Genomic DNA, 56200 nt, shown 5'->3' with positions numbered 1-56200 from the left:
GCGCAGGTCGCGGTAGCCGGGGTAGCCGAGCAGGCGTGCGGTGCGCACGACCGTGGCCTCGCTGGTGCCGGTGCGTTCGGCGAGGCCGGTGACCGTGAGGGCGGCGCAGCCGGCCGGGTCGCTCGCGACGGCCTCGGCGACGCGCTGCATGGAACGGGTCATCGACGGGGCGAGCGTGCGCACCTTGGCGGCCAGCGCACCACCGAAAATTTCCTTCACATCCTGGCTCACCCCTGAAAGATATTTCCGGCTCGGTGCTCGGGGCAAGAGTGCGCACAATGGGGGCATGGATCCCATCAGCCCCCTGGAGCAGGCGCTGCACGCGGCCCGCGCGCGTGTGATGGCCGACCTGATCGCGCGTGAGGTCGCCGAGGCGGACGTGGTGTCGCTGGTCGAGGACTCGATCGCCCAGCGCCGCTGGTGGGTCGAGCAGTGGCCGGACGGGGTGGCCTACCTTCCCGGGCTGGTCGCGCAGGACGTTCAGGACGCGCTGCTGGAGCGGTACGGCCGGTGGCCGCTGTGCCCGGTGTGCGGCTCCGGCGACCCGCACGCCCTCGACGTCGAGCCCGAACTGGGGCCCGATCCGCACTGGGTGTGCCACAAGGCGGGGGTGAAGGTCGCCGCGGTGGGCCGTCTCGGCGGGGCCACGGGAGGGATGCGCTCCTCGTGACGGTGTACATCGACCCACCGATGTGGCCCGGGCACGGGCGTCTGTGGTCGCACCTGGTGAGCGATGTCTCGTACGACGAACTGCACGCGTTCGCCGACGCGTTGGGCGTACCGCGGCGGGCCTTCGAACGCGATCACTACGACATCCCGTCCCACCGGTACTCGGACGCGGTCGCCGCCGGCGCGGTGCAGATCAGCAGCCGTGAGGTGGTCCGGCTGCTGACGGAATCGGGTCTGCGCCGCCGCAAGGGCGGGACGCGGGCGTAGGCCCGCAGCCGGGGGGCCGGACCGCAACCAGCCCACTGTGCGACCAGCCGTCCACGACTGGCAGACGAACTGCCTCCGGGACCCGCCCCTATGAGGACGACCCGCGGCGCAACACGTACGCGAGCTGCGCGCCGTCGTCGCTGACCTGCGTGAATCCGGCCCGGGTGATCACCGCGCGGGAGGGCTCGTTGTCCCGGTCGACGGTCGCGAAGACCACCCGCACGTCGTCCCGCTCGAGCGCCCAGCGTGCCAGCACCCGCAGGGCCTCCGTCGCATAGCCCCGGCCGCGGGCGGAGGGGACGAGGTCGTAGCCGATCTCCACGCGGCCGTCCTCGTCCGGTGTGCCGTGGAAGCCCATGCCGCCGATCGCGCGGCCGTCCTCCCGCCGTACGAGGACGAACATGCCGAACTCCGGCCGGTGCACGCCCGCCTCGTAGGCCTGGGTCACCATCCCGGCCGCGTCCCGGGTGCCCTGGTACGGCCCGTCCTCGCTCCAGGTGAAGCCGCCGTCGCCGCCCAGGTTCAGGTCCCGCGCGGATGCGGGGCGCACGCCGGTCAGTGTCAGCCGCTCGGTCCCGATGACCAGGTTGTTGCGCCAGCGCCACTCGGTGACCGGCGGGCGGTCGGGCAGCTCGCCGCGCCCGGTGGCCCACAACAGGGTCGGCCAGGGCGCGGGGCCCGGCTTGACGTGCGGGAAGAGGCGGGTGAGTACGCCCTCGCACAGCTCGGCGGGCGGCTCGTAGGCGAAGCCGAGGCCCTCGGCGATGTCATGGGTGTGCAGCAGCACCTCGGCGACGCCCATCGCGGCGAAGCCCTCGCGGTCGGCGCTGCGGAACGGGTACGGGTGGAAGGCGCGCACCTCGGGCGGGGTGACGCGGACCGTGGTGGCGAGCAGGACCCCCATCGTCTCGATGACCTGGAGCAGCCCGGAGTTGTCCGGATCGCCCTCGAGGACGAGCTCGACGGGCACGTAGTCCTCCTGGGCGCGGCCCGCCAACTGCCCGGCGTAGGCGAAGAGGTCCTCGGCGACGTGGAACGCCGTGCTGCGGCAGTCCCACTCCAGCCGGCCCGCCTTCATCGCCGCCCAGTCCTGGTCCGCCACCGGCCGCAGCGCGGCGAGACAGCTCGCCACGGCCGCGGCCACCTGATCCCCGCCCCATGTCTCCATGAGCGGCACCCTAGGCGTCCGGCTCCGGCGCGGTCGACAGCATTTCCAGCTCGGAGCGGATGTTGTACCGGGCGGTCGCCTCCCAGTGCTCCTGCCCGTACGGCGTGCTGAACAGCCGTGGCAGCGCGAGCAGATGCCGCAGGACGTCCGAACGCCCGGCCCGGAAAGCGTCGTTCGGCACGAAGTGGTACTCCTCGCGCACGGCCGCGGTGTAGGCGGCGTACGCCGACGGCGGCGCCGCCAGGATCGCCAGGTCGGCGTCGCAGAGCACCTGACCGTTGCGGTCGTCGTCCGCCGGGTCGTGCCCGACGGTGAGCCGCACCAGCCGCGCCACCTCGGCGGTCTTCTCCTGTGAGAGCCCGGCCTCGGTCAGGGCACGCTCGGCGAGCCGGGCGGAGCGCTCCTCGTTCGTGGACCGTTCGGGCAGGTAGACGGCGTCGTGGAACCAGGCGGCGAGCCGGACGAGGTCGGGGTCGTCGGCGTACTTCTCCAGCGTGTCGACGTGGTCGAGGACCGCGGTGAGGTGCGTGAGCGTGTGGTAGTGCCGCTGGGGTTCCTGCCAACGCCGCAGCAGGGCGTCGGCGTACGGGTACGGATCGCGGGCGCAGGAGTCGTCGTCGCGTGCCGCGAGAAAGGCGCGCAGCCAGCGGGAACGCAGATCGTCGAGATCGGCCATGCGCTCATTCTCCCGCCATGCGCCGTGCGCCCCCTAGCGTGGAGACCATGACTACTGACGAACGTGACCCGCAACTGCCCGGACGGCTGCTGACCGCCGAGCGCGACGTGCTGATCCCGCTGCTGCGTTCCCGCCCCGACGCCGACTTCGCGCTGCCGACGGCGGCCTGTCCGGGCTGGTCGGTGCGGGATGTGCTGGCGCACTGTTCGGCCGCGCTGACACGGGTGGTGGAGGGCCGCTTCGAGCCGGGCGTGTTCTCGCCGGAGTCCAACGACCGGGACATCGCCGAACGCGCCGAGTGGACGAACGCCCAGGTGGTGGACGAGCTGGAGCGCGGCATGACCGAGGCGGGCCCGCTGATCGCGGAGGCGGGCGGGAAGCTGGACGCGCTCGCGCTGGGGGAGTGGGTGCACGCCGGTGACGTGCGGGACGCCTTCGGGGAGCCCGGAGCGTACGGCGGGCCCGGGCTGCCGTACGCCCTCGCGCTGCTGGTGCGGCGGACGCAGGAACGGGGGCACCTGCCGCTCCATGCGGACCTGGACGACGTCGACGAGCCGCTGCGGCTGGGCGCGATCGTGCCGGAGCGGCCGCCGGCGCGCTACATCGGGGACGCCGCGACGCTGGTCCGGCTGTACGCGGGCCGACCGGTGAAGGCGGGCGGGTACGAGCTGGCGGGGGCGCGCGAGGAGGAGCTGAACGTCTTCGGCTGAGCGACCGCGTTTCCCGTGATCCCGCTCGGCGTATCCTAAATTGGACTAGACCTGTAGCAGCCCGTCCGAGCCGACGAATGGGGTCCCATGAGCAAGCGCGCAGTCCTGGAGGTGATCGCCCTCGACCCGGCGGACGCCGTCGCCGCCCAGGCCGGAGGCGCGGACCGCCTCGAGCTGGTCACCGACATGGCCGCCGACGGGCTCACCCCGTCCGTGGACACCTTCACCGCGATCCGGGCCGCGGTCGACATCGACCTGCGGGTCATGCTGCGGCTCGCGGACGGTTTCGCGGCGGGGGACCTCGGGCGGCTGGTGGACACGGCGGGGGAGCTGCGTGCGGCCGGCGCCGACCAGTTCGTGCTCGGATTCCTCGACGCGCACGGCGGGGTGGACCTGGCGGCCGTCGAGCGGGTGGTGTCCGTGCTCGACGGCTGTCCCTGGACCTTTCACCGGGCCATTGACCACTGCGCGGACCGGGACGCCCTGCGCAAGGCGCTGGACGGGCTGCCGGGGCTTGACGCGTTCCTCACGGCGGGGTCCGCCTCCGGCGTCGACGCGGGCATGCCGACGCTGCTCGAGGAGGCGGGGCGGTACGAGCAGCGGATTCTCGTGGGCGGTGGGCTGCGGCTCGACCACGTCCCCGCCCTGCTCGCGGCGGGGATCGATGCGTTTCACATCGGCGGGGCCGCGCGCTCCGCGGGGTGGGCCGGGCCGGTTTCCGAAGAGGCCGTTCGTGAGTGGCGCGGGGTGCTGGACGCGCGGTAGCGCCGTGGAGGGTCCGGCCGGGGGCCGGGTGCGGGTCGTGTGGGGCCGGTCGCGCAGTTCCCCGCGCCCCCGAGGGGGTTGCAGATCCGTCGGCCCGCCCGGCCCCGCGCCCCTTGGGGGCGCCTTCTCTCACCCCAGCTGATCCGGCAGCGGTGCCGCGTGTGTCACGATCAGGCCCGAGACCGCCCTCGTCAGGGCCACGTACAGGCGCCGCAGGCCCGTCCGCTCGTCGGGCTCGCCGTCGACCACCGCCCGCGGTTCGTCCAGCACCACGTAGTCGTACTCGAGGCCCTTGGCCAGGGAGGCCGGGACCAGGGTCAGGCGGGTGTCCGGGGTGGTCTCCTCGCCCGGGGCGAGATACGTCAGGCCCGCCCCCGTCAGCGCCTCGGCCAGCGCCGGGATGCGCGCGTCGGCGGCGATGAGGCCGATGGAACCCTCGTGAGCCAGCAGTTCCGAGCAGGCGGCGACGACGTCCGGGGCCCCGTCGACCGCGCGGACCTCGAAGAAGCCGGGATTCTCCCGGACCGACGCGACCGGGGTCAGGCCCGGCGCGATGTGGGGCAGCAGCCGGGAGGCGTAGGCGATGACGTCCGTCGGCACGCGGAAACCTGCGGTCAGCTCCTCCACGACGGCGTCGGACTTGCCCAGGTGCGCCAGCGCCTCGGTCCAGCTGCGGGTCGCCCACGGCGTGGTGCCCTGCGCCAGGTCGCCGAGGACGGTCGCCGAACCGGTGGTGCAGCGCCGGCCCACCGCCCGGTACTGCATGGGGGACAGGTCCTGCGCCTCGTCCAGGACCACGTGCCCGAGGGAGTGCGTGCGCAGGATCAGGTCGGAGGCCTCGTCGATCAGTACGGCGTCGGCGGGCGACCACTTCGCCGACTTCGCGCTGCGGGCCGGCTTCGCCCACAGGATCGCCTTCTGCTCCTCGTCGCTCAGCACTCCCCGCGCGTGCTCGGCGAGGAACTCCGCGTCGGACAGCAGCCGCAGCACGAGCTTCGCCGGGTCGACGGCCGGCCAGATCGTCTTCACGGCCGCCTTCACCGCCGTGTTGCGGGCCACCGCGTCCTGCACCCGGTCGTCGGGGGCCTCCCCGGCGCGTTCCATCTGCACCAGCACCGCGTGCGCGATCCGCTGCGGCAGCGCCTCGCGGGCGGCACCGTAGCGGATGCCGCGCTCCAGCAACTCCCGTACCAGTTCCTCGATCTCGTACGCCGCCACGCGCCAGCGGCGTGAGCCGCGCACCACGACCACCGGCTCGGTGGGCATCGTGACGTGGGAGTACAGGGCACGCCGGAGCACCTCGGCCATCCGGGCGTCGCCCTTGACCACGGCGGCGTCCGCGTCGTCCACGCCCCGGACGTCCACGACGGCGACGAGGTCGTCCACCGTGGCCTGCTGCACGGTCAGCTCGCCCAGCGCGGGCAGCACCTGCTCGATGTAGTGCAGGAAGCTCTTGTTCGGCCCGATGACGAGGGTGCCGGTGCGGGCGAGGCGCTCCCGGTGGGCGTACAGCAGATAGGCGACGCGGTGCAGGCCGACGGCGGTCTTGCCGGTGCCGGGGCCGCCCTGCACGCACACCGTGCCGCCCAGTCCGCTGCGGACGATCTCGTCCTGCTCGGGCTGGATGGTGGCGACGATGTCCCGCATCGGACCGACACGCGGCCGCTCGATCTCCTGCTGGAGCAGCCGGCTGGTCCGCGCCGCCTCCGCCGGATCCGACAGGTGCTCGTCCTCGTACGCGGTCAGCTCGCCGCCGGTGTAACCGAAGCGGCGGCGCAGCGCGATGTCCATCGGGTCCTTCTTGGAGGCCCGGTAGAACGGCTGCGAGACGGGTGCACGCCAGTCGATGACCATGGGGTCGCCGGCCGCGTCGTGCACATGGCGCCGCCCGATGTAGAAGCGCTCCCCCTCCGCGCCCTCGGCCTGGTCGGCACCGGGCGCGTGCTGGTAATCGAGGCGGCCGAAGAACAGCGGGGTGTCGCTGAGGTCGGCGAGCGCCTTGATGCGGTCGTCGATCTGGCGGGCGAGTACCTGGGCGTTGACCCAGTTCGCGGCGACGTCGGTGATGTCGAGTGCCTCGACGTCCTCGCGCATCGCACGCAGCGCGGCACGGGAGGCGGCGAGGTGGGCTCGTTCCCGGGCCAGGGGGTCGTCGGCGGACAGGGGCACGGGCGTGGACAAGGGGATGCCTCCGGAAGGACCTGCGCGGGGGTGACTCCTGGACTTCTCCGGCCGGTTGCCGACCGGCCGGCGGCGCTCCCGGAAGAGGGGAGGCGGGCAAGAGCGGAGATTCTAGGCGAAGGAGCGGGGACCGGGCCAACGAATATCCGGTGCCGTGCCGACCCCTCTACGGTGCCGGGCCGCCCCATATACGGATCCGGGCCGACGCACATCCGGTGCGGTGATCCCTTAGGGGACGCGCCCCGCCCGGCCTAGGGGAAACGGACGCCCGCAGACCGACGACAGCCTTATGTCCGTAATCGCACCATGGAGACATGACCACAGCGACGTTCAGCCCAGCCCCCGGACGCCCTTCCGGCGCCACCCCGATAGCCGCCGGCCACCGCCACCTGCTCGGCGACGCCCTGCGCGCGGTCAAGGTCTACGCCCGCGCCGCCTTCGACGTGATCATCCTCGGTGAGTACGGCGAGGAGGCGGGCGTACGCCGCCGGTACGGACCCCGGTTGAGTACGCCGACACCGCCGGGGTGAGTACCCGAGCCGGTGTGCGGGCCCCGGCTCGGCGGCTTGACTCGGCCCATGACCACACAGCACGTAGCGGCCCGCCCGGCCCACTCGCCCGACCGGGACCCGCGGGCCTGGATCGCGCCGACCGTCGCCACGGTGCTCCTGGCACTTCTCGGGCCGCCCGCGGTCCTCTTCGGCATGCTGTCGGCCATGGCCACCGACAGCTGCGGCCCCGACGACTGCTCGCAGGCGCTGGAGACCTCGCTGACGCTGATCTACGGGACCCTCTCCTTCGGTGGCTTTCTCACCTTCGGTGCCTGGCTCACCGCCTGGCTGCTGCCCTGGAGGCGCCGCTGGTCGGGGCTGCGGGCCTGGCTGGCGGTCGCGTCCGTGCTGCCGCCGCTGTTCGTCCTGCTGCTGGTGTTCACGCTCCCCACGGGCTGACCGGGCCGTCCGCCCGGTCCCCGGCCGGGAACCTCAGGCGTCCTCCGCCAGCAGCTCGTCCGCGTCCATGATCCGGTACGCGTAGCCCTGTTCCGCCAGGAAGCGCTGGCGGTGGGCGGCGAAGTCCTGGTCGAGGGTGTCGCGGGCGACGACCGAGTAGAAGTGGGCCTGGTGGCCGTCCGCCTTCGGCCGCAGTACGCGTCCCAGCCGCTGTGCCTCCTCCTGCCGCGATCCGAACGTGCCGGACACCTGCACGGCGACCGTCGCCTCCGGCAGGTCGATGGAGAAGTTCGCGACCTTGGAGACCACCAGCACGTTGATCTCCCCGGCCCGGAAGGCGTCGAAGAGCTTCTCGCGCTGCGCGTTGGACGTCTCACCCTTGATGACCGGCGCGCCCAGGTGCTCGCCCAGCTCGTCGAGTTGGTCGATGTACTGCCCGATGACGAGGATCTGCTGCCCGGCGAACCGCCGCACGATCGCCTCGGTCACCTTCCGCTTGGTGTCCGTCGTCGCGCAGAAGCGGTACTTCTCCTCCGCCTCGGCGGTCGCGTACGCGAGGCGCTCGGAGTCGGTCAGGTTCACCCGGACCTCGACGCAGTCGGCGGGCGCGATGTAGCCCTGCGCCTCGATCTCCTTCCACGGCGCGTCGAACCGCTTCGGCCCGATGAGGGAGAACACGTCCGACTCCCGGCCGTCCTCGCGGACCAGCGTCGCGGTCAGACCGAGGCGCCGCCGTGCCTGGAGGTCGGCGGTGAACTTGAACACCGGCGCCGGCAGCAGGTGCACCTCGTCGTAGACGATCAGCCCCCAGTCCCGGGAGTCGAACAGCTCCAGGTGCGGGTAGACACCCTTCCGCTTGGTCGTCAGCACCTGGTACGTGGCGATGGTGACGGGCCGGATCTCCTTGCGCGTCCCGCTGTACTCGCCGACCTCTTCCTCGGTCAGACTCGTGCGCTTGACCAGCTCGTGCTTCCACTGCCGGGCCGAGACGGTGTTGGTGACGAGGATCAGCGTCGTGGACTTGGCCTGGGACATCGCCCCGGCCCCCACCAGCGTCTTACCCGCGCCGCACGGCAGCACGACGACACCGCTGCCGCCGTGCCAGAAGTTCTCCACGGCCTGCTTCTGGTAGGGGCGCAGCGCCCACCCGTCCTCGTGCAGCTCGATCGGGTGCGCCTCGCCGTCGACGTACCCGGCGAGGTCCTCGGCCGGCCAGCCGAGCTTCAGCAGGGTCTGCTTGATCTGCCCGCGCTCGGAGGGGTGCACCACCACGGTGTCCGGGTCGATCCGCGCGCCCACCAGCGGCGCGATCCGCTTGGAGCGCAGCACCTCCTCCAGCACCGGACGGTCGGTGCTGGAGAGCACCAGCCCGTGCGCCGGGTGCTTGTGCAGGGTCAGGCGCCCGTAGCGGTCCATGGTCTCGGCGATGTCGACGAGCAGCGCGTGCGGCACCGGATACCGGCTGTACTGCACGAGCGCGTCCACGACCTGCTCGGCGTCGTGCCCGGCGGCACGCGCGTTCCACAGCCCGAGCGGCGTCAGCCGGTAGGTGTGGATGTGTTCCGGCGCCCGCTCCAGCTCGGCGAACGGCGCGATGGCCCGACGGCACTCGTCGGCCTGCTCGTGGTCGACCTCCAGGAGCAGCGTCTTGTCGGACTGGACGATCAGCGGTCCGTTCACGCGCGGCACACACCCTTTCCACAACGGCCCAAACGTCCAGTGTGCCGCACCTCGGGCTCACTCGTCCGCGAGCTCCGCCACGCCCGTGATCCGGTGGAGGGGAAACGTGCGTACTTCGTCCGCGGTGTGGTCGTACGCCGTCACGAAGCCGCCCTCGACCCTGACCGGGGCGATGACCCGCTGGCTGGCGGCGCCCTCGGCGTTGACGAAGCCGATCCACACGGCCTCGCCGGTCAGGCAGGCGGCCTGCATGGTGGCGAGGGTCTCGGCGGAGGAGGTGCGCGGCAGCTCACCCGGCACCACCGCGCCCTCGCTCGGCTTGCGGGGCGCCGTGGAGGCGAGGTCACCGGCGCGGATGGCGCGGATCGCCGCCGCCAGCAGCGTGGCGTCCGGCACCGGCGGCCCGTCCGGCACCGGCTCGGGAGCGGTACGTGGCGGCGTGCGGTGGACGTCGGCCCGCGCGATCAGCACATCGCCCTCCGCGGACTCGGCGGCCGGCGCGAACCCCATCGCCCGCAGCCCCTCCAGCAGCGCCGCCGGATCGGCCTGCGTGGCCAGCACCGTCGGCGCGAGGCGCCGCAGCCGCAGCCCGGCGGCCCGCCGGTCGGCGAGGATCTCGTTCAGCAGGGCGTCGTCGTCGCAGCGCACATACGCCGAGGCGGCCCCCACCCGCAGATGCCCGTGCCTGCGGGCCACGTCGTCGATCAGATACGCCAGCGGCTGCGGCACCGGCGTACGCGAGTGCGCGGTGAGGAAGGCGTGCAGGTCGGCCGCGGTCTGTCCGGCGTCCAGTGCCCGCCGCACGGAGGCGGGCGTGAACCGGTACACGGTCGCACCACCCTTCGACTCCACGTCCGCGAGCACACCGAGCATGTCCGCGAGCGGCCGCTGCAACGGCCCCGGCGCCACGGCCGTCAGGTCGGCCTGCAACAGCACGTGGTCCAGCGGCTCGGGCAGCAGCGGCGCGAGCAGGCGGGTGGCGGCGGCGGTGGCGGCGGCCTGCTCACCCGGGGTGAGGGGGGCGACGAACCGCGGACGGTGATGGTGGACGGGCAGCTTGTCGCCCGGTCCCTCGGGCTCCTCCCGCGCCCCCTCCGTCACCGGCGCCCCCAGCAACGCCCGTCCGTGAGCCGACAGCGCGCCACGCCCGGTCACCCCGATCAGCTCGGCCTCGTTCAGCGTCCACTGGGCGAGCCGCGTCCGCAGATCCTCCTCGCGCCGCTGCGGACGCTCCCAGCGCAGCCGCTCCAGCACCGACCCGGCGACCGGAGCCGCGCCCTCCGGCAGGGCGGCGAGCAGCGTCAGCACCCGGTGCCGCACCTCGGGGGCCGCGGACCGGTCGAGCCCCGGGCCGAGCGCGGCCAGCGTCCGCTCCTTGGCGTCCCGGCCGCCGACGAGCCCGGACGTCCGTGTGGCCGCGAGCCACGCCTCGGCGAGCCGCCCCCACCGCTCGGCGGGCGGCAGCTCCCGCCACTCGTCGTACGCCGGTGTGGCCGCGTACCGCTCGTCGGCCTCCCCGTCGGAGGCGACCAGACCGGCGGCGTACGCCAGCTCCACCCAGAAAGCGGCCACGGGCTCGGAGACGTCCAGGGCGACGGCGGTCCGCTTGAGGTCGCGCACACTGAGCCCGCCGGCCCGCAGCACGGCGGGCCCGCCCTCGTCCCACTCCTTCAGCAGCTCCTCCACGGTCGCCAGGGCGCTCAGCGCCTGCCCGGCGGCCGTACTGTCCACAACCTGTGGACGGTGCACCGCTCCTGCGGCCACCACCGGCGGCACCGGCTCCGGGTCCCGGTGCGCCCGCCCGCCCCGCAGATGCAGGGCCACCTCCCGGGGCAGTACGACGGTCCCCGGCGCCGTCGGCAGCAGCAGCCCTCTGTCCAGCAGCCACCGCAGATGCGCCGCGGGATCGGCCGTGACCTGCCCGTAGGGCGGCCCCCACACCAGCCGCTCCAGCACCTCGCGCGCCTCCGCGGGGGCCTTGGACAGCAGGCGCTTCATCCGCGCGCGGTTGGTGAACAGGCCGGTCAGCGCGCCCACGGCGGACACCGAGTCATGCGTGGAGGCCAGCCCGGCGGCGGTGACGATCTCCTGGATCCGCCCCGGCGACATCCCGGCCGTCGCCTCCTGCACGGTCGGCCCGAGACCGGTCGGGGACGGATGCTGCGGGGAGGGGGCGAGCAGCTCACGGGCGGTGCGCACCAGCCGCAGCCGGTCGTCACCGCCCCACACCAGCGCCTGCTCGCGCAGCACACCGAGGGCGTGCGGCAGCGCGGCGACGACGGCCGCGTCCCGCTCGTCACCGGCCATCAGCCCGAGCAGCTCCTCGTACGTCGCCGGGTCACCCGCGACGGCCAGCGCCTGGGCGGTCTGCAGCGCGAACCGGTCCAGCCGCTCCAGCGCCCGCACGACGCTCGCCCGCGTACCGGCACGGGTGGCGAGCTGCGTGAGGTCCGTCGGGACGGGGGTGATCAGATCGGGACGGCTGCGCAGGAGGGCGGCGAGGGAGGCGTCCTCACGCCCACGGAGCGCTTCCGCGAGGGAGCGGGGTGCCGGAGTGTCCTCGATGCTCATCCGAACCACGTTAGCGGGTCCCCTCCGACGGCAGCCGGTTGCTGTGGCCGTCGGCGCCTCGAGGAACCGGGTGCCCGCACCGACCTCGAGGGGCGCGGGGAACTGCGCGAGCAACCACCCACCACCCGCGGACGAACGACCACCCCCGCGGGACGCGATACCTTCGTCCGACGGGGTTTCAGACACGCGCACCCCCGGAGGGGCTTCGTGGGGATCGAGAGCGACAAGGTCGTCTACGAGTACTTGAGCCGCGTCGGCGACGTGGCGCAGCAGCGTCAGCTGCCGTCCGCCACCCGCATGCGCCTCGTCGCCGGCCTGCGCGACGAGATCGACAAGCGCCGCGCCAAGGCCGTGGTCGACAGCCCGGCCGCGGTGCGCCGCATCATCGAACGGCTCGGCACCCCCGACGACCTCGTCGCGGCCGCCGGCGGCGCACCCGGTCCCACGCCCCCGTCCACGGCCGTACCCGAGCAGCGGGAGGGCGGCACCGGCGCCGCCGGGGCCGAGGCCCCGACGCGCCGCAGCCGGCTCGTCCCCCGCCCCCGCCCCACCGCCCCGCCGGCGGCCCCCGCCTCCGCCCCCTCCCCGCCCCACCTCGCGAGCGCCGCCGAACTGGGCGGCCCCGCCGTTCCCCCCGACTGGTGGCGCACGGACTTCAGCGACGAGGTCCCCGGCTTCACCGGCGGCGTGGAGATCCCCGACCTCCTCAAGCCGCCCCCACGACCGCAGCGGGACCAGCAGGACAAGCAGGACAAGCTGGAGGAGCCGGCCGCACCGGCGCCGGAGGCTGAAGCGGAGGACGACCCGGACGCGCTCGTGCGCCGCCGCCTCCTCGCCCGGCCCTCCCGTCGCTGGCGCAACCCCCTGCTCCTCCTCGCCGCGGCCGCCCTCGTCACGGGCGCCGTGCTCGGCAACGGGTTCGCGCTGCTGCTGGGCTGGCTGATCGCCTACGCCTCCCGCCGCCTGACCCGGGCGGAGGCGAAGTGGGCGGTGCTGGGCCTGCCGGGCGTGGCCCTGGCCACGGGCCTGGTGTGGCTGTGGGGCCGCACCCAGGGCCGCTGGGGCACCCCCATCGCCGACGGCCACATGAACGAGGCGATCGCCGGGACCTGGCCGTGGGTGGTACGCGGCGCGGCGGTGGCGTCGGCCCTGTTCCTGGTCTGGCGCTCACAGAAGGAACGCTGACTCGCCCCTGCCGTGCGGACCGTCCCGGCGTCCGGCGTCGCGGGGCCGCGGCGGCCACCCGGCACAATGTCCCCCATGACTGCCCAGGCCCCCGCCGCCCCCACCGTCGGTTTCGACCTCGACATGACCCTGATCGACTCCCGCCCCGGCATCCGCGCCTGCTACCAGGCGCTGTCGGAGCGGACCGGCACCTATGTCGACGCCGACCTCGCGGTGACCCGCCTGGGCCCGCCGCTCGTCGACGAGCTGGCGAACTGGTTCCCGGCGGACGAGGTGGCCGAGGTCGCCGACCTGTACCGCGCGATGTATCCGACGTACGCCGTGGCCGCCACCCCCGCTCTGCCCGGCGCCCGCGAGGCGATAGCGGCGGTGCGGAAGGCCGGCGGGCGCGCGATCGTCGTCACGGCGAAGTACGAGCCGAACGCGAAACTGCACGTCAGCCATCTCGGCCTGGAGCCCGACGAGGTGATCGGCGATCTGTGGGCGGAGCGCAAGGCCGAGGCGCTGCGCGCGCACGGCGCGAGCGTGTACGTCGGCGACCACCTCGGTGACGTGCGCGGCGCCCGCACGGCCGGGGCGCTGTCGGTGGCGGTGGCGACCGGCCCGTGCGCCCCGGAGGAACTCCGTGCGGCCGGCGCGGACGTGATCCTCGCCGATCTCACGGAATTCCCGCAGTGGCTTTCGGCCTACCTCGACGACGTGCCGGAGGCGGCCCGAGCCTGACGCCGCCCCGCCGCGACCGAGCGAAGCACGCCGGCCCCCGCGAGAACGAACCCGACGGCCATGAGCATGCTCAATCCGAACATGTAGGTCGGAAAAGGCGACGTTCCGAAGAACAACGGGGCGACGGTGACCAGTGTGGCCACGGCGCCGATGAAGAAGACGATCGCACCGGCACGGATCAGCCGATCACCGGGCGCGGTGGAATTCGGTGGGGTTTTGTCACGCACCCGACCAGGGTAGTTCCCAGCGCGAAGGAACAACCGGGCGACGTCTTGTCAGCCGCCCGAAGACCATTAGCCTTGGAACCGGCGGGTCAAGGTCGACCCGCCTGGGTTGTTATTGAGCAGCTTTCCGACGAGTACGAGGACGAGGACAGACGTGCCTACCGGCAAGGTCAAGTGGTTCAACAGCGAGAAGGGCTTCGGCTTTCTCTCCCGCGACGACGGCGGTGACGTCTTCGTTCATTCCTCGGTCCTCCCCGCCGGAGTCGAGACCCTCAAGCCCGGCCAGCGCGTGGAGTTCGGCGTGGTCGCCGGGCAGCGCGGCGACCAGGCGCTCTCCCTGACCGTACTCGACCCGACCCCGTCGGTCGCGGCCGCGACCCGCAAGAAGCCCGACGAACTGGCCTCCATCGTCCAGGATCTGACGACCCTTCTGGAAAACGTCACCCAGACCCTGGAACGCGGCCGCTACCCCGAGAAGACCGCCGGAAAGAAGGTCGCCGGGCTGCTGCGTGCGGTGGCCGACCAGCTCGACGTCTGATCCCGGCAGCCGTCAGGGGAAATCCAGCGCGTCAGGGCCGAGGGGCGGCACCAGCCCCTCGGCCGCCGCGCGTGTGAGCAGCCCGCGCACGGCCGCGTACCCGTCCTCGCCGAGGTCGGCGGTGAACTCGTTGACGTACAGCCCGATGTGCTGGTCGGCGACGGCCGGATCCATCTCCTGGGCGTGCTCCATGACGTAGGGCCGCGACGCCTCCGGCTCGTCCCACGCCTTGCGCACGGATGTGCGGATCGAATCGGCGATCACCTTCAGCGCGTCCGCGCCGAGCGACCGCCTGGCGATGATCGCGCCCAGCGGGATGGGCAGCCCGGTGGTGTTCTCCCAGTGCTCGCCCATGTCGGCGAGCTTGTGCAGCCCGTAATTCTGGTACGTGAACCGCGCCTCGTGGATGACGAGGCCCGCGTCCACCTTGCCGTCCCGCACGGCCGGCATGATCTCGTGGAACGGCATGACGACGATCTCGCCGACGCCCCCGGGCACGACGTCCGCCGCCCACAGCCGGAAGAGCAGATACGCCGTCGACTTCTCGCTGGGCACGGCGACGGTACGGCCGGCGAGGTCGAGGCCGGCTTCCCGGCTGAGCACCAGCGGCCCGCAGCCCCGGCCCAGCGCGCCCCCGCACGGCAGCAGCGCGTACTCGCCGAGCACGTACGGCAGGACGGCGTACGACACCTTCAGCACGTCCAGCTCGCCGCGCTCGGCCATGCCGTTGGTGACGTCGATGTCCGCGAACGTCACGTCGAGGGCGGGGGCGCCCGGGACGCGGCCGTGGGCGAGGGCGTCGAAGACGAAGGTGTCGTTCGGGCAGGGGGAGTAGGCGATCTGCACGGTGCCGGGCAGGGGCTCACCGGTCATGGGGGTTCCAACTTTCCAGGACGGGCGCCAGCTTCCCGAACCCCTCGGTCAGCGCGGTGAGCGCGTCGCCGATGCGCCAGGCGGCGCGGTCGCGCGGACCGACGGGGTTGGAGACGGCGCGGATCTCCAGGACGGGCAGGCCGTGCGCGGCGGCGGCCTCGGCGACGCCGAAGCCCTCCATCGCCTCGGCGAGGGCGCGGGGGTGCCGCTCGCGCAGCTCGGCGGCACGGGCGGCGCTGCCGGTGACCGTGGACACGGTCAGCACGGGTCCGGCGGGGGCGCCGAGGGCCTGTGCGGCCTGCCGGACCAGGCCGGCCGGCGGGCGGTGGGTGACGGTGCCGAAGCCCAGGTCGGTGACGGGCAGGAAACCGTCCGGGGTGTCGGCGCCCAGGTCGGCGGCGGTGATCTCGTCGGCGACGACGAGGGAGCCGACGGGGGCCAGCGGCAGGAAACCGCCGCCGATGCCGGCGGAGACGACCAGGTCGTACGGGGTGCCGGCGAGGGCGGCGGCGGTCAGCGCGGCGGCCGTGGACGCGGCGGCGCGCGCGGGACCGACGCCGGCGGCGACGAGATCGAGCGCACCGGCCCGCAGCAGCGTCACGCCGGGCAGGCGCCGCTCCTCACCCGGGCCGGAAAACGCCCGCGCCACCGCGTCCCGCTCCACGGGGACGGCGGTGGCCACGAGCAGTCGTGCCGGAGTGGGCGAGGACGTGATCAGGCGCCCTTCTTGAGCTTGAAGGACCAGATGCCCTCCACGTCCTTCTCGCCCGCCTTGATGGAGACGAAGGTGGTGTTGCCGCTGGCACCGTACTGGGCGTTGAAGAACACGCTGCCCGGGATGGTGCGGTAGGTCTTCTTGCTGGCGTCGGTCAGCGGCTGACCGTTCATGAGGATCGTCCAGCTCTTGTCCGCGATCTCCGGATCGACACCGAAGCGCACGGTCTCGTCCGGGTCGACGGTGATCGACTTGTCCGCCTTCAGGCACTTGGCGAGCTCGGAGGTCTTGATCGCCTTGCCGTCGTTGTAGCAGGTCGCCTCGGAGTTGACCGAGCTCCTGCCGACGGTGATCGTCGACATCGGCGTCGGCTTGTCGCAGGCCGACAGGACGAGCAGTCCGGCGGAAACGGCGCCGGCGGCGGCGACGGCGCGGCGGCGTCGCACGACGGATTGCAGGATGGTCATGGCCGAAGGCTATCGCCTGGCGGCGCCCGCGCCGTTTCTGGGGGTGCGAGGGGGCCGCGGAGTCGCCGCCGGGCGCCCCGCCCTCACGCCACCCGTGCGTGTGTCGCGCTCCCGTGGTGGGCCGACTTCAGCAGCCCCCGCAGCGTCGCCAGCCAGCCCACCGCCACGATCGCCGCGCCCACGCACAGGCCCACCGTGCCGTTCAGGGGCATCACGATGCCGACCGCGCCGCCGAAGACCCACGCCATCTGCAGCAGCGTCTCGGAGCGGGCGAAGGCCGAGGTACGGACCAGTTCCGGCACGTCCCGCTGGATCAGCGCGTCCAGCGCCAGCTTCGCCAGTGCCTGCGCGAACCCGGCGACGGCCGCCAGGCACGCCACGAGGACCGCGCCGAAGAAGATCGCCGCCGTGACCGCGGCGGCGAGCACCACGGCCAGTACGGTGACGATGATGATCTCCGGCGGCTTGGACCGCAGCCAGGCGCCGACGGCCGTACCGAGCGCGTTGCCGATGCCGGCCGCCGCCGCGACCATCCCGAGGGACACCGCCGCGCTCTGCCCGGTCATCGGGTGCTCGCGCAGCAGGAACGCCAGGAAGAAGATCAGGAAGCCGGTCAGGCAGCGGACCGCGGCGTTCGCGCCGAGCGCGTGCGTGACGGCCGGGCCGACGGTGCGCAGTCCCGGGCGTTTCGCGGCCTTGCGGTGCGGGCCGTGCAGATGCTGCTCGTCCGCCGCCAGCAGCGCGGTGTCCTCCCCCTTGGCGGAGTCCACCTTCGGCGGCAGGGAGAACGACAGGAACGTTCCCGCGACGAAGATCACGAAGGCGCCGTACAGGGGCCAGCGGGCACCGAGGGCGTGCAGCGCGCCCCCGATGGGCGCGGCGACGCCCGTGGCGAGCAGGCCGCCGAGCGTGACCCGGGAGTTCGCCTTGACCAGCGACAGCTTCGGCGGCAGCAGCCGGGGCACCACCGCGCTTCTGACCACGCCGTACGCCTTCGACGCGACCAGCACGCCGAGCGCCGCCGGGTACAGCTGCAGGCTCCCGGTCACCACGGCCCCGCTCAGCACCAGCGCCAGCAGCGCCCGCGCCAGCATCGCGCCCGCCATCGCCGCGCGCCGGCCGTGCGGCAGCTTGTCCAGCAGCGGGCCGATCACCGGGGCCAGCACCGTGAAGGGTGCCATGGTGATCGCCAGGTACAGCGCGACGCGGCCGCGTGCCTCGTCCGTCGGCACCGAGAAGAACACCGTGGACGCCAGCGCCACGGTGATCATCACGTCCCCGGCGCCGTTCACGGCGTGCAGCTCGATCAGCTTGCCGAGGCCCGACTCGCCGGCCCCCTGCGCGTGCGTGGCCTTGCGGATGCCGCGGGCGGCTCCGGTCACCGGGAAGTGCAGGGCGCGCCCGACCGCGCGGACGGACCCTCCGAACCGGCCCGAACCGCTCACTTGGGACGTCCTCGCGGCTGCCACGTCGTCATAGTGCCCCGAGTACGGGGTGGATAGTGCCGTTACCGCACGTATGGGCCTTAAGTTTCGGGGCAGGCCGCCGGGCGCGCCACACGGAAACAAATCGCCGCGAAGCGGCGAAAGAAATCGACCGGTGTAGGCCGAGCGCCGACGAACAGGCAGAATGGTCCGGAGGAGGTGCGCCCGAGCGTGAGCGCGCGCAGACGTCGAAGCGGTCCGGTTGTCCGCTCCGTCCGCGCCGTCACCTCAAGGCGCCCGCACCCGGAAGACGGCGTACTGGAGAGAAGCGATACCTGTGAGCGCAGCGACAACGCGAAGCCGCACCCCTGACCGCCTGTGCGCCGAGGCCGTCGACCTCGCCCGTGGTGCAGCCGAGGAGGCCGCCGCACCCGGCGTCGTCGGGGAACACGCGGGAGTCGTCTCCGAGGGCGACCGCGTTGTCACGCACTTCTTCGAATGCCGGGAGCTGGGGTACCGCGGCTGGCGGTGGGCCGTGACGGTGGCCCGCGCCTCGCGCGCCAAGCTCGTCACGCTCGACGAGGTCGTGCTGCTGCCCGGCCCGGACGCCGTGCTGGCCCCGGAGTGGGTGCCGTGGAGCGAGCGGCTGCGCCCCGGCGACATGGGCCCGGGCGACCTGCTGCCCACGGACGCCGAGGATCTGCGCCTGGAGCCCGGCTACACCGGCGAGGACACGCCGCCGCCGAACTCCGCCGTCTCCGAGGAGATGGCCGACCTGGTCGAGGCCGAGGACGTCGAGGTCACCGAGGGCCCGACGAGGGCCCTGCCCACCGCGCCCTCGCGCGGCTCGATCGCCGCGGTCGCCGAGGAACTGGGCATGCGCCGCGCCAGGGTGCTGTCCCGCTACGGCCTGCACACCGCCGCCGACCGCTGGGAGGAGGCGTACGGCGCCAAGACCCCGATGGCGCAGGCCGCCCCCGCCGCCTGCGTCAGCTGCGGCTTCCTGATGCCGCTGGGCGGCTCGCTGGGCCAGGCGTTCGGGGTGTGCGCCAACGAGTTCGCCCCGGCCGACGGCCGCGTCGTCTCCCTGACGTACGGCTGCGGCGGCCACTCCGAGGCCGCGGTCATGCCGAAGACCCCGCGGCCGGCTCCGCCGGTGATCGACGAGACGAGGGTCGACCCCTTCCCCCTGCGCCCGGCCCCCGACTCCGGCTCGGTCCCCCCGGCAGCGGACGAGGAAGCAGCGGAACTGGGCCACTCCTAGCCCCCCGGGGCTGCGGCCCACACCTGAACCCGTGCCGGCCCGCACCCGCCGACGGCGGGAAGGGGCCGGGGTGGGGGTGTCCGCCCGCAGTGGCCGGCACCGGGCAAGGGCGCCGCTCTCGGAAACGGCCGGCCGGACCGAGGACGGACACCCCCCACCGCGGCCCCGCCCCACAACGAACCGCAGGCGCGACAGCAACCGCCCACGCACCGCAACGGGCCGCCGCAGGCACCAAAGGGGCGCGGGGAACGGCGCGACCAGCCACAACGCACCGCAGCCGAATGACGACCAGGCGCCGCAGGCAAAGCCGATCAACCACAACGCATCCGCAGCCGAAAGACGACCCGGCGCCGCAGGCAAGGCGACCAGCCACAACGCACCGCAGCCGAATGACGACCAGGCGCCGCAGGCAAAGGCGACCAGCCACAACGCACCGCAGCCGAATGACGACCAGGCGCCGCAGGCAAAGCCGACCAGCCACAACGCACCGCAGCCGAATGACGACCAGGCGCCGCAGGCAAAGCCGACCAGCCACAACGCACCGCAGCCGAAAGACGACCCGGCGCCGCAGGCAACCCGCCGGAACACGGTCCGGCGCCGCAGGCAACCCGCCGGAACACGGTCCGCCGCCGCAGGCAACCCGCGGTACTTTCAGTCGTCGCCGATGAGGAGAGTGAACGTGAGCAAGTTCGTGCGGCCGGCTGCCGAAGGCGCTGACCCCTTCGGAACGGCGAGGCTCCGCCGGGGCGTGCTCGACGCCTGGGCCACCAGCCCCGCCCGGTTCCGGGAGGACGCCAACGCCGAGGAGGACCTGGTCCTCGGCGGCTACCGCGACCGCCTCGTCGTGGAGCTCGCCCAGAACGCCGCGGATGCCGCGGCCCGCGCCGGCGTGCCCGGCCGGCTGCGGCTGACGCTGCGCGACGGCGTCCTCGCCGCCGCCAACACCGGCGCCCCGCTGGACGCCGCCGGCGTGGAGTCGCTGGCCACCCTGCGTGCCTCCGCCAAGCGCGACACGCCGTCCGTCGGCCGCTTCGGCGTCGGTTTCGCCTCCGTCCTGTCCGTCACCGACGAACCCGCCGTCGTCGGCCGGCACGGCGGCGTGCGCTGGTCCCTCGCCGAGGCCCGGCACCTGGCCGAGGAGACCGCCCGGCACAGCCCCGGCCTGGGCGACGAGATCCGCCGCCGCGACGGCCACGTACCGCTGCTGCGCCTGCCGTTCGCCGCCGAGGGCACCGCCCCGGGCGGCTACGACACGGTCGTCATCCTGCCGCTGCGCGACACGGCCGCCGCCGACCTCGCCGAACGGCTCCTGCACGCCGTCGACGACGCCCTGCTGCTCGCCCTGCCCGGCCTGGAGGAGGTCGTCGTCGAGACCGGCGACACCACCCGCACCCTGCGCCGCCGCACCGAGGGCGACCTCACCGTCGTGGAGGACTCGCGCGAGGGCACCACCCGCTGGCGTACCGCCTCCGCGCACGGGACGACCGCGCCGGAACTCCTCGGCGACCGGCCCGTCGAGGAACGGCTGCGGCCCCACTGGTCGCTCACCTGGGCCGTCCCCGTCGACGGCGACGGCAGGCCCGAGCGCCCCCGCACCAGCCCCGTCGTGCACGCGCCCACCCCCAGCGACGAGGCGCTCGGCGTGCCCGCGCTGCTCATCGCGTCCTTCCCGCTGGACACCACCCGCCGGCATGCCGCGCCCGGCGCGCTCACCGACTTCCTGATCCAGCAGGCCGCCGACGCCTACGCCGCACTGCTCGCCGACTGGCGGCCGGTGACGGACGGGATCATCGACCTCGTGCCCGGCCCGCTCGGCAAGGGCGAACTGGACGGAGCCCTGCGCCAGGCGATCCTTCAGCGGCTGCCACGCACCGCCTTCCTGCCGCCCGCCGCCCGGCCGACGGGCGAGGAGGACGGCGACGACCTGCCCGAGGCGCTGCGCCCGCGCGACGCGGAGGTCGTCGAGGGCGCGGGCGCCGGCACCGTAGGGGTGCTCGCCGAGGTGCTGCCCACGCTGCTGCCCGCCGGTCTGGAGCGCCGTGTCGAGCTGCGCACGCTGGGTGTCGCGCGGCTGCCGCTGACCGACGCCATCGACCGGCTGGCCGGTCTGGAGAAGGACCCCGGCTGGTGGCACGAGCTGTACGAGTCGCTGGCGGGCGTGGACCCCGACCGGCTCACCGGCCTGCCCGTGCCGCTCGCCGACGGACGGACGACGATCGGCCCGCGCCAGGTGCTGCTGCCCACCCCCGACGCCCCCCGCATCGACCCGGAGGTCCTCGCCCGTCTCGGGCTGAAGGTCGCCCACGAGGACGCCGCCCATCCGCTGCTGGAGAAGCTCGGCGCGCTGCCCGCCACCCCGCGGGCCGTGCTGACCACCCCGCAGGTGCGGGCCGCGGTCGCGGTCTCCCTCGACGACGACGGCGGGTCCTGGGACGAGGACGGGCTGGACGCCGAGGAACTGGCCGACACCGTCCTCGCCCTGGTGCGGGACGCGGGTCTGGAACCCGGCGAGGAGCCGTGGCTGGGCGCGCTAGCGCTGCCCGACGAGGACGGCGAACTCGCCCCCGCGGGTGAACTGGTCTTCCCCGGCAGCGCCTTCCACCAGGTCATGCGGGAGGGTGAACTCGCGACCGTGGACGCCGACCTGGCCGCCAGGTGGGGAGAGGAACCCCTCGCCGCCTGCGGGGTGCTGGCCGCCTTCGCCCTGGTCCGCGCCACCGACGTGGTCCTCGATCCGGACGAACTCGAGCCGCGTGAGGGCGAGTACGCCGAGCCCGACGACCCCGGCCTGCTGGACGCCGTCGACGTGTGGTGCGAGGACGTCCTCGACCGTTTCCCCGACACGCCCGTCCCGCCGGTCGCCACGGAGATCGTCGCCGTGCGCGACCTGGACCTGGTCGACGACGACGCCTGGCCGCAGGCGCTCGCGATGCTGGCGCGCCCGCCGCTGCGGGACGCCCTCGTGCAGCCGGTGCGGATCCTGCTGCCCGACGGCACCCACGAGGTCGTACGGCCGTACACCGCCTGGTGGCTGCGCGGGCACCCGGTGCTCGACGGCCGCCGCCCCGCCGGCCTGCTCGCGGCGGGTGGCGACCCGCTGCTGCGCGGCGTGTACGACGAGGCCGACGCCACCGGCTTCGACGACGAGCAGGTGCTGCGCGCGCTGGGCGTGCGGACGTCGGTGGCGGCCCTGCTGGACGAGCCGGGCGGCGCGTCCGAACTCCTCGACCGCCTCGCCGACCCCGACCGGCACGTCACCGCTGCCCAACTGCACGGCCTGTACGGGGCGCTGGCCGAGCTGGACCCCGACCGGGTCACGCTGCCGGACGAGCTGCGCGCGGTCGTCGACGGCGAGGTGCGGGTCGTGGACGCCGCCGACGCGGTGGTCGTCGACTCGCCCGACCTGCTGCCCTTCACCGAGGGCGTGCCGCTGCTTCCGGTGCGGCCCACCCGGGCGCCCGATCTGGCGGAGCTGTTCCAGGTGCGGCGGCTGAGCGAGTCCGTCACCGGCGAGGTCACGTCCGAGGGCACCGAGCACGACGTACCGGAGCCGGTGCGGGTGCTGCTCGGCCCGCGCACCCCCGAGGCGTACGTCGAGCACGACGAACTCGTCGTGGACGGTGTGGAGATCGACTGGCGTCTGACCGACGACGGTGTGCTGCACGCGGCAACCCTGGAGGGCGTGGCCGCGGGCCTGGCCTGGGCGGCGGGCCAGTGGCCCCGCCGCTTCGAGGTGGCGGCCCTGCTGGAGGACCCGTCACGGACGGCGGAACTGGCCCGGGACCGCTGGTTCGACTGACCTGGGGGCAGGGACGGCCCTGGGCCGGTCCGGCGGACCTGCGTGGTCCGCCGGACACCCCTAGGCCGGGAACCTCCGCCCCACCCAGCGCCAGGACACCTCCAGCACCGCCGATCCCGCCACCGCGACCGCCACCGCCGTCCACGGCATCCGCATGCCCACCAGCTTCAGCGCGAAGAAGCGCTGGAGCCACGGCACCACCAGCACCACCAGAAAGGCGGCGCCCATCGCCGCGACGAGCGCCACCCGCCACCAGGTGTACGGGCGGGCGATGATCGCCAGGACCCACATCGAGACCAGGAACAGAGTCAGTGTCGCCGCGCTGGTCTCCGCGCTCAGCGAGCCCGGGCCCGTGTAGTGGTGCCGGGCCAGCAGATACGTCACGAAGGTCGCCGCCCCCGCCACCAGCCCGCCCGGGATCGCGTACCGCATCACGCGGCGCACGAAGTGCGGGCGGGCCCGTTCCTTGTTGGGCGCGAGGGCGAGGAAGAAGGCGGGCACGCCGATGGTCAGCGTGGACAGCAGGGTCAGGTGGCGCGGCAGGAACGGGTACTCCACCTGCCAGCACACCACGAGGATCGCCAGCAGCACCGAGTACACCGTCTTCACCAGGAACAGCGTCGCCACCCGGGTGATGTTGCCGATGACCCGCCGGCCCTCCGCGACCACCGACGGCAGGGTGGCGAAGCTGTTGTTCAGCAGCACAATCTGCGCGACCGCGCGGGTGGCCTCCGAGCCGGAGCCCATGGAGACACCGATGTCGGCGTCCTTGAGCGCGAGGACGTCGTTGACGCCGTCGCCGGTCATCGCGACGGTGTGCCCGCGGGACTGCAGGGCCCCGACCATGTCCCGCTTCTGCTGCGGGGTGACCCGGCCGAACACCGTGCCCTCGTCCAGTTCCCGGGCCATCTCCTCCCGCCCGTCGGGCAGCCGCCGTGCGTCCACCGCCGTGCCCTTGAGCCCCAGCTTGGCGGCGACCGCGCCGACGGAGACCGCGTTGTCGCCGGAGATCACCTTGGCGCGCACGTTCTGCTCGGCGAAGTAGTGCAGGGTGTCGGCGGCGTCGGGCCGCAGCCGCTGCTCCAGGACGACCAGGGCGGCGGGGTGGGCGCCCTGCGCGACCCGGGCGTCGTCCAGGCCGCGGGCGGCGCGGGCGAGCAGCAGCACCCGCAGCCCGTCCTCGTTGAGCCGCCCGGTCTCGGCGAGCGCCGGGTCGTCGTCGGCGAGCAGCACGTCCGGCGCGCCCAGCAGCCAGGTGCTGGAGTCGCCGCCGCTCTCGCTGAAGGTGGCGCCGCTGTACTTGCGGACGGAGGAAAAGGGCAGCGACTCGGTGCAGCGCCACTCCTCGGTGTGCGGGTAGGCGTCGATGATCGCCTTCAGGCTGGCGTTGGGCCGTGGGTCGGACTCGCCGAGCGCGCCGAGCACCTGGCGGACGTGGGCCTCGTCGTAGCCGTTGAGCAGGCGCAGCCCGGTGACGTCCATGCCGCCCTCGGTGAGGGTGCCGGTCTTGTCGAGGCACACGGTGTCGACGCGGGCGAGGCCCTCGATCGCGGGCAGTTCCTGCACCAGGCACTGCTTGCGGCCCAGCCGGATCACCCCGATCGCGAAGGCGACGGAGGTCAGCAGCACCAGGCCCTCGGGGACCATGGGCACGATGCCGCCGACCGTGCGGGCGATGGAGTTCTTGACGCCGTGCTGCTTGACCACGAGCTGGCTGATCACGAGGCCGATCGCGGTGGGCACCATCATCCAGGTGACGTACTTGAGGATCGTGGAGATGCCGGTGCGCAGCTCGGAGTGGACGAGCGTGAACCGGGAGGCCTCCTCCGCGAGCTGCGCGGCGTACGCCTCGCGGCCGACCCGGGTGGCCTGGAAGGCGCCGCCGCCCGCGACGACGAAGCTGCCGGACATCACCGCGTCGCCGGGGTGTTTGACGACCGGGTCGGCCTCCCCGGTGAGCAGCGACTCGTCGATCTCCAGCCCCTCGGCCTCCACGCACACCCCGTCGACCACGACCTTGTCGCCGGGGCCGATCTCCAGCAGGTCGTCGAGCACGATGTCCGAGGTGCTGATCTCGACGGCCGTGCCGTCGCGCCGCACGGTGGGCCGCACCTCGCCGATCACGGCGAGCGAGTCGAGGGTCTTCTTCGCCCGCCACTCCTGGACGATGCCGATGCCCGTGTTGGCGAGGATGACGAAGCCGAACAGGCTGTCCTGGATGGGGGCGACGAACAGCATGATCAGCCACAGCACGCCGATGATCGCGTTGAACCGGGTGAAGACGTTCGCGCGGACGATCTCGGGCAGCGAGCGGCTGGAGCGCACCGGCACGTCGTTGACCTGACCGCGCGCCGTCCGCTCGGCGACCTGGGCGCCGGTCAGCCCGGTCGGCGGGACGGACGGCACCGGCACGGGGTGCGCAGGGTCGAGTTCGGCGCCCGCGTCGATGTGCGTCATGCATTCGACGGTACGTGGGGACGCGGGCGTTCACCCCTCGGGCATCACCCTGCGGCAGCCCTCCCGGGGGCACCCCGGGCGTCAGCCGTCGAGGGCGTTCTCCTGCCGGGCCGCCGCCCGCTTGAGCGCCGCGTCGCGCTTGCGGACGTACCAGATGCCGATCAGGCCGAGGCCGCCGCCGGCCAGGCAGGTCCACAGCCACCAGGTGTGCCCGTGGTCGTCGTACCAGCCGTAGAAGGGCAGCTGGGCCAGGAAGAGGACGAACCACAGGATCGTGCCGCCGGTGATGGTCGCTACGACCGGGCCCTCGAGGGGTTCCGGCGCCTCGTGCTGCGGGGTCCACTTCGCCATGACGCACAGCTTACGAGCCGTTTCGGTCTACGCGCGGAGATGGCAATCATGGAACTCATATGTTCATACTGAAACCGTTTGTCTGTGTCCCTTTCTAGTCGTAGGAACCCACAAATGTCCACCTCGGCACCTGCCAAGGTCCCCGCGCCCGAGCAGCCGGGCAAGGCGCCCGCCTACGGCGCCCTCGACCGCTACTTCAAGATCTCGGAGCGTGGCAGCACCCTGGCGCGCGAGGTCCGGGGTGGTCTGGCCACCTTCTTCGCGATGGCCTACATCATCGTGCTCAACCCGATCATCCTGGGCAGCGCGAAGGACATGTACGGCCATCAGCTGGACAACGGCCAGCTGGTCACCGCCACCGCCCTCACCGCCGCCTTCACCACGCTGCTGATGGGCGTCATCGGCAACGTGCCGATCGCGCTCGCCGCCGGACTCGGCGTGAACTCCGTCGTCGCCCTCCAGCTCGCCCCGCGTATGTCCTGGCCGGACGCGATGGGCATGGTCGTCCTCGCCGGCTTCGTGGTGATGCTCCTCGTCGCCACCGGTCTGCGCGAGCGCGTGATGACGGCCGTCCCGTACGGCCTGCGCAAGGCGATCTCGATCGGTATCGGCCTGTTCATCATGCTGATCGGCCTGGTCGACTCCGGCTTCGTCTCCCGCATCCCGGACGCCGCGCACACCACCGTCCCGCTCCAGCTGGGCGCCACCGGTCACCTCAACGGCTGGCCGGTCCTCGTCTTCGTCCTCGGCGTGCTGCTCACGCTCGCGCTGATCGTCCGCAAGACGCCCGGCGCCATCCTGGTCTCGATCGTCGTCATGACGATCATCGCGATGATCATCGAGGCGGTCGCCAAGGTGCCGAGCTGGGGCCTGACCACCCCGAAGTGGCCCGGCAACCCGGTCGCCACCCCCGACTTCGGGCTGGTCGGCAAGGTCAGCCTGTTCGGCGGCTTCGACAAGGTCGGCGTGCTGACCGGCGTCCTGTTCGTCTTCACGGTCCTGCTGTCGTGCTTCTTCGACGCGATGGGCACGATCATGGGCGTCTCCGACGAGGCCAAGCTGACCGACGCCAAGGGCCACATGCCCGGCATCAACAAGGTCCTCTTCGTCGACGGCATCGCCGTCGCCGCCGGTGGCGCGAGCTCGTCGTCGGCCACCACCTGCTTCGTGGAGTCCACGGCCGGTGTCGGCGAGGGCGCGCGCACCGGCCTCGCGAACGTGGTCACCGGCGGGCTGTTCGCCGTGGCGCTGTTCCTCACGCCGATCGCCACGATGGTGCCGTCCCAGGCGGCCACCCCGGCGCTGGTCGCCGTCGGCTTCCTGATCCTGGCCGGCTCGATCAAGGAGATCGACTGGGCCGACTACACGATCGCGATCCCGGCCTTCGTGACGATGCTGATGATGCCGTTCACGTACTCGATCACCAACGGCATCGGTATGGGCTTCGTGACGTTCACGGCCCTGCGGCTGGCGGCCGGCCGCGCCAAGGAGGTGCCGGTGGCGATGTACGTCGTCTCGGCGGTCTTCGCCTTCTACTACCTGATGCCGGCCCTGGGTCTGACCTGAGCCGCATCGGTCGGGCGGACATGATCCCCGGGATCTACGTCAGCCCGTAGAACTTCTCCGTCTCCTCGACGGCGGCCTGGAACCGCTCGTCGAAGTCATCGCGAATGAGCGTCCGGACGACATAGTCCTGGACGCTCATTCCTCTTTTTGCCGCATGGTGTCGGAGCCTCTCGAGCAGCTCCCCGTCTATCCGCAGGCTGAGCACGCTGGTCCCCATGCACACGAGGTTCGCCTCAGCATTCCGGCCAGTGCGTCTCGTTCCGCTCCCGGATCACCCATATGAGTGATCCAGCGCATCAGTGACCGGAGTCACGGGCATATCTGGGCGCGTCCGGCAGTTGTTAGCCAGAGTAATGAGTTACGCTAAGGACATGCCGGACCTCACCCATGGCGACGATGCTGCCGCCGTGAACTCCCTGCGCTCCGCCGTGATGCGGTTGTCCCGTCGGCTCAAGCACCAGCGGGTCGACGAGTCACTGAGCCCCACCGAGATGTCGGTGCTGGGCACCCTCTCCCTGTGCGGGAGCGCCACCCCGGGCGAGCTGGCCCGCAAGGAGCACGTCCAGCCGCCGTCGATGACCCGCATCGTCGCGCTGCTGGAGGCCAAGGGGCTGGTCCGGCTGGAGCCGCACCCCGAGGACCGGCGCCAGAAGGTCGTCACCAAGACCGAGCAGGCCGAGGTGATGCTCGCCGAGAGCCGCGCCAAGCGCAACGCCTTCCTGGCCGCCCTGGTCGACAACCTCGACGAGGACGAGTGGGCCACGCTGCGCGCCGCCGCCCCCGTGCTGGAGAAGCTCGCACATCTGTAAGCGCACCACCCGAGGAGGCGAACGCTTTTGAGTACGGGATCCGGAACACCTTCCGCCCCCGCACCGAAGACCACCCACTACCCCCGCACGTCCTCGATGTTCAGCTCGCTGAAGATCAGGAACTACCGCCTCTTCTTCCTGGGCCAGGTCGTCTCCAACACCGGCACCTGGATGCAGCGCATCGCGCAGGACTGGCTGGTGCTCAGCCTCACCGGCTCCGCGACCGCCGTCGGCGTCACCACCGCGCTGCAGTTCCTGCCGATGCTGCTCTTCGGCCTCTACGGCGGCGTCCTCGTCGACCGGCTGCCCAAGCGCCGCACGCTGCTGTTCACCCAGGCCGCGATGGGCGTCACCGGACTCGCGCTGGCCGCCCTCACCCTCACCGGGCACGTCCAGGTCTGGCACGTCTACGTCGCCGCGTTCCTGGTCGGCCTCGCCACGGTCGTCGACAACCCGGCCCGCCAGTCCTTCGTCTCCGAGATGGTCGGCCCCGCCCAGCTGCAGAACGCGGTCAGCCTGAACTCCGCGAACTTCCAGTCCGCCCGCCTGGTCGGCCCCGCCGTCGGCGGCCTGATGATCACCGGTGTGGGCACGGGCTACGCCTTCCTCTTCAACGGCCTCTCCTTCGCCTTCACCATCGGCTCGCTGCTGCTGATGCGCGCCCGTGAACTGCACGTCGTCGAGCGCGCGCCGCGCGGCAAGGGCCAGCTGCGCGAGGGCCTGCGCTATGTCGCCGGCCGGCCCGAGCTGATCTGGACGATCGCGCTGGTCGGGTTCATCGGCACCTTCGGCTTCAACTTCCCGGTGTACCTGTCGGCCTTCGCCGACGACGTCTTCCACGCCGGGGCCGGCTCCTACAGCCTCTTCAACACCGTCATGGCGGTCGGGTCCCTCGCCGGCGCCCTGCTCGCGGCCCGCCGCGGCACGTCCCGGCTGCGGGTGCTGATCGGGGCGGCGCTGATGTTCGGCGTCCTGGAGACGGTGGCCGCGGCAGCGCCGTCGCTGTGGCTGTTCGCCCTGCTGATGGCCCCGATCGGCATGTTCGGCATGACGGTCAACGTCACCGCCAACACCAGCGTCCAGATGAGCACCGACCCGGCCATGCGGGGCCGCGTGATGGCGCTGTACATGATGGTGTTCATGGGCGGCACGCCGATCGGCGCGCCCATCGCCGGCTGGGTCACCGACACCTACGGCGTCCGCGCCGGCCTCGCGGCCGGCGGCGCGATCTCCGCGGTGGCGGCGGCCGGCATCGCCCTCGCCCTGGCCCGGGCGGGCGGCCTGCGCCTGTCGGTCGGCTGGAACCACGGCCACCCGCACGTCCGCTTCGTCCCGCGCGAGCGGCGCGAGGAGCTGGCTACGGCGGCATAGCCCTCCGGGGGCCTGGGCTCAGTCGCGGGGGAACTCGTCGGTCCTGAGCACCAGGCCCACGAGGGTGTCGGTGAGGTCGATGCCGTCGCCGAAACCGAAGCTGACGACGGCGTGGTACTCGCCGTCCTTCGGCAGGGTGTGGAGGTGCCACTGCGCGGTGTACGGGTCCACGATCAGATACACCGGCACTTCGGCCTCGGCGTAGGCGTCCTTCTTCGGCCCGTAGTCGTTGGCCGCCGTGTCCTTGGAGATGACCTCGGCCACGAACTCGACGTCCTCGTGGCGCCAGCGGCCCTTGTCGTCCGTTGCCGCGTTGTCGGCCATCGCGGCCAGATCGCAGGCGAAGCCGTTCAGACGACCGGGGAAGTCGATCCGCACATCCGAGGCAAGCCTGCTGCGGGGGTACTTCGCGCGCAGCTGGTCGTAGACGGCCGCGATGATCTCCCAGTGACTCTGCCGCTGCGGTGACATGAAGATGTGCCCCCCGACGATCTCAACCTTGTATCCCTCGGGGACGGGCATCTTCTCCAGCCACTCGAACATCATGTCGAGGGTGAGTTCGCCGCTGCTGTCGGCCATCTCGATCCTGTCTTCAAGAACAGTCACCGTGCCGCTCCTCCCCACTGCCGCCTGGTCGCATGCAGCCGCGCAGTACAACGATACGCACGGTGACCGGGACACGCTCGGGCGTGTGCATGCCCGAGGCACACTGGCCCCATGAGACTCTTCGCCGCCGTCCTGCCGCCCGACGACGTCACCCGGGGACTCGCCGCCGAGGTCGACGCCCTGAAGAGGCTGCCCGGCGCGGACGGGTTGCGCTGGACCGGACGGCCCGGCTGGCACTTCACCCTCGCCTTCTACGGCGAGGTCGGCGACGACGTCATACCCGAGCTGTCGGAGCGGCTGGCGCGCGCCGCCCACCGCACCGCCCCCTTCGAGATCGCCCTGCGGAGCGGCGGCCAGTTCGGGCACGGCAAGGCGCTGTGGACCGGGGCGGACGGCGACGTGGAGGCCCTGCGGCTGCTGGCGGACCGCGCCGAGGCGGCCGGTCGCAAGGCGGGCGTCGAGATGGGGGACCACCGCCGCTACAAGGCCCACCTGACGGTGGCCAGGAGCCGGGGGCCCGTGGACGTACGGCCCTGTGTGGCGGCCCTGCACGAGTTCGCCTCCCCGCGCTGGACGGTCGGCGAGCTGGTGCTCATGCGCAGCAGCCTGCCGCGCTCGGGCGTCCCGGGTGAGCAGCCCCGGTACGAGGCGGTCGAACGGTGGTCACTCGGCGTGTCCGGCTAGGCTCGACGCCGTGGACCCGAAGACCCGTAACCGGATCATGGCCGGCGTGCTCGTGCTGATGTTCGTGGTGGTGATCGTGGCGGCGGTCGGAAAGTAGCCGACCGCCGCCACGCACGCCTGCCGTACGGCGGCGTTCGCCTGCTACCAGGCGAACGCCTCCGGCGACGGACCCGGACCCGGGAAGATCTCGTCCAGCCCGGTCAGCAGTTCCTCGCTCAGCTCCAGCTCGGCCGCCCTGATCGCCGACTCCAGCTGCTGCGCGGTGCGCGGACCGACGATCGGGCCGGTGACGCCGGGGCGGGTCAGCAGCCAGGCCAGCGCGACCTCGCCCGGCTCCAGGCCGTGCTTGTCGACCAGGTCCTCGTAGGACTGGATCTGGGCGCGGGAGGCCGGGTCCTTGAGGGTGTCCGCCGCGCGTCCGGAGGCCCGGCGTCCGCCCTCCACCTCCTTCTTGATCACGCCGCCCAGCAGACCGCCGTGCAGCGGCGACCACGGGATGACGCCGAGGCCGTAGTCCTGCGCTGCCGGGATGACCTCCATCTCGGCGCGGCGCTCGGCCAGGTTGTACAGGCACTGCTCGCTGACCAGGCCGATCGTCCCGCCGCGCCGGGCGGCGATCTCGTTGGCCTGCGCGATCTTGTAGCCGGGGAAGTTCGAGGAGCCGACGTAGAGGATCTTGCCCTGCTGGATCAGGACGTCGATGGCCTGCCAGATCTCCTCGAACGGGGTGTCCCGGTCGATGTGGTGGAACTGGTAGACGTCGATGTGGTCCGTCCGGAGCCGCTTCAGGCTCGCGTCCACGGCCCGCCGGATGTTCACGGCCGAGAGCTTGTCGTGGTTCGGCCAGGGGTCACCGCCGTCGGTGGCCATGTTGCCGTACACCTTGGTGGCGAGGACGACCTTCTCGCGCCGTCCCTCGCCCTTGGCGAACCAGTTGCCGATGATGCTTTCGGTACGGCCCTTGTTCTCGCCCCAGCCGTAGACGTTGGCGGTGTCGAAGAAGTTGATGCCCGCGTCCAGCGCCGCGTCCATGATGGCGTGGCTGTCGGGTTCGTCGGTCTGGGGACCGAAATTCATCGTGCCGAGAACGAGTCGGCTGACCTTGAGTCCGGTGCGTCCGAGCTGCGTGTACTTCATGGCTACCCAGCCAACGGCTTGAAGTGCGCTCGAAGCAAGGGGCTGCCGAGGAAGGCGGTCCAGGCGGAGGGCCTGCGCTCGCAGCGTGCCATATTTGCCGAACAGGTCGGCCAGGTCGGGCTGTTCGCTCACGAAGTAGCCGCCGCGATGTCCTTCGATGTAGGCGAGGTGCCGACGTTCCTCCGTCTCCAGGAGGATCATGCTTCCGTTGAGGCCGGCGTGCACCTCACGCGCGTGTGGCATGACCTGGATCTCCACGTGGCGGAGCCGACCGATGGCGAGGATGTGGTGCAGCTGCGCCTTGAGCGTAGCGGCGCCGCCCAACGGCCGTTCCAGCGTGCTCTCTTCGAGCACGTAGCTGACGTGTGGCGGCGGCTTGCGCTCGAACAGTTGCTGGCGGCTCACACGCGAGGCCACCTGCTTCTCGATCCTCCTCGTCGTCCCTCCAGGTAATCCTCCGTCCACGGCGTGTGCGCAGCTCCCGAGAACTCCGTCTCCGCCACGGCCAGAGTGCACCTTGTGCACCGAGCACGCGGTCCGCGACTTCCACGAACCGGCCTCTGGGCAATCGCTGGCCGCGCTCCACCATGGCCACTTGCGACTTGGAGTAGCCGACCTGCTTGCCGAGGCTCTCCTGGGTCATCCCGGCCTTTTCCCGATAGAACCGAAGCAAACTGCCAAAGGCTGTGGACCCCCGCTCACCGAAGTGCACAACCGCCTCCCCAAGTGCACAGCCCCGCACGGACCTTGCGAACCCCTGGTCACAGTATGTGACGACCCGCCACCCTTTGCTGTATGAACGAGAGAATCGACGCCCCCTGGATCCCGACCTGGATCCCCGCCTCCGGACACGCCCTGCGTCACGCCGGCGTGCACTTCGACGCCGTACGGATCAGCGGTGATCAGGGCGAGCGCGTCGCAACGGAGTTGATGGTGTGCGCGGACTTCGACGCGGGCCCGATCGTCCGCGAGGTCGCCGGCGACCGGAACCTGTACTTCCTGTTGCCGCCGCAAACCGCGACGCAGTTCCGCTGGCCGCCGGGCGTACGGGCGTTGACGCGATGTCACGGCACGCTCGCGTATGTCGGCGTACCCGCGCTGAGCGGCATGACCTGGCCGCTGTCATGGCGCTCGGCGCCCTCACGGAAGGCGCCGTTCGTCGCGGGGGATCTGCTGCGGGAGGTGGTGGAGGGTGTCGTCAGTCGCGGGGGAAGCCGTCGGTCTTGAGGACGAGGTCGATGACCGTGCCGGTGAGGTCGACGTCCTCGCCGAAGTCGAAGGGCGTCCGCGTCTGGTAGTCACCGTCCTTGGGGTCGGTGTAGACGTAGCAGCGGCCCTGGTAGGGGTCGGCGACGATGTAGAGAGGGACCTCGGCTGCCGCGTACGCCCGCATCTTGGGACCGTAGTCGTTCTGCGCGGTCCCTTCGGAAATGACCTCGGCGACGAACTCGACGTCCTGGTACCTCCAGTGACCTGTGTCGTCCTTCTTCGCCGACTCTTTGAGCAGGGCGACGTCCGGGCAGAAGCCGTTCTGGTAGCCCGGGAAGTCGATACGGACATCCGAGAACACCCTGGCATCCCTGCCGAACCGGTCATCGATGGCCCAAAGGAACCCGCGGATGACCTCCCAGTGCGTGCTGCGCTGCGGCGTCATGTGAATGTTGCCCCCGACGATCTCGACCCTGTATCCCTCGGGGACGGGCATGCGCTCAAGCCGCTCGAACCACTGGTCCAGACTGATGGTGTTCGCGTCGGCGTCGGCCATCTCGATCCTGTCTTCGATGACGGTCATCGTGGCGCTCCTCCCCGGCTGCGCCACGGACAGGCACAGCCGCGCAGTACAACGATACGCACGGTCACCGTGTCACGGGCAGTACGGCCCGCCGACCCCCCACGCCTGCCACATGGCCTCCGCGAACGCGCCCGCGATCTTCCGCTCGCCGCTCGCGCTCGGGTGCGTCCCGTCGTAGGTGTCGGTGCGGAGGTCGTAGTCCGCCGGGGGTGAGGCGAGGAGCAGGGGTGAGCCGGGGGCGTCCAGGTCGGCGACGGCCTTGCCCAGCAGCTCGTTGAAACGGGCGACCTCCGCCGCGAAGGGCTCGTCCGCCGTGGCCCGCACATTGGGGATCACCGGCAGCACCACCATCCGTACCCGGCGGTTGGCGGCCCGCGCCCCCTGGACGAAGGCGGCCACGTTCTCGGCGGTCTGCTCGGCGTTGGTGTAGAAGCCGAGATCGATCAGGCCCAGCGCCACGAGCAGGACGTCGGCCCGGTGGTCGCGCACCGCGTCCTCGATCAGCGGAGCCATGTGCAGCCAGCCCTCGCCCCAGCCGGCCAGGTGGGCGCGGGGGAACTCCGGGTCGGCGTAGGCGTACGACACGGGCGCGCCGGCGTGCTGGTCGTACAGCGTCTCGCGCGGGCCGACGATCTCGAAGGGGCCGCCGAACGTCGCGCACAGGTGCTGCCACATGCGGTAACGCCACGTGTGTTCACCCGCGCTGCCGATCGTCTGGGAGTCACCGACGGGCATGAACCTGAGCATCCGCTCATCATGGACGATCCGCACCCGGCCGACCCCCGGCGCGCTGTGTGAAACCGGCCACGGATCACGCTCCGCGCGGCGGGATGGCAGGCTGGAGGGCATGCGCCGACCGTTCGCCCTGCTCGCCGGGGTCCTGCTCGTGGGTGCGCTCGCCGCGCCCGCCTCCGCCGCCGACGGTGACCAGGGGTTCACCCTCCAGGACCCGCGCATCACGGAGTCCAGCGGCCTCGCCGCCTCCCGGCTGCACCCCGGGATCTACTGGACGCACAACGACAGCGACGACGGCCCGTACCTGTACGCCGTGGACGGCTCCACGGGTCGTACCGTCGCCCGGCTCACCCTCAAGGGCATCGGCTCGCCCCGCGACGTCGAGGCCATCTCCATCGGTCCCGGCAACGAGATCTACGTCGGCGACATCGGCGACAACTTCGGCGGCCGCTGGCCGTACGTGTGGATCTACCGGCTGCCGGAGCCGAAGGAGCTGAAGGACCAGACCGTCAAGGCGACGCAGTACGTCGTGAAGTACGAGGGCGGCCCGCGCGACGCAGAGTCGCTGGTCGTCCACCCGAAGACCGGCCGCGTCTACATCATCGACAAGCACGAGGACGGCGGGCATCTCTTCGAGGGCCCGGCGAAACTGTCCGCCTCCGGGAGCAATCTCTTCCGGCCCGTCGCGCCCGTCGACCTGTGGGCGACCGACGCCGCCTTCTCCCCGGACGGCGAACGCCTCGTCGTACGCGGCTACTTCGGCGGTATCGCCTACGACTTCAACGGCGGGAAGATCGAGAAGACCGGCCGGCTGGACGTGCCCCTGCAACGGCAGGGCGAGGGCGTCACCTACTCCGCCGACGGCAAGAAGCTGCTCTACAGCAGCGAGGGCGCCGGGAGCGAGGTCGTCGCCCAGGACGCCCCCGGCGGTTCCGCCGACTCCGGTGCGGGCCACGGCCCTTCCGCGGCGGCCAAGGGGGGCGGGGACGGGCGGAGCGTCAGCCTGACGACCGGCGCCCTGGCCGTGGGCGCCGTCTGTCTCGCCGTGTTCGGGCTGCGGCGGCTGTTCCGGCGCGGCTGACGCGCGTCTCCCGCGGGGGCTGTTTCCGGCCACCCCTTCCATGGCTTCGGGCTCTTCACACGGTCACGTCCGCAGGCTTGACGCGTACATGTAAGCGTCCTTTCCTGGTGTGTGCGTGGGAGCGCTCCCAATCGCTCGCCCCCCGTCAGCCCCCGAGAGGAAGCAGCCCATGTTCCGCACTTTACGAAGAGCGCTCTGCGCCGCCGCGGCCGCGCTTCTGCTCCCGCTGGCCGGTGCGCACACCGCGCACGCCGCCGACGCCCCCGGCGCCGGTTACTGGCACACCAGCGGGCGGCAGATCCTGGACGCGGCCGGGCATCCGGTCCGTATCGCCGGCATCAACTGGTTCGGCTTCGAGACGAGCAACCATGTCGTCCACGGCCTGTGGTCTCGCGACTACAAGAGCGTGATCGACCAGGTCAGGTCGCTGGGCTACAACACCCTGCGGATCCCCTACAGCGACGACATCCTCAAGAGCGGCACCATGCCGGACAGCATCAACGTCTCCGGCGGCATGAACGCCGATCTCCAGGGCCTCACCTCGCTCCAGGTCCTCGACAAGATCGTCTCCTACGCCGGGCAGGACGGGCTCAAGGTGATCCTCGACCGGCACCGGCCCGACTCCGCCGGACAGAGCGCGCTCTGGTACACCGCCTCGGTGCCCGAGTCGACCTGGATCACCGACCTCAAGGCGCTCGCCGGACGTTACCGGGGCCAGAGCACGGTCATCGGCATCGACCTGCACAACGAGCCCCACGATCCCGCCTGCTGGGGCTGCGGCGACACGACGAAGGACTGGCGGCTGGCCGCGCAGCGCGCCGGGAACGCGGTCCTGACCGCCAACCCCGACCTGCTGGTCTTCGTCGAGGGTGTACAGACCCACAACGGCGTCTCCGGCTGGTGGGGCGGCAACCTCATGGGCGTCGCCCAGTACCCGGTGCAGCTCGACGTGGCGAACCGGGTCGTGTACTCGGCCCACGACTACGCCACCAGCGTCGCCCAGCAGAGCTGGTTCGGCGACCCGTCGTTCCCGGCCAACATGCCCGGTGTCTGGGACAGGTACTGGGGCTACATCTTCAAGCAGAACATCGCCCCTGTGTGGGTCGGGGAGTTCGGCACCACCCTCCAGTCGCCGGTCGACCAGAAGTGGCTGGCCGCCCTCGCGGACTACCTGCGCCCCACGTCGGCGTACGGCGCCGACTCCTTCCACTGGACCTTCTGGTCCCTGAACCCCAACTCCGGTGACACCGGTGGCATCCTCAACAGCGACTGGACCACCGTCGACACCGTCAAGGACGGCTACCTCGCGGGCATCAAGGCGCCGCTCTTCCCGAGCACGGGCACGGGCGGCGGCGGGGGCGGGGGTGGTGACGGAGGCGGCAGTACGCGCGCGTGCAGCGCCACCTACACCGTCACCGACGACTGGGGCAGCGGCTTCAACGCCGAGGTGAAGGTGACCAACACGGGAACCACCGCGCTGTCCTCCTGGAAGGTGACCTGGACCTTCCCCGGGGCCCAGCAGATCACGAACATCTGGAACGCCACCGCGACCCAGAGCGGCCGGACGGTGACCGCCGTCAACGCCGCCCACAACGGGTCGGTGCCGGCGGGCGGTTCGGCAGGCTTCGGCTTCGGCGGCGCACCCGGGGGCGCCGGAGTGCCGAGCGTGAGCTGTACTGCGGCGTGACACGCGCGAGGGGCGCCCGGCCGGTGCCGGGCGCCCCCCGTCGTCGGACGACTGCGATCAGAGCTTCTCGATCACGTAGTCGACGCACTTCGTGAGCGCCTCGATGTCCGCCGGGTCGATCGCCGGGAACATCGCGACGCGCAGCTGGTTGCGGCCGAGCTTGCGGTAGGGCTCGGTGTCGACGATGCCGTTGGCGCGCAGCACCTTGGCGACGGCCGCCGCGTCGACCTCGTCGGTGAAGTCGATCGTGCCGATGACCTGCGAGCGCTTGGCCGGGTCGGTGACGAACGGCGTCGCGAACTTCACGTCCTCCGCCCAGCCGTACAGGGTGCGCGCGGAGGTGGCCGTGCGGCGCACCGCCCAGTCCAGGCCGCCCTGGCCGTTGAACCACTCCAGCTGCTGGTTCAGCAGGAAGAGCGTGGCGAGCGCCGGGGTGTTGTACGTCTGGTTCTTGCGGGAGTTGTCGATCGCCGTCGGCAGGGAGAAGAACTCCGGGACGTGGCGGCCGGAGGCGTGGACACGCTCGGCGCGCTCGATCGCGGCGGGCGAGAAGACACCGATCCACAGGCCGCCGTCGGAGGCGAAGGACTTCTGCGGCGCGAAGTAGTAGACGTCGGTCTCGGCGATGTCGACGGGCAGGCCGCCCGCGCCGGAGGTGGCGTCGACCAGGACGAGCGAGCCCTCGTCGGCGCCGGCGACACGCTGGATCGGCATGGCGACACCGGTCGAGGTCTCGTTGTGGGTGAACGCGTACACGTCCACGCCGGCCTCGGCCTGCGCCTCGGGGTGGGTGCCCGGGTCGGCGGACATGACGGTCGGCTCGGCCAGCCACGGGGCCAGCTTGGCCGCCTTGGCGAACTTCGAGCTGAACTCGCCGAAGCTGAGGTGCTGCGACTTGTTCTCGATCAGACCGTGGGTCGCGATGTCCCAGAACGCGGTGGAGCCGCCGTTGCCCAGGATGACCTCATAGCCGTCGGGCAGCTGGAACAGCTCGGAGATGCCCTCACGCACCTTGCCGACCAGGTTCTTCACGGGCGCCTGGCGGTGGGAGGTGCCGAGGAGGGAGGCACCGGTGGCGGCGAGGGCGTCCAGCGCCTCGGTCCGCACCTTGGAGGGACCCGCGCCGAAACGTCCGTCGGCGGGCTTGATGTCAGCGGGAATCTGGATGTCGGCCACGAGTCGGAGGGTATCGGCTGGGCGAAACCGGACGGAAACGTGTCCGTCCGATGAGACAAGATCGCCAAGCGGTGGACTTGTGAGGTTGTACGACTGGAGGGGTGCCGCTGTGGAAAAGTATCGGTGACTGTCAGTGATCGGATGCATCCTGGACGCATGACGGATCTGGCAGGGCTTCAGACGCTGCGGGCCGAGCTGCGGGCGGCCGTCCGGGGCGAGGTCGGCTTCGACGCGACCGCCCGGGCGCTCGTGACCATGGACGCGTCCAACTACCGGCGCGTCCCGCTCGGCGTCGTCGCGCCCCGGGACGCCGACGACGTGGCCGCCGCGCTGGAGATCTGCCGAGGTCACGGTGTGCCGGTGGTCGCCAGAGGCGGGGGCACGTCGATCGCGGGGCAGGCGACGGGCACCGGCGTGGTCCTCGACTTCACCCGTCACATGAACCGGCTGCTGGAGCTGGACGCGGACACACGGACGGCGGTCGTGCAGCCCGGGCTCGTGCTGGACCGGCTTCAGGAAGCCGCAGCGCCGCACGGGCTGCGCTTCGGCCCGGACCCCTCCACCCACAGCCGCTGCACGCTCGGCGGGATGATCGGCAACAACTCCTGCGGCTCTCACTCGGTCGCCTGGGGGACCACCGCGGACAGCGTGCGCGAGCTGGACGTGGTCACCGCGCGTGGCCGGCGGCTGCGGCTCGGGCAGGGCTGGGCGGGCGCCCCGGACGGTCTGCGGGAGCTGGTGGACGGCGAGCTGGCGCGGCTGCGGACCGGCTTCCCGCAGCTGCCCCGCCGCATCTCCGGGTACGCGCTGGACGCGCTGCTGCCGGAGAAGGGCGCGGACGTGGCCCGCGCCTTCTGCGGCAGCGAGGGCACCTGGGGCGTGCTCACCGAGGCGGTCGTACGGCTGGTTGAGGCACCGCGCGCCCGGGCGCTGGCCGTGCTGGGGTATCCGGACGAGAGCGCCGCCGCCGAGGCCGCCGCCGACCTGCTCCCGCACGGGCCGCTGACCGTGGAGGGCATGGCCGCCGACCTGGTGCGCTCCCCGGCGGGGCTGCCACGGGGCGGGGCGTGGCTGTTCGTGGAGACGGGCGGCGGGTCGCCTCAGGAGGCCCGGGCGCGTGCGGAGGCGATCGTGCGCGCGGCGGACGTGCTCGACGCGCTGGTGGTGACCGATCCGGCCGGACAGCGGGCGCTGTGGCGCGTCCGGGAGGACGCGAGCGGCACGGCGACCCGGATGCCGGACGGCTCGGAGGCGTGGCCCGGCTGGGAGGACTGCGCCGTCCCGCCGGCCCGGCTGGGGGCCTATCTGAGGGACTTCCGCGCGCTGCTGTCGGCCCATGGACTGCGCGGCACGCCCTACGGGCACTTCGGGGACGGCTGCATCCATGTCCGCATCGACTTCGACCTGCTCACCGAGGCGGGCATCGGCCGCTTCCGCCGCTTCTCCGAGGAACTGGCCCATCTGGTGGTCGCGCACGGCGGCTCGCTGTCCGGGGAGCACGGCGACGGGCAGGCACGCGCGGAGCTGCTGCCGGTGATGTACGGCGCGCAGATGGTGAGGGTGTTCGAGCGGGCGAAGGCGCTGTGGGACCCCGACGACCTGCTCAACCCCGGCATGCTGGTCCGCCCGGCCCCGCTGGACGCCGGTCTGCGCTTCTCGGTGCTGCCCCGCGAACCCGTGGACGTGGCCTTCGGCTACCCGGCCGACGGCGGCGACTTCTCCGCGGCGATCCGCCGCTGCGTCGGCGTCGCCAAGTGCCGTACGGCGACGGTGTCCGGGCCGGCCGTGATGTGCCCGTCGTTCCGGGTGACGGGGGAGGAGGAGCACTCCACGCGCGGACGGGCCCGGCTGCTGCACGAGATGCTCGCCGGGGAGGTGGTCACCGACGGCTGGCGGTCGACGGAGGTCCGCGAGGCGCTGGACCTGTGTCTGTCCTGCAAGGGCTGCCGCTCCGACTGCCCCGTGGGCGTCGACATGGCCACCTACAAGGCGGAGTTCCTGCACCACCACTACGCCGGCCGGCGCCGGCCCGCATCGCACTACGCGATGGGCCGGCTGCCGCAGTGGCTGAGCTGGGTCGCGTCACTGCGCGCGGCGGGTGCGGTGAACGCCCTGGCGTCGGTGCGGCCGCTGGCCCGGGTGGGCAAGCGACTGGGCGGCATCGCGGCCGAGCGGGAGATACCGCGGGTGGCCCGGCAGACGCTCAGCCGGTGGTGGCGCGGGCGGCCGCAGCGCACCGGGGGCGGCGACCTGGTCGTGCTGTGGCCGGACACCTTCACCGAGCACCTCTCGCCCACGGTCGGCCGGGCGGCGGTGCGGGTGCTGGAGGCGGCCGGGCTGCGGGTGGTGCTGCCGCCCACCCTGCGGATGCGCGGGCGGCCCGTGGGGGACGCACGGTCGCGCTCGGCGGCCGCGCTGCTGACGGCCCGCCGGAGCCGGGTGTGCTGCGGGCTGACCTATGTCTCCACCGGCCAGCTGGACCGAGCGCGCGCGGTGCTGCGGCGGACGCTGGAGCTGATGGCGCCGGTGCTGGAGACGGACGCGCCGGTCGTGGTGCTGGAGCCGAGCTGCGCCGCCGCCCTGCGCGGCGACCTGCCCGAGCTGCTGCACGACGATCCCCGGGCGGCCCGGCTGGCCAAGCGGGTGGTGACCTTCGCGGAGGCCCTGGAGAGATACGCCCCCGACTGGGCGCCGCCCGTCCTGGACCGCCCGGTGACCGGCCAGACCCACTGCCACCAGCACGCGGTCCTGGGTGACGCGGCCGATCGCCGGCTGCGCGCGGCGGCGGGGCTGACGGGCGAGCTGAGCGGCGGCTGCTGCGGGCTCGCCGGGAACTTCGGATTCGAGCGCGGCCACTACGAGGTGTCGGCGGCGTGCGCGGAGGAGCAGCTGCTGCCGTCGGTGCGGCAGGCGCCACAGGGGGCGGTGGTCCTGGCGGACGGGTTCTCCTGCCGGACACAGCTGGAGCAGCTGGGCGGGGTGCGGGGCCGGCACCTGGCGGAGGTGCTGGCGGCAGCGCTGGACAGGAATCCGTCCCTCCGGGACAGTGGCAAGAGGGCTTCACGCCCCTGACGGAGTCCATTAGAATGGACTTAACAGTCCATCGTAGTGAACACTGATGGAGCCCTCCGCGACAAGCACCTGGACCGCCCGTGACCCGCCCCGACACCGCTCCCTCCGCCTCGGTGACGTCCGCCGCCACCGCGACGACCCCCGAGGCCGCCCCCGCCGCCGCGGCAGCCGCCGCGCAGCCCCGCCGTATCGACTCGCTCGGCCCCGTCGGCCTGGTGCTCGCCGGGGGCATCTCGGTGCAGTTCGGCGGCGCCCTCGCGGTGACGCTGATGCCGCGGGCGGGCGCCCTCGGCGTGGTGTCGCTGCGGTTGCTGGTCGCGGCCGTAATGCTGCTGCTGGTCTGCCGGCCCCGGCTGCGCGGCCACTCCCGCGCCGACTGGGGCACGGTGGTGGCCTTCGGCATCGCGATGGCCGGTATGAACGGCCTGTTCTACGAGGCCGTCGCGCGCATCCCGCTGGGCCCCGCGGTCACCCTGGAGGTCCTGGGCCCGCTCGCCCTGTCGGTGCTGACCTCCCGGCGTGCTCTCAACCTCGTCTGGGCCGGCCTGGCGCTCGGCGGCGTCTTCCTGCTCAGCGGTGGCGGGTTCGGCGACCTCGACCCGGTGGGCGTCGCGTTCGCACTCGGGGCGGGCGCGATGTGGGCGACGTACATCACCTTCAGCGCGCGCACCGGGCGCCGCTTCCCGCAGGCCGACGGGCTCGCGCTGGCCATGGCCGTCGGCGCGGTCCTGTTCCTGCCTCTGGGCATCGCCGAGGCGGGCACGCGACTGCTCGACCCGGTGACCTTCGGGCTCGGCGCGGCGGTCGCGCTGCTCTCCTCCGTGCTCCCCTACACCCTCGAGCTGCTGGCGCTGCGCCGCCTGCCCGCCCCCACCTTCGCCATCCTGATGAGCCTGGAGCCCGCCATCGCCGCGACGGCCGGCTTCCTGATCCTCGGCCAGGCCCTCTCCCCGATCGAGGCCGTCGCCATCGCGCTCGTCATCGCCGCGAGCATGGGCGCGGTGCGGACCCAGGTGGGGCGCAGGAGGACCGCCCGGAACGCGTAGGCGGCCTTACCGCGGGTGAGCCGGTCAGCCGGCCGGCTTCTCCCACACCGACACGTGCTGCCGGCTCTCGCTGGTGAAGGGTGACCGGTCCCAGCCGTCCCAGCGGGCGCGCGGCCGCAGCCCCGCGAGCCGGGCCATCAGGTCCAGTTCCGCGGGCCACACATACCGGAACGGCAGCGAGAAGTACGAGCTGGTCCCGTCCCCGCGCACCGTCACGTGGTGCGAGCTCATCGACTGCGTCGCCACGTCGTACAGGTCGAAGCCCAGCCGTGAGCCGTCCACCCGGAACGGCACCGCGGTCTGCCCCGGCGGCAGCCGGCGCAGGTCGGGCACCACCACCTCCACGACGAAGCAGCCGCCCGGCTCCAGATGGGCGGCGGCGTTGCGGAAGCAGTCCACCTGGGCGTCCTGCGAGGTGAGGTTGTTGATCGTGTTGAAGACCAGGTAGGCGAGCGAGAAGGTGCCCTCCACCGTCGTGGTGGCGAAGTCCCCGATCGTCACGCCGATCGTGTCGCCGCCCGGCTTGGCCCGCAGCCGGTCCACCATCGCCCGGGACAGGTCGATGCCGTGCACCTCGACCCCGCGGCGGGCCAGCGGCAGGGCGATCCGCCCGGTGCCGATGCCCAGCTCCAGTGCCCGGCCGCCACCCGCCAGCTCGGCCAGGACCTCGACGGCGGGTTCCACCCGCGCCGGGTCGAACATCTCCGCGGACGACTCGTCGTAGGTGGCCGCGACCGATTCTCCGAAGTAACCGTCTGTGTCGTTTTCGTCTGCGTGATTCATCGGGGCCGACGGTAGGGGCACGTGGGCGGGAAACGCGCGCGATTTTCCCCGGGGGCGGCGGCTTCCGGCCGCTGACGGAGAGGGCGCAAAGCCGCATGGGGGAGAGGGCTCAAAAAATCATGCAAGCGTGCTTGATTGTTTCATGGTCCGCTGCCATGCTCGCCCCATGTCAGATCCGACGCCCGTGATCGACGACCTGCGTGACGAAAGCGACGAACTCGACGCCCTGGTGGCGCGATTGAGCCCGGAGCAGTGGGCACTGCCCACCCCGGCGCCCGGCTGGACCGTCGCCCACCAGATCGCCCACCTCGCCTGGACCGACCGTTCGGCCCTGTGCGCCGTCACGGACGAGGTCGGCTTCCACGCCCTGGTGGAGCAGGCCCTGGCCGCGCCGGACACCTTCGTCGACGAGGGCGCCGAGGAAGGCGCCGCCCTCCCGCCGGACGCCCTCCTGCAACGCTGGCGCGAAGGCCGTACCGCGCTCGACAAGGCGTTGCGCGCTGCCCCGCCCGGAGCGCGGTTCCCCTGGTACGGGCCGCCGATGGCCGCCGCCTCGATGGCCTCCGCACGGCTGATGGAGACCTGGGCGCACGGCCAGGACGTGGCCGACGCGCTCGGAGTGCGGCGCCGGCCCACCGACCGGCTCCGGCACGTGGCCCGGCTCGGCGTGCGCACTCGGGACTTCGCCTTCGGCGTGCGCGGGCTGCCCGTACCCGCCGGCGAGTTCCGCCTCGAACTGCGCGCCCCCTCCGGCGACCTGTGGACCTACGGCCCCGAGGACGCCCCACAGCGCGTCACCGGCCCCGCCCTCGACTTCTGCCTGCTGGTCACCCAGCGCGCCCACCGCGCCGACCTCGCCCTGCGCGCCGAAGGCCCCGACGCCGACGCCTGGCTCGACATCGCCCAGGCCTTCGCGGGACCGCCCGGCGCAGGCCGCCCGGCGACGGGGGAGGCGCAATGAGCGGGCGCGCGCCCCGGGAGAGGGCGTCGGGAATATGAGCGGCGTGCTGCGCATCGGCAACGCCTCGGGCTTCTACGGCGACCGCTTCGACGCGATGCGCGAGATGCTCACCGGCGGCGACCTCGACGTCCTCACCGGCGACTACCTCGCCGAGCTGACCATGCTGATCCTCGGCCGCGACCGGCTGAAGGACCCCGCCGCCGGATACGCCCGCACCTTCCTGCGCCAGCTGGAGGAATGCCTGGGCCTCGCCCACGAGCGGGACGTGAAGATCGTCGCCAACGCGGGCGGCCTGAACCCCGCCGGCCTCGCCGACGCCGTCCGCGCGCTCGCCGGCCGGCTCGGGATCCCGGTGCGCGTGGCACACGTCGAGGGCGACGACCGCACCGCGCACCACCCCGGCAGCCTCGCCGCACACGCCTACCTCGGCGGCCACGGCATCACCGCCTGCCTGCGCGCGGGCGCCGACATCGTGATCACCGGGCGCGTGACGGACGCGGCGCTCGTCACCGGTCCGGCGGCGGCCCGCTTCGGATGGCAGCCGCACGAGTACGACCGGCTCGCGGGCGCGGTCGTCGCCGGGCACGTCCTGGAGTGCGGGGCGCAGGCCACCGGCGGCAACTACGCCTTCTTCCGCGACGGCGGCCGCGATGTGCGCCGCCCCGGCTTCCCGCTCGCCGAGATCCACGCCGACGGCAGCAGCGTCATCACCAAGCACCCCGGCACCGGCGGCTTCGTCGACGTCGGCACGGTCACCGCGCAACTGCTGTACGAGACTGCGGGTGCCCGGTACGCGGGACCCGACGTCACCACCCGGCTGGACACCGTACGACTGCGCCAGGACGGGCCCGACCGGGTGCGGATCGAGGGGGTGCGCGGGGAGGCGCCGCCGCCCGCGCTCAAGGTCGGCGTCAACAAACTCGGCGGTTTCCGCAACGAGGTCGTCTTCGTGCTGACCGGTCTGGACATCGAGGCCAAGGCGGCCCTGGTGCGCGAGCAGCTCTCCGGGGCGCTGGCCAAGTCGCCGCCCGACGACGTCCGTTGGGAACTCGTCCGCACCGACCGGCCCGACGCGGACACCGAGGAGAGCGCGAGCGCCCTGCTGCGGCTCGTCGTCCGCGACGCCGACCAGCGGGTCGTGGGACGGGCGCTGAGCGGGGCGGCGGTGGAGCTGGCGCTGGCCAGCTACCCCGGCTTCCATGTGCTCGCGCCCCCCGGGAAGGGCGCTCCCTACGGGGTGTTCGAGGCGGCGTACGTGGCACAGGACGCCGTCGAGCACGTGGCGGTGCTGGACGACGGGCGGCGCGTGCCCGTACCCGCGCCGGGGGAGACGGCCGTACTGGAGGCGGTCGCGGAACCGGACCTTCCCGAGCCCCTGCCCGCGGGCCCGGTGCGGCGGGCGCCGCTGGGGCTGGTCGCCGGGGCCCGCAGCGGCGACAAGGGCGGGGACGCGAACGTCGGGGTGTGGGTGCGCTCGGAGGCGGCCTGGCGATGGCTGGCGCACGAACTGACCGCCGACCGGTTGCGGCAGCTGATCCCCGAGAGCGCGGACCTGCCCGTCACCCGGCACGTCCTGCCCCACCTGCGCGCCCTGAACTTCGTCGTCGAGGGCCTGCTCGGCGCCGGCGTCGCCGCCCAGCACCGCTTCGACCCGCAGGCCAAGGCCCTGGGCGAATGGCTGCGCTCCCGCCACCTCGACATACCGGAGGCCCTGCTGTGACCACCGACCTGCCCGCCGATCTGCCCGCTGATCTGCCCACCGATTTGTTCGCCGACCTGACCGCCGACCCGTCCGTCGATCTCCCGGAGGCCGTGCTGTGACGGTTCTGCCCTCCGCACTGGATGCGAAGAGCCCCGAGCACCGGGCCAACCGCGAGGCCATGCTCGCCAAGCTCGCCACGCTCGACGCCGAGCACGCCAAGGCGCTCGCGGGCGGCGGCGAGAAGTACGTCGCACGGCACCGCGGGCGCGGCAAGCTGCTCGCCCGCGAGCGCATCGAGCTGCTGCTCGACCCGGACACGCCCTTCCTGGAGCTGTCCCCGCTGGCCGCCTGGGGCAGCGACTACACCGTCGGCGCGTCCCTGGTCACCGGGATCGGCGTGGTCGAGGGCGTGGAGTGCCTGATCACCGCCAACGACCCGACCGTGCGCGGCGGCGCATCCAACCCCTGGTCGCTGAAGAAGGCCCTGCGCGCCAACGACATCGCCCTCGCCAACCGGCTGCCCTGCATCAGCCTGGTCGAGTCCGGCGGCGCCGACCTGCCCTCGCAGAAGGAGATCTTCATTCCGGGCGGCGCGATCTTCCGCGACCTGACCCGGCTGTCGGCGGCCGGCATCCCGACGATCGCCGTCGTCTTCGGCAACTCCACGGCCGGCGGCGCGTACATCCCCGGCATGTCCGACCACGTGATCATGGTCAAGGAGCGCGCGAAGGTGTTCCTCGGCGGGCCACCGCTGGTGAAGATGGCGACCGGCGAGGAGAGCGACGACGAGTCGCTGGGCGGCGCCGAGATGCACGCGCGCGTGTCGGGCCTCGCCGACTACTTCGCCGTCGACGAACCCGACGCCCTGCGGCAGGCACGGCGCGTGGTCGCCCGCCTCAACCACCGCAAGGCACACCCGGACCCGGGGCCTGCCGAGCCGCCCAAGTACGACGCCGAGGAACTGCTGGGCATCGTCCCCGGCGATCTGAAGACCCCGTTCGACCCGCGCGAGGTCATCGCCCGGATCGTGGACGGCTCCGACTTCGACGAGTTCAAGCCGCTGTACGGGACCAGCCTGGTCACCGGCTGGGCGGCCCTGCACGGCTATCCCGTCGGGATCCTGGCCAACGCCCAGGGCGTCCTGTTCAGCCCCGAGTCGCAGAAGGCCGCCCAGTTCATCCAGCTCGCCAACCAGCGCGACATCCCGCTGCTGTTCCTGCACAACACCACCGGCTACATGGTCGGAAAGGAATACGAGCAGGGCGGGATCATCAAGCACGGCGCGATGATGATCAACGCGGTGTCCAACTCCAAGGTGCCGCACCTGTCGGTCCTGATGGGCGCCTCCTACGGCGCCGGGCACTACGGCATGTGCGGACGGGCCTACGACCCGCGCTTCCTGTTCGCCTGGCCGAGCGCCAAGTCCGCCGTCATGGGCCCGCAGCAGCTCGCGGGCGTCCTGTCGATCGTCGCCCGCCAGTCCGCCGTCGCCAAGGGACAGCCGTACGACGAGGAGGCGGACGCCGGACTGCGCGCCCTGGTGGAGCAGCAGATCGAGTCCGAGTCGCTGCCGATGTTCCTGTCCGGGCGGCTCTACGACGACGGCGTCATCGATCCGCGCGACACCCGCACCGTCCTCGGCCTGTGCCTGTCCGCCCTGCACACCGCGCCCGTGGAGGGCGCGCGCGGCGGCTTCGGCGTCTTCCGGATGTGAGGAACATGATCCAGACCCTGCTCGTCGCCAACCGGGGCGAGATCGCCTGCCGGATCTTCCGCACCTGCCGCCGGCTCGGCATCCGGACCGTCGCCGTCCACTCCGACGCCGACGAGAACGCGCTCCACGCGCGCGTGGCGGACACGACGGTACGGCTGCCGGGCGCGGCACCCGCCGAGACGTATCTGCGCGGCGACCTGATCGTGAAGGCCGCGCTCGCCGCCGGCGCGGACGCCGTGCACCCGGGCTACGGCTTCCTGTCGGAGAACGCCGACTTCGCCCGTGCCGTCCTCGACGCCGGCCTCACCTGGATCGGGCCGCCGCCGGAGGCCATCGAGGCGATGGCGTCCAAGACGCGTGCCAAGCAGCTCATGGGGCTCGAGCCGCTCGGCGAGGTGACGGAGGCCGACCTGCCGGTGCTGGTGAAGGCCGCCGCGGGCGGCGGCGGGCGCGGCATGCGGATCGTGCGCCGCCTGGAGGAGCTCCAGGGCGCGCTGGAGGGCGCGCGAGCCGAGGCGGCGAGCGCGTTCGGGGACGGCGAGGTCTTCGTCGAGCCCTACCTGGAGAACGGCCGCCACGTCGAGGTGCAGATCCTCGCCGACACCCACGGCACGGTGTGGCCGCTCGGCACCCGCGACTGCTCCCTTCAGCGCCGCCACCAGAAGGTGATCGAGGAAGCGCCCGCCCCGGGCCTTCCCCAGGCACTCACGGAGGAGCTGTACACACTGGCCGTACGCGCCGCGCGCGCCGTCTCCTACACCGGCGCCGGCACCGTCGAGTTCCTCGTCGCCGACGGCCGCGCGCACTTCCTGGAGATGAACACCCGCCTCCAGGTCGAACACCCCGTCACCGAGGAGGTCTTCGGGCTCGACCTGGTCGCCGAGCAGATCCGCGTCGCGGAGGGCCACGCCCTCGCCGGGGAGCCCCCACGCGCGCGTGGCCACGCGATCGAGGCCCGCCTCTACGCCGAGGACCCCGCCCGCGACTGGGCTCCGCAGACCGGCACCCTGCACCGCCTCGCCGTCCCCGACGGCGTCCGCCTGGACACCGGCTTCACCGACGGCGACGAGATCGGCGTCCACTACGACCCGATGATCGCCAAGGTCGTCGCGCACGCCCCCACGCGCGCGGAGGCGGTCCGCGCCCTCGCCGGCGCGCTGGAGCGCACGCTCGTGCACGGCCCGGCCACCAACCGCGACCTGCTCGTCCGCTCGCTGCGGCACGAGGAGTTCACGTCCGCCCGCATGGACACCGGCTTCTACGACCGCCATCTCGGGGAGCTGACCGCACCGGCCCACGACCCGCTCGCCCCGCTGGCCGCCGCCCTCGCCGCCGCCTGCGGCCGCTCCCGCTTCGGCGGCTGGCGCAACCTGCCCTCCCAGCCCCAGGTCAAGCGGTACGCCCTCGCGGGAGACGAGCACGAGGTCCGCTACCGGCACACCCGCGACGGGCTGGCCGCCGAGGCGGACGGGGTGCGCGTGGTGCGCGCGGAACCCACCCGCGTGGTGCTGGAGGCGGACGGCGTACGGCGCACGTTCGACGTCGCCCGCCACGGCGACAAGGTGTGGGTGAACGGCACCCATCTCACCGCCCTGCCCCGCTTCCCCGACCCGGCCGACCAGCACGCCCCGGGATCCCTGCTCGCACCGATGCCGGGCACGGTCGTCAAGATCGCGGACGGTCTCATCACCGGATCGAGTGTCCAGGCGGGAGAACCGCTGGTCTGGCTCGAAGCGATGAAGATGCAACACCGCATTTCCGCACCGATCACGGGGACCTTGACGGCCCTCCCCGTGACGGAGGGACAGCAAGTGGAGGTCGGCACGCTCCTGGCCGTCGTGGAGCAGGGCGCCCCGTAAGGGGCGCGGGGGACTGCGCGAGCAACCCCATACAACCCGGACCCGGAGGACGACAATGACCACCCTCATCGAACCCGAAGAACACAAGGCCCTCCGCGAGGCAGTCGCGGCGTTCGCCAAAGCCCACCAAGACTCCGCGAACGTATGGCAAGACGCCGCCAAACTCGGCTACATCGGCGTCAACCTCCCGCAGACCTACGGAGGCGGCGGGGGCGGAATCACCGAACTCTCCCTCGTCCTCGAAGAACTCGGCGCTGCCGGAAACCCCCTGCTCATGATGATCGTCTCCCCGGCGATCTGCGGCACGGTCATCGCCCGCTTCGGCACCGAGGCCCAGAAGCAGGAGTGGCTGCCCGCGCTGGCGGACGGTTCCCGCCTGATGGCCTTCGGCATCACCGAGCCCGACGCCGGCTCCAACAGCCACCGCATCACCACCACCGCCCGCCGCGACGGCGACAGCGGCGACTGGCTGCTGACCGGCCGCAAGGTGTTCGTCTCCGGCGTGGACATCGCCGACGCCACCCTCATCGTCGGCCGCACCGAGGACGCCCGTACGGGCCGCCTCAAGCCCTGCCTGTTCATCGTGCCGCGCGACGCCCCCGGCTTCTCCCGCCGCCTGATCGACATGGAACTGAACGCCACCGAGAAGCAGTTCGAGCTGGTCCTGGACGAGGTGCGACTGCCCGCCGACGCCCTCGTCGGCGACGAGGACGCCGGACTGCTGCAACTGTTCGCCGGACTGAACCCGGAGCGGATCATGACGGCCGCGTTCGCGATCGGCATGGGACGCCACGCCCTCGCCAAGGCCGTCGAGTACGCCCGCGACCGCACGGTGTGGAACACCCCCATCGGCGCCCACCAGGCCATCGCCCACCCCCTCGCCCAGGCCCACATCGACCTCGAACTGGCCCGGCTGATGATGCAGAAGGCCGCCCACCTCTACGACGCGGGGGACGACGTGGGGGCCGGCGAGGCCGCCAACATGGCGAAGTACGCGGCCGGGGAAGCCTGCGTGAAGGCCGTCGACCAAGCGGTGCACACCCTCGGCGGCAACGGCCTCACCCGTGAGTTCGGCCTCGCCCGGTTGATAACGGCGGCGCGTGTGGCTCGTATTGCCCCCGTGAGCCGGGAGATGATTCTGAACTACGTCTCCCACCAGACCCTGGGCCTGCCCAAGTCGTACTAGGCGACCGCACTGGAGGAACCGTGTTCCGCAGCGAGTACGCAGACGTCCAGCCCGTAGACCTTCCCATTCACGAGGCCGTGCTCGGCCGGGCCGCCGAGTTCGCGGACACCCCCGCACTCGTCGACGGCACCGACGGCACCACCCTCACCTACGAGCAGGTGGACCGCTTCCACCGGCGCATCGCCGCCGCGCTCGCCGAGGCCGGGGTACGCAAGGGCGACGTACTCGCCCTGCACAGCCCCAACACCGTGTTCTTCCCCCTCGCCTTCTACGCCGCCACCCGCGCCGGCGCCTCCGTCACCACGGCACACCCGCTCTCCACCGCCGAGGAGTTCGCCAAACAGCTCGCCGACTGCGCCGCCCGCTGGATCATCACCGTCTCCCCCCTCCTCGGCATCGCCCAACGGGCCGCCGAACTCGCCGGCGGGATCGCGGAGATCTTCGTGTGCGACCAGGTGTCCGGCCACCGCTCCCTCATCGACATGCTCGCCTGTGCCGCCCCCGAGCCGTCCGTCGCGATCGACCCGGCCGAGGACGTCGCCGCGCTGCCCTACTCCTCGGGCACCACCGGCATCCCCAAGGGCGTGATGCTCACCCACCGGCAGATCGCCACCAACCTCGCCCAGCTGGAGCCCGCCATCACCACGGGCCCCGGCGAACGCATCCTCGCGGTCCTGCCGTTCTTCCACATCTACGGGCTCACCGCGCTGATGAACGCGCCCCTGCGCAAAGGCGCCACCGTCGTCGTCCTGCCCCGCTTCGAACTGGAGACGTTCCTCGCCGCCCTCCAGAACCACCGCATCACCGGCCTGTACGTGGCCCCGCCGATCGTGCTCGCCCTCGCCAAGCACCCGCTCGTCACCCAGTACGACCTGTCGTCGCTGAAGTACCTCATCAGCGCCGCCGCCCCCCTCGACGCGGCCCTCGCCGCCGCCTGCTCCCAGCGCCTCGGACTGCCCCCCGTCGGCCAGGCCTACGGCATGACCGAACTGTCCCCCGGCACCCACGTCGTCCCCCTGGACGCCATGGAGGACGCCCCCGCCGGCACCGTCGGCAAACTCATCGCCGGCACCCAGATGCGCATCGTCTCCCTCGACGACCCCGACAAGGACCTCACCACCGGCGAATCCGGCGAGATCCTCATCCGCGGCCCCCAGGTCATGAAGGGCTACCTCGGCCGCCCCGACGCCACCGCCGCCATGATCGACCCCGACGGCTGGCTGCACACCGGCGACGTCGGCCACGTCGACGAGGACGGCTGGCTGTTCGTCGTCGACCGGGTCAAGGAACTCATCAAGTACAAAGGCTTCCAGGTCGCCCCCGCCGAACTCGAAGCCCTGCTCCTCACCCACCCCGGCATCGCCGACGCCGCCGTCACCGGCGACCACGACACCGACGGCAACGAGATCCCGCACGCACACGTGGTCCGCCGGCCCACCGCCGCCGACCTCACCGACGGCGAGGTCATGATGTACGTCGCCGAACGCGTCGCCCCCTACAAACGCATCCGCAAGGTCACCTTCATCGACACCGTGCCCCGCGCCGCCTCCGGCAAGATCCTGCGGCGCCGGCTCAGGGAGCGCCCATGACCGCCACCGTAGGCCGCACCCGCACCCGGGGAATCGAGACCCTCAGCCTCGACTCCCCGGACACCCGCAACGCCCTGTCCGCGACCCTCGTCACCGCCCTCGCCGACGCCCTCACCGACTGCGCCAAGGACCCCGACGTCCGCGCCGTCGTCCTCACCCACACCGGCTCCACCTTCTGCGCCGGCGCCGACCTGCGCGACCCACCCCACCCCGACGCCCTCGTCGGCCTGCTGCGCCAGATCCTCGAACTGCGCAAACCCGTCGTCGCCCGCGTCACCGGCCACGTCCGCGCCGGCGGCCTCGGACTCCTCGCCGCCTGCGACCTCGCGGCCGCCACCACCACCTCCACCTTCGCCTTCACCGAGGTCCGCATCGGCGTCGCCCCCGCGGTGATCTCCCTCTCCGTGATCCCCCGCGCCGACCCCCGCGCCCTGGCCCGCTACTACCTCACCGGCGAACGCTTCGACGCCCCCGAAGCCGTACGCGTCGGCCTGCTCACCACCGCCGCCGACGACGTCGACGACGCCCTCACCCCCATCCTCGACGGCCTGCGCCGCTCCTCACCCCAGGGCCTGGCCGAGACGAAACAGCTGCTCACCACTAGGGTGCTGGAGACATTCGACCGGGACGCGGCCGACCTGACCGCACTCTCGGCCCGGCTGTTCTCCTCCGCCCAGGCCCAGGAGGGGATGACGGCCTTCCTCCAGAGACGGGACGCAGCATGGGTGGTGTGACCACATGAGCACGACGGCGGACGACGACCGCGTGCCCAGGGACCGCGACCGCGCGCCCAAACAGGACCGCAGCCGGGCCACCCGGCAGCGGCTCCTCGAAGCCGCCGTGGCCTGCCTCGCCGAACACGGATGGGCAGGCTCCACGGTCTCCGTCGTCGCCGAACGCGCCGGCGTCTCCCGCGGCGCCGCCCAGCACCACTTCCCCACCCGCGAGGACCTGTTCACCGCCGCCGTCGAATACGTCGCCGAAGAACGCTCCCTCGCCCTGCGCGCCCTGTTCCCGCAAGGCGCCGCCGCGGACGACCGCCGGGCCGTCGTCCAAGCCCTCGTCGACCTCTACACCGGCCCCCTCTTCCGCGCCGCCCTCCACCTGTGGGTCGCCGCGTCCAACGAGGACCAGCTGCGCGGCCGCGTCACCGAACTCGAGGCCCGCGTCGGCCGCGAAACCCACCGCATAGCGGTCGAACTGCTCGGCGCCGACGAATCCCGCCCCGGCGTCCGCGAAACCGTCCAGGGCCTCCTCGACATGGCCCGCGGCCTCGGCCTCGCCAACCTCCTCACCGACGACACACCCCGCCGCGAACGCGTCGTGACCCAGTGGGCATCCCTCCTGGACACGGCACTGCGCTGAGAACGCGACCGACGCGGTACCCGGCGCATCAGGGACTGAGCCGCTCCACCCGCCAGCTTCCGTCCGGCTCCGCGACGTAGCGCAGGCGGTCGTGCAGACGGTTCTCACGGCCCTGCCAGAACTCCACCGTCTGCGGCGCCACCCGGAAACCACCCCAGTGCGGCGGCACCGGCACCTGCTCGCCCTCCGGGTAGCGTGCCTGGAGCTCCGCGTACGACGCGTCCAGCTCCGCCCGCGAGACGATCACCGTGGACTGCGCACTCGCCCACGCCCCGAGCTGCGAGCCGTGCGGCCTGGTACGGAAGTACGCGGCCGTCTCCTCCTTCCCGGTGCGCCGGGCCACGCCCTGCACGATCACCTGCCGGGCCATCGGATGCCACGGGAAGAGCAACGACACGTACGGGTTCTCGGCCAGCTCACGCGCCTTGCGCGAGTCGTAGTTCGTATAGAAGACGAAACCCTCTTCGTCGAACCCCTTCAGCAGCACCGTGCGGGAACTGGGCCGCCCCTCGGCGTCCGCCGTGGACACGACCATCGCATTCGGCTCGAACAGATGCGCCCGCTCCGCCGCCTGCCGGAACCAGCGCGCGAACTGCTCCACCGGCGTGGCGGCCAGGTCGCACTCGGCCAGGCCCTCGGCGCGGTACTGCTTGCGCATGGCGGAGGGATCGGGGGAGGGACCGAGGAAGGCGGCGTCGTGGTCGTTCACGCGAGCATCTTGCCGTATCGACCGCCCGGCCGTACGGCGAAAAAACCAGACCATGGCACTGAGTGCCGCGAGATCTCCCCAAAGGTGGCACTCGGGGATAGGCTGGCCCGCAACCCGGTTGGGTGACCGTCGACCCCACGGGGCATCACCAGGGTGACCATCGACCACCACCACGAGGAGCCGCCTGATGTCCGACTTCGTACCCGGTCTCGAAGGAGTCGTCGCATTCGAGACGGAGATCGCCGAACCGGACAAGGAAGGCGGCGCACTCCGCTACCGCGGCGTCGACATCGAGGAACTCGTCGGCCACGTCTCCTTCGGCAACGTCTGGGGACTCCTGGTCGACGGAGCCTTCAACCCCGGCCTGCCGCCCGCCGAACCCTTCCCCATCCCCGTCCACTCCGGCGACATCCGCGTCGACGTCCAGTCCGCGCTCGCCATGCTCGCCCCCGTCTGGGGCCTCAAACCCCTCCTCGACATCGACGTCGACCAGGCCCGCGACGATCTCGCCCGCGCCGCCGTCATGGCCCTGTCCTACGTCGCCCAGTCCGCCCGCGGCCAGGGCCTGCCCATGGTCCCCCAGCGCGAGATCGACAAGGCCCAGTCCGTCGTCGAACGCTTCATGATCCGCTGGCGCGGCGAGCCCGACCCCAAGCACGTCAAGGCCGTCGACGCCTACTGGACCTCCGCCGCCGAGCACGGCATGAACGCCTCCACGTTCACCGCCCGCGTCATCGCCTCCACCGGCGCCGACGTGGCCGCCGCCCTCTCCGGCGCCGTCGGCGCCATGTCCGGCCCCCTCCACGGCGGCGCCCCCTCCCGCGTGCTCGGCATGATCGAAGAGATCGAACGCACCGGCGACGCCGTCGGCTACGTCAAGAAGGCTCTCGACCGCGGCGAACGCCTCATGGGCTTCGGCCACCGCGTCTACCGCGCCGAGGACCCCCGCGCCCGCGTCCTGCGCCGCACCGCCCGCGAACTGGGCGCACCCCGCTTCGAGATCGCCGAAGCCCTGGAGAAGGCCGCCCTCGAGGAACTCCACAACCGCCGCCCCGACCGCGTCCTCGCGACCAACGTCGAGTTCTGGGCCGCCATCATGCTGGACTTCGCCGAAGTCCCGGCGCACATGTTCACCTCCATGTTCACCTGCGCCCGCACCGCCGGCTGGTCCGCGCACATCCTCGAGCAGAAGCGCACCGGCCGCCTGGTACGCCCCTCCGCCCGCTACGTCGGCCCCGGCCCCCGCAGCCCCCAGCAGATCGAGGGCTACGAGGACATCAACGGCGTCCAGCACTGACCTCGGCACCCGGCCGGCCAGGCCGTCCTCGGCACCCGGCCGGCATCACGCGGGGCTCAGCAGCCCCGCGTGATGCCGCTCGGCCACCAGCGGATGCGCCCGCAGCTTGCCCTTCAGCTCATTGAAGCCGTACTCCGCGAACAGCGGATTGTCCGGATCGTCCGACACCCCCGGCGCCACCACCGCGTGCGGGAACGGCAGCGGCTCCACCCGCGCGTCCAGCCGAGGGTTGTAGAAGAACGGCACCGAGAACCGCTCGGTCGCCCCGGGCGGCGACACCACCCGGTGATTCGTGGCGAGCAGATACCCGTTCGTCGCCACCTCCAGCAGCTCACCCAGGTTCACCACGAACGCCCCCTCGATCGGCGGCACGTCACGGAAGAACCCGTCCTCCCGCTGCACCTGCAACCCGCCCACCTGGTCCTGCAACAGCAGCGTCAGAAAGCCGTAGTCCTTGTGCGCGCCCACCCCCTGACCGGCACCGTCCCCCGCACTGCCCGGATAGCGCACCAGCTTCAGATGCGGATGAGCGTGCTCCCCGAAGACCGGGTCGTAGAACCCGCCCGGAGCACCGATCGAGACGAGCAGCTCACGCAACAGCCGCTCCGCGACCCCG

51 protein-coding genes and 2 pseudogenes (2 of these 53 running past the window's edge) are annotated in these 56200 nt (G+C 72.4%); 29 read left to right on the top strand and 24 right to left on the bottom strand.

Going from position 1 to position 56200, the window contains the following annotated elements; all coding sequences use genetic code 11:
• A protein-coding gene (locus ACZ67Q_RS23290; protein WP_471185206.1) for a MurR/RpiR family transcriptional regulator crosses the window boundary here: on the bottom strand, positions 1-231 show its 5' end (the start). 657 nt of this gene lie to the left of the window's left edge; 231 of the gene's 888 nt are visible here — the first part of the coding sequence; it begins with the start codon at positions 229-231; its stop codon lies beyond the left edge, outside the window.
• 55 nt (positions 232-286) lie between these two features.
• On the opposite strand from ACZ67Q_RS23290, the gene ACZ67Q_RS23285 reads away from it, so the two are divergent.
• A complete protein-coding gene (locus ACZ67Q_RS23285; RefSeq protein ID WP_471185204.1) occupies positions 287-670 on the top strand; it encodes a hypothetical protein in 384 nt (127 codons plus the stop codon).
• The gene (locus tag ACZ67Q_RS23280; RefSeq protein ID WP_471185202.1) at positions 667-936 is read left to right on the top strand and encodes a DUF4031 domain-containing protein; all 270 of its coding nucleotides are present in this window, start codon (positions 667-669) and stop codon (positions 934-936) included. The genes ACZ67Q_RS23285 and ACZ67Q_RS23280 overlap by 4 nt, the downstream gene beginning before the upstream one ends.
• A gap of 88 nt (positions 937-1024) precedes the next feature.
• Here ACZ67Q_RS23280 and ACZ67Q_RS23275 read toward each other — a convergent pair whose 3' ends face one another.
• Positions 1025-2104, bottom strand: coding sequence for a GNAT family N-acetyltransferase (locus tag ACZ67Q_RS23275; protein WP_471185199.1), 1080 nt, complete (start codon positions 2102-2104; stop codon positions 1025-1027).
• A 10-nt stretch (positions 2105-2114) separates the two neighbouring features.
• A complete protein-coding gene (locus ACZ67Q_RS23270; RefSeq protein ID WP_471185196.1) occupies positions 2115-2780 on the bottom strand; it encodes an HD domain-containing protein in 666 nt (221 codons plus the stop codon).
• Positions 2781-2827: 47 nt separating this feature from the next.
• Here ACZ67Q_RS23270 and ACZ67Q_RS23265 point away from each other — a divergent pair, with 47 nt between their 5' ends.
• A complete protein-coding gene (locus ACZ67Q_RS23265) occupies positions 2828-3490 on the top strand; it encodes a maleylpyruvate isomerase family mycothiol-dependent enzyme (RefSeq protein WP_471185194.1) in 663 nt (220 codons plus the stop codon).
• An 87-nt stretch (positions 3491-3577) separates the two neighbouring features.
• A complete protein-coding gene (locus tag ACZ67Q_RS23260) occupies positions 3578-4255 on the top strand; it encodes a copper homeostasis protein CutC (RefSeq protein ID WP_471185191.1) in 678 nt (225 codons plus the stop codon).
• Positions 4256-4384: 129 nt separating this feature from the next.
• Here ACZ67Q_RS23260 and ACZ67Q_RS23255 read toward each other — a convergent pair whose 3' ends face one another.
• Positions 4385-6436, bottom strand: coding sequence for a HelD family protein (locus ACZ67Q_RS23255; protein ID WP_471185189.1), 2052 nt, complete (start codon positions 6434-6436; stop codon positions 4385-4387).
• Positions 6437-6750: 314 nt separating this feature from the next.
• Between ACZ67Q_RS23255 and ACZ67Q_RS23250 the strand changes: the two genes are divergently transcribed.
• Together ACZ67Q_RS23250 and ACZ67Q_RS23245 are read left to right on the top strand one after the other, a co-directional pair.
• Entirely contained in the window at positions 6751-6966 is a 216-nt protein-coding gene (locus tag ACZ67Q_RS23250) for a hypothetical protein (RefSeq protein WP_361631488.1), read from the top strand.
• Positions 6967-7014: 48 nt separating this feature from the next.
• Positions 7015-7386, top strand: a complete 372-nt coding sequence (locus tag ACZ67Q_RS23245; RefSeq protein ID WP_471185185.1) for a hypothetical protein — start codon at positions 7015-7017, stop codon at positions 7384-7386.
• Positions 7387-7419: 33 nt separating this feature from the next.
• Here the strand turns inward: ACZ67Q_RS23245 and ACZ67Q_RS23240 are convergent, their stop codons facing one another.
• Positions 7420-9066 (bottom strand): DNA repair helicase XPB, encoded by a 1647-nt coding sequence (locus tag ACZ67Q_RS23240; RefSeq protein ID WP_471185183.1) that lies wholly within the window; start codon positions 9064-9066, stop codon positions 7420-7422.
• A 57-nt stretch (positions 9067-9123) separates the two neighbouring features.
• On the bottom strand, positions 9124-11637 hold the full coding sequence (locus ACZ67Q_RS23235; protein ID WP_471185180.1) for a helicase-associated domain-containing protein: 2514 nt from the start codon (positions 11635-11637) through the stop codon (positions 9124-9126).
• 207 nt (positions 11638-11844) lie between these two features.
• On the opposite strand from ACZ67Q_RS23235, the gene ACZ67Q_RS23230 reads away from it, so the two are divergent.
• Together ACZ67Q_RS23230 and ACZ67Q_RS23225 are read left to right on the top strand one after the other, a co-directional pair.
• A complete protein-coding gene (locus ACZ67Q_RS23230) occupies positions 11845-12822 on the top strand; it encodes a hypothetical protein (RefSeq protein WP_471185179.1) in 978 nt (325 codons plus the stop codon).
• 75 nt (positions 12823-12897) lie between these two features.
• A complete protein-coding gene (locus tag ACZ67Q_RS23225) occupies positions 12898-13545 on the top strand; it encodes an HAD family hydrolase (protein ID WP_471185177.1) in 648 nt (215 codons plus the stop codon).
• Here the strand turns inward: ACZ67Q_RS23225 and ACZ67Q_RS23220 are convergent.
• Complete coding sequence (locus tag ACZ67Q_RS23220) at positions 13509-13772, bottom strand: hypothetical protein (RefSeq protein ID WP_471185175.1); 264 nt, start codon at positions 13770-13772, stop codon at positions 13509-13511. The two genes, ACZ67Q_RS23225 and ACZ67Q_RS23220, sit on opposite strands and share 37 nt — an antisense overlap.
• A 151-nt stretch (positions 13773-13923) precedes the next feature.
• Here ACZ67Q_RS23220 and ACZ67Q_RS23215 point away from each other — a divergent pair, with 151 nt between their 5' ends.
• On the top strand, positions 13924-14307 hold the full coding sequence (locus ACZ67Q_RS23215; protein ID WP_361631474.1) for a cold-shock protein: 384 nt from the start codon (positions 13924-13926) through the stop codon (positions 14305-14307).
• A gap of 12 nt (positions 14308-14319) precedes the next feature.
• Here the strand turns inward: ACZ67Q_RS23215 and ACZ67Q_RS23210 are convergent, their stop codons facing one another.
• The 4 genes from ACZ67Q_RS23210 to ACZ67Q_RS23195 form a co-directional block, all read right to left on the bottom strand.
• Positions 14320-15180: a 1,4-dihydroxy-6-naphthoate synthase gene (locus ACZ67Q_RS23210; RefSeq protein ID WP_471185172.1), complete on the bottom strand. Its 861-nt coding sequence runs from the start codon at positions 15178-15180 to the stop codon at positions 14320-14322.
• Positions 15170-15868, bottom strand: a complete 699-nt coding sequence (locus ACZ67Q_RS23205) for a futalosine hydrolase (protein ID WP_471185509.1) — start codon at positions 15866-15868, stop codon at positions 15170-15172. Before ACZ67Q_RS23205 ends, ACZ67Q_RS23210 begins: the two co-directional genes overlap by 11 nt.
• 26 nt (positions 15869-15894) lie before the next feature.
• Complete coding sequence (locus tag ACZ67Q_RS23200) at positions 15895-16362, bottom strand: DUF2771 domain-containing protein (RefSeq protein WP_471185170.1); 468 nt, start codon at positions 16360-16362, stop codon at positions 15895-15897.
• 83 nt (positions 16363-16445) lie between these two features.
• Positions 16446-17831 carry an MFS transporter gene (locus ACZ67Q_RS23195; RefSeq protein ID WP_471185167.1) on the bottom strand — a complete coding sequence of 462 codons (1386 nt, stop codon included), beginning with the start codon at positions 17829-17831 and terminating at the stop codon, positions 16446-16448.
• A 292-nt stretch (positions 17832-18123) separates the two neighbouring features.
• On the opposite strand from ACZ67Q_RS23195, the gene ACZ67Q_RS23190 reads away from it, so the two are divergent.
• Both ACZ67Q_RS23190 and ACZ67Q_RS23185 read left to right on the top strand, forming a co-directional pair.
• Positions 18124-19050: a DUF3027 domain-containing protein gene (locus tag ACZ67Q_RS23190; protein WP_471185165.1), complete on the top strand. Its 927-nt coding sequence runs from the start codon at positions 18124-18126 to the stop codon at positions 19048-19050.
• 679 nt (positions 19051-19729) lie between these two features.
• Positions 19730-22849 carry a sacsin N-terminal ATP-binding-like domain-containing protein gene (locus ACZ67Q_RS23185; protein ID WP_471185163.1) on the top strand — a complete coding sequence of 1040 codons (3120 nt, stop codon included), beginning with the start codon at positions 19730-19732 and terminating at the stop codon, positions 22847-22849.
• Between the two features lie 60 nt (positions 22850-22909).
• On the opposite strand, the gene ACZ67Q_RS23180 is transcribed toward ACZ67Q_RS23185, so the two are convergent.
• Together ACZ67Q_RS23180 and ACZ67Q_RS23175 are read right to left on the bottom strand one after the other, a co-directional pair.
• Entirely contained in the window at positions 22910-25306 is a 2397-nt protein-coding gene (locus ACZ67Q_RS23180) for an HAD-IC family P-type ATPase (RefSeq protein WP_471185160.1), read from the bottom strand.
• Between the two features lie 81 nt (positions 25307-25387).
• The gene (locus ACZ67Q_RS23175) at positions 25388-25657 is read right to left on the bottom strand and encodes a DUF2530 domain-containing protein (RefSeq protein ID WP_361631460.1); all 270 of its coding nucleotides are present in this window, start codon (positions 25655-25657) and stop codon (positions 25388-25390) included.
• 114 nt (positions 25658-25771) lie between these two features.
• Between ACZ67Q_RS23175 and ACZ67Q_RS23170 the strand changes: the two genes are divergently transcribed.
• Complete coding sequence (locus tag ACZ67Q_RS23170) at positions 25772-27223, top strand: NCS2 family permease (protein ID WP_471185157.1); 1452 nt, start codon at positions 25772-25774, stop codon at positions 27221-27223.
• 34 nt (positions 27224-27257) lie between these two features.
• Here ACZ67Q_RS23170 and ACZ67Q_RS23165 read toward each other — a convergent pair whose 3' ends face one another.
• Positions 27258-27440 (bottom strand): ribbon-helix-helix protein, CopG family, encoded by a 183-nt coding sequence (locus ACZ67Q_RS23165; RefSeq protein ID WP_110636649.1) that lies wholly within the window; start codon positions 27438-27440, stop codon positions 27258-27260.
• Positions 27441-27594: 154 nt separating this feature from the next.
• Here ACZ67Q_RS23165 and ACZ67Q_RS23160 point away from each other — a divergent pair, with 154 nt between their 5' ends.
• Both ACZ67Q_RS23160 and ACZ67Q_RS23155 read left to right on the top strand, forming a co-directional pair.
• A complete protein-coding gene (locus ACZ67Q_RS23160) occupies positions 27595-28032 on the top strand; it encodes a MarR family winged helix-turn-helix transcriptional regulator (RefSeq protein WP_471185154.1) in 438 nt (145 codons plus the stop codon).
• A 27-nt stretch (positions 28033-28059) separates the two neighbouring features.
• The gene (locus ACZ67Q_RS23155; RefSeq protein WP_471185152.1) at positions 28060-29403 is read left to right on the top strand and encodes an MFS transporter; all 1344 of its coding nucleotides are present in this window, start codon (positions 28060-28062) and stop codon (positions 29401-29403) included.
• A gap of 18 nt (positions 29404-29421) precedes the next feature.
• On the opposite strand, the gene ACZ67Q_RS23150 is transcribed toward ACZ67Q_RS23155, so the two are convergent.
• Positions 29422-30009 carry a Uma2 family endonuclease gene (locus ACZ67Q_RS23150; RefSeq protein WP_471185149.1) on the bottom strand — a complete coding sequence of 196 codons (588 nt, stop codon included), beginning with the start codon at positions 30007-30009 and terminating at the stop codon, positions 29422-29424.
• 111 nt (positions 30010-30120) lie between these two features.
• On the opposite strand from ACZ67Q_RS23150, the gene thpR reads away from it, so the two are divergent.
• Entirely contained in the window at positions 30121-30693 is a 573-nt protein-coding gene (thpR, locus tag ACZ67Q_RS23145; RefSeq protein ID WP_471185147.1) for an RNA 2',3'-cyclic phosphodiesterase, read from the top strand.
• Positions 30694-30834: 141 nt separating this feature from the next.
• On the opposite strand, the gene ACZ67Q_RS23140 is transcribed toward thpR, so the two are convergent.
• The 3 genes and pseudogenes from ACZ67Q_RS23140 to ACZ67Q_RS23130 form a co-directional block, all read right to left on the bottom strand.
• Positions 30835-31830, bottom strand: a complete 996-nt coding sequence (locus ACZ67Q_RS23140) for an aldo/keto reductase (protein WP_471185507.1) — start codon at positions 31828-31830, stop codon at positions 30835-30837.
• A gap of 123 nt (positions 31831-31953) precedes the next feature.
• Positions 31954-32247, bottom strand: a pseudogene (locus ACZ67Q_RS23135) (Scr1 family TA system antitoxin-like transcriptional regulator); the annotation flags it as partial.
• Between the two features lie 151 nt (positions 32248-32398).
• A pseudogene (locus ACZ67Q_RS23130) lies at positions 32399-32473 on the bottom strand (helix-turn-helix domain-containing protein); the annotation flags it as partial.
• A gap of 152 nt (positions 32474-32625) precedes the next feature.
• On the opposite strand from ACZ67Q_RS23130, the gene ACZ67Q_RS23125 reads away from it, so the two are divergent.
• Positions 32626-33057: a hypothetical protein gene (locus ACZ67Q_RS23125; RefSeq protein WP_471185145.1), complete on the top strand. Its 432-nt coding sequence runs from the start codon at positions 32626-32628 to the stop codon at positions 33055-33057.
• On the opposite strand, the gene ACZ67Q_RS23120 is transcribed toward ACZ67Q_RS23125, so the two are convergent.
• Positions 33029-33622: a Uma2 family endonuclease gene (locus ACZ67Q_RS23120; protein ID WP_471185142.1), complete on the bottom strand. Its 594-nt coding sequence runs from the start codon at positions 33620-33622 to the stop codon at positions 33029-33031. The two genes, ACZ67Q_RS23125 and ACZ67Q_RS23120, sit on opposite strands and share 29 nt — an antisense overlap.
• Positions 33623-33694: 72 nt before the next feature.
• The gene (locus ACZ67Q_RS23115) at positions 33695-34369 is read right to left on the bottom strand and encodes an SGNH/GDSL hydrolase family protein (protein ID WP_471185140.1); all 675 of its coding nucleotides are present in this window, start codon (positions 34367-34369) and stop codon (positions 33695-33697) included.
• 100 nt (positions 34370-34469) lie between these two features.
• Here ACZ67Q_RS23115 and ACZ67Q_RS23110 point away from each other — a divergent pair, with 100 nt between their 5' ends.
• Positions 34470-35438 carry a WD40 repeat domain-containing protein gene (locus ACZ67Q_RS23110; protein ID WP_471185138.1) on the top strand — a complete coding sequence of 323 codons (969 nt, stop codon included), beginning with the start codon at positions 34470-34472 and terminating at the stop codon, positions 35436-35438.
• A 169-nt stretch (positions 35439-35607) separates the two neighbouring features.
• The gene (locus ACZ67Q_RS23105) at positions 35608-37125 is read left to right on the top strand and encodes a cellulase family glycosylhydrolase (protein WP_471185135.1); all 1518 of its coding nucleotides are present in this window, start codon (positions 35608-35610) and stop codon (positions 37123-37125) included.
• A 57-nt stretch (positions 37126-37182) separates the two neighbouring features.
• On the opposite strand, the gene serC is transcribed toward ACZ67Q_RS23105, so the two are convergent.
• The gene (gene serC, locus ACZ67Q_RS23100; RefSeq protein WP_471185133.1) at positions 37183-38301 is read right to left on the bottom strand and encodes a phosphoserine transaminase; all 1119 of its coding nucleotides are present in this window, start codon (positions 38299-38301) and stop codon (positions 37183-37185) included.
• Between the two features lie 156 nt (positions 38302-38457).
• On the opposite strand from serC, the gene ACZ67Q_RS23095 reads away from it, so the two are divergent.
• Together ACZ67Q_RS23095 and ACZ67Q_RS23090 are read left to right on the top strand one after the other, a co-directional pair.
• Complete coding sequence (locus tag ACZ67Q_RS23095; protein WP_471185131.1) at positions 38458-41373, top strand: FAD-binding and (Fe-S)-binding domain-containing protein; 2916 nt, start codon at positions 38458-38460, stop codon at positions 41371-41373.
• 80 nt (positions 41374-41453) lie between these two features.
• On the top strand, positions 41454-42419 hold the full coding sequence (locus ACZ67Q_RS23090; protein ID WP_471185128.1) for an EamA family transporter: 966 nt from the start codon (positions 41454-41456) through the stop codon (positions 42417-42419).
• Positions 42420-42443: 24 nt separating this feature from the next.
• Here the strand turns inward: ACZ67Q_RS23090 and ACZ67Q_RS23085 are convergent, their stop codons facing one another.
• The gene (locus tag ACZ67Q_RS23085) at positions 42444-43202 is read right to left on the bottom strand and encodes a class I SAM-dependent DNA methyltransferase (RefSeq protein ID WP_471185126.1); all 759 of its coding nucleotides are present in this window, start codon (positions 43200-43202) and stop codon (positions 42444-42446) included.
• A 166-nt stretch (positions 43203-43368) separates the two neighbouring features.
• On the opposite strand from ACZ67Q_RS23085, the gene ACZ67Q_RS23080 reads away from it, so the two are divergent.
• From ACZ67Q_RS23080 to ACZ67Q_RS23045, 8 genes are all read left to right on the top strand, one after another.
• Positions 43369-44163 carry a TIGR03084 family metal-binding protein gene (locus ACZ67Q_RS23080; protein ID WP_471185124.1) on the top strand — a complete coding sequence of 265 codons (795 nt, stop codon included), beginning with the start codon at positions 43369-43371 and terminating at the stop codon, positions 44161-44163.
• A 34-nt stretch (positions 44164-44197) separates the two neighbouring features.
• On the top strand, positions 44198-45883 hold the full coding sequence (locus tag ACZ67Q_RS23075) for an acyclic terpene utilization AtuA family protein (protein WP_471185122.1): 1686 nt from the start codon (positions 44198-44200) through the stop codon (positions 45881-45883).
• Between the two features lie 97 nt (positions 45884-45980).
• Positions 45981-47579: an acyl-CoA carboxylase subunit beta gene (locus tag ACZ67Q_RS23070; RefSeq protein WP_471185120.1), complete on the top strand. Its 1599-nt coding sequence runs from the start codon at positions 45981-45983 to the stop codon at positions 47577-47579.
• Positions 47580-47584: 5 nt separating this feature from the next.
• Positions 47585-49438, top strand: coding sequence for an acetyl/propionyl/methylcrotonyl-CoA carboxylase subunit alpha (locus ACZ67Q_RS23065; protein WP_471185118.1), 1854 nt, complete (start codon positions 47585-47587; stop codon positions 49436-49438).
• Positions 49439-49493: 55 nt separating this feature from the next.
• Positions 49494-50624, top strand: coding sequence for an acyl-CoA dehydrogenase family protein (locus ACZ67Q_RS23060; protein WP_471185116.1), 1131 nt, complete (start codon positions 49494-49496; stop codon positions 50622-50624).
• A 20-nt stretch (positions 50625-50644) separates the two neighbouring features.
• Positions 50645-52213: a 4-coumarate--CoA ligase family protein gene (locus ACZ67Q_RS23055; RefSeq protein WP_471185113.1), complete on the top strand. Its 1569-nt coding sequence runs from the start codon at positions 50645-50647 to the stop codon at positions 52211-52213.
• Positions 52210-52947 (top strand): enoyl-CoA hydratase family protein, encoded by a 738-nt coding sequence (locus tag ACZ67Q_RS23050; RefSeq protein ID WP_471185111.1) that lies wholly within the window; start codon positions 52210-52212, stop codon positions 52945-52947. The genes ACZ67Q_RS23055 and ACZ67Q_RS23050 overlap by 4 nt, the downstream gene beginning before the upstream one ends.
• 4 nt (positions 52948-52951) lie before the next feature.
• Positions 52952-53578, top strand: coding sequence for a TetR/AcrR family transcriptional regulator (locus ACZ67Q_RS23045; protein ID WP_471185109.1), 627 nt, complete (start codon positions 52952-52954; stop codon positions 53576-53578).
• Between the two features lie 28 nt (positions 53579-53606).
• On the opposite strand, the gene pdxH is transcribed toward ACZ67Q_RS23045, so the two are convergent.
• Entirely contained in the window at positions 53607-54236 is a 630-nt protein-coding gene (gene pdxH / locus ACZ67Q_RS23040) for a pyridoxamine 5'-phosphate oxidase (RefSeq protein ID WP_471185505.1), read from the bottom strand.
• A 238-nt stretch (positions 54237-54474) separates the two neighbouring features.
• On the opposite strand from pdxH, the gene ACZ67Q_RS23035 reads away from it, so the two are divergent.
• Positions 54475-55584 (top strand): citrate synthase 2, encoded by a 1110-nt coding sequence (locus ACZ67Q_RS23035; RefSeq protein ID WP_471185106.1) that lies wholly within the window; start codon positions 54475-54477, stop codon positions 55582-55584.
• 45 nt (positions 55585-55629) lie between these two features.
• Here the strand turns inward: ACZ67Q_RS23035 and ACZ67Q_RS23030 are convergent, their stop codons facing one another.
• On the bottom strand, positions 55630-56200 hold the 3' portion of the coding sequence (locus ACZ67Q_RS23030; RefSeq protein WP_471185104.1) for an isopenicillin N synthase family dioxygenase. The gene runs 437 nt beyond the window's last position; 571 of the gene's 1008 nt are visible here — the last part of the coding sequence; its start codon lies off the right edge, out of view — the gene reads right to left on this strand; the stop codon is at positions 55630-55632.

It is taken from the genome of Streptomyces sp. NPDC036813, from assembly GCF_055609245.1.
The sequence above is the reverse complement of the archived record's forward strand: the minus strand, read 5'-3'. Positions and strand labels throughout refer to the sequence as shown.

What these genes read in the sequence shown, in the direction of transcription:
- ACZ67Q_RS23050 (WP_471185111.1), top strand. Translation starts at nt 52,210, where the DNA reads ATGACCGCCACCGTAGGCCGCACCCGCACCCGGGGAATCGAGACCCTC.
- ACZ67Q_RS23285 (WP_471185204.1), top strand. Translation starts at nt 287, where the DNA reads ATGGATCCCATCAGCCCCCTGGAGCAGGCGCTGCACGCGGCCCGCGCG.
- ACZ67Q_RS23260 (WP_471185191.1), top strand. Translation starts at nt 3,578, where the DNA reads ATGAGCAAGCGCGCAGTCCTGGAGGTGATCGCCCTCGACCCGGCGGAC.
- ACZ67Q_RS23165 (WP_110636649.1), bottom strand. Translation starts at nt 27,440, where the DNA reads ATGGGGACCAGCGTGCTCAGCCTGCGGATAGACGGGGAGCTGCTCGAG.
- ACZ67Q_RS23200 (WP_471185170.1), bottom strand. Translation starts at nt 16,362, where the DNA reads ATGACCATCCTGCAATCCGTCGTGCGACGCCGCCGCGCCGTCGCCGCC.
- ACZ67Q_RS23110 (WP_471185138.1), top strand. Translation starts at nt 34,470, where the DNA reads ATGCGCCGACCGTTCGCCCTGCTCGCCGGGGTCCTGCTCGTGGGTGCG.
- ACZ67Q_RS23075 (WP_471185122.1), top strand. Translation starts at nt 44,198, where the DNA reads ATGAGCGGCGTGCTGCGCATCGGCAACGCCTCGGGCTTCTACGGCGAC.
- ACZ67Q_RS23080 (WP_471185124.1), top strand. Translation starts at nt 43,369, where the DNA reads ATGTCAGATCCGACGCCCGTGATCGACGACCTGCGTGACGAAAGCGAC.
- ACZ67Q_RS23045 (WP_471185109.1), top strand. Translation starts at nt 52,952, where the DNA reads ATGAGCACGACGGCGGACGACGACCGCGTGCCCAGGGACCGCGACCGC.
- ACZ67Q_RS23065 (WP_471185118.1), top strand. Translation starts at nt 47,585, where the DNA reads ATGATCCAGACCCTGCTCGTCGCCAACCGGGGCGAGATCGCCTGCCGG.
- ACZ67Q_RS23210 (WP_471185172.1), bottom strand. Translation starts at nt 15,180, where the DNA reads ATGACCGGTGAGCCCCTGCCCGGCACCGTGCAGATCGCCTACTCCCCC.
- ACZ67Q_RS23035 (WP_471185106.1), top strand. Translation starts at nt 54,475, where the DNA reads ATGTCCGACTTCGTACCCGGTCTCGAAGGAGTCGTCGCATTCGAGACG.
- ACZ67Q_RS23170 (WP_471185157.1), top strand. Translation starts at nt 25,772, where the DNA reads ATGTCCACCTCGGCACCTGCCAAGGTCCCCGCGCCCGAGCAGCCGGGC.
- ACZ67Q_RS23160 (WP_471185154.1), top strand. Translation starts at nt 27,595, where the DNA reads ATGCCGGACCTCACCCATGGCGACGATGCTGCCGCCGTGAACTCCCTG.
- ACZ67Q_RS23140 (WP_471185507.1), bottom strand. Translation starts at nt 31,830, where the DNA reads ATGAAGTACACGCAGCTCGGACGCACCGGACTCAAGGTCAGCCGACTC.
- ACZ67Q_RS23085 (WP_471185126.1), bottom strand. Translation starts at nt 43,202, where the DNA reads ATGAATCACGCAGACGAAAACGACACAGACGGTTACTTCGGAGAATCG.
- ACZ67Q_RS23265 (WP_471185194.1), top strand. Translation starts at nt 2,828, where the DNA reads ATGACTACTGACGAACGTGACCCGCAACTGCCCGGACGGCTGCTGACC.
- ACZ67Q_RS23275 (WP_471185199.1), bottom strand. Translation starts at nt 2,104, where the DNA reads ATGGAGACATGGGGCGGGGATCAGGTGGCCGCGGCCGTGGCGAGCTGT.
- ACZ67Q_RS23180 (WP_471185160.1), bottom strand. Translation starts at nt 25,306, where the DNA reads ATGACGCACATCGACGCGGGCGCCGAACTCGACCCTGCGCACCCCGTG.
- ACZ67Q_RS23235 (WP_471185180.1), bottom strand. Translation starts at nt 11,637, where the DNA reads ATGAGCATCGAGGACACTCCGGCACCCCGCTCCCTCGCGGAAGCGCTC.
- ACZ67Q_RS23105 (WP_471185135.1), top strand. Translation starts at nt 35,608, where the DNA reads ATGTTCCGCACTTTACGAAGAGCGCTCTGCGCCGCCGCGGCCGCGCTT.
- ACZ67Q_RS23225 (WP_471185177.1), top strand. Translation starts at nt 12,898, where the DNA reads ATGACTGCCCAGGCCCCCGCCGCCCCCACCGTCGGTTTCGACCTCGAC.
- ACZ67Q_RS23245 (WP_471185185.1), top strand. Translation starts at nt 7,015, where the DNA reads ATGACCACACAGCACGTAGCGGCCCGCCCGGCCCACTCGCCCGACCGG.
- ACZ67Q_RS23060 (WP_471185116.1), top strand. Translation starts at nt 49,494, where the DNA reads ATGACCACCCTCATCGAACCCGAAGAACACAAGGCCCTCCGCGAGGCA.
- ACZ67Q_RS23175 (WP_361631460.1), bottom strand. Translation starts at nt 25,657, where the DNA reads ATGGCGAAGTGGACCCCGCAGCACGAGGCGCCGGAACCCCTCGAGGGC.
- ACZ67Q_RS23125 (WP_471185145.1), top strand. Translation starts at nt 32,626, where the DNA reads ATGAACGAGAGAATCGACGCCCCCTGGATCCCGACCTGGATCCCCGCC.
- ACZ67Q_RS23115 (WP_471185140.1), bottom strand. Translation starts at nt 34,369, where the DNA reads ATGCTCAGGTTCATGCCCGTCGGTGACTCCCAGACGATCGGCAGCGCG.
- ACZ67Q_RS23120 (WP_471185142.1), bottom strand. Translation starts at nt 33,622, where the DNA reads ATGACCGTCATCGAAGACAGGATCGAGATGGCCGACGCCGACGCGAAC.
- ACZ67Q_RS23250 (WP_361631488.1), top strand. Translation starts at nt 6,751, where the DNA reads ATGACCACAGCGACGTTCAGCCCAGCCCCCGGACGCCCTTCCGGCGCC.
- ACZ67Q_RS23095 (WP_471185131.1), top strand. Translation starts at nt 38,458, where the DNA reads ATGACGGATCTGGCAGGGCTTCAGACGCTGCGGGCCGAGCTGCGGGCG.
- ACZ67Q_RS23270 (WP_471185196.1), bottom strand. Translation starts at nt 2,780, where the DNA reads ATGGCCGATCTCGACGATCTGCGTTCCCGCTGGCTGCGCGCCTTTCTC.
- pdxH (WP_471185505.1), bottom strand. Translation starts at nt 54,236, where the DNA reads ATGCGCAAGCAGTACCGCGCCGAGGGCCTGGCCGAGTGCGACCTGGCC.
- thpR (WP_471185147.1), top strand. Translation starts at nt 30,121, where the DNA reads ATGAGACTCTTCGCCGCCGTCCTGCCGCCCGACGACGTCACCCGGGGA.